General features: G+C 62.3%; 54 protein-coding genes and 1 tRNA gene (1 of these 55 running past the window's edge). 31 read left to right on the top strand and 24 right to left on the bottom strand.

The features are described from left to right. The 7 genes from murC to lpxC form a co-directional block, all read left to right on the top strand. Window positions 1–202: the end of a UDP-N-acetylmuramate--L-alanine ligase gene (gene murC / locus GNZ13_RS02640; protein ID WP_172160234.1), read on the top strand. It extends 1,202 nt beyond the left edge of the window; 202 of the gene's 1,404 nt are visible here — the last part of the coding sequence; its start codon lies off the left edge, out of view; its stop codon occupies window positions 200–202. Between the two features lie 5 nt (window positions 203–207). Beyond that, window positions 208–1,149, top strand: coding sequence for a D-alanine--D-alanine ligase (locus GNZ13_RS02635; protein ID WP_172160266.1), 942 nt, complete (start codon window positions 208–210; stop codon window positions 1,147–1,149). A 35-nt stretch (window positions 1,150–1,184) separates the two neighbouring features. Continuing rightward, window positions 1,185–1,937, top strand: a complete 753-nt coding sequence (locus tag GNZ13_RS02630; RefSeq protein ID WP_172160232.1) for a cell division protein FtsQ/DivIB — start codon at window positions 1,185–1,187, stop codon at window positions 1,935–1,937. A gap of 27 nt (window positions 1,938–1,964) precedes the next feature. Next, window positions 1,965–3,197, top strand: coding sequence for a cell division protein FtsA (gene ftsA / locus GNZ13_RS02625; RefSeq protein WP_074282118.1), 1,233 nt, complete (start codon window positions 1,965–1,967; stop codon window positions 3,195–3,197). 131 nt (window positions 3,198–3,328) lie between these two features. Beyond that, a complete protein-coding gene (gene ftsZ / locus GNZ13_RS02620) occupies window positions 3,329–4,528 on the top strand; it encodes a cell division protein FtsZ (protein WP_172160230.1) in 1,200 nt (399 codons plus the stop codon). Between the two features lie 249 nt (window positions 4,529–4,777). After that, on the top strand, window positions 4,778–5,281 hold the full coding sequence (locus GNZ13_RS02615; RefSeq protein WP_172160228.1) for a peroxiredoxin: 504 nt from the start codon (window positions 4,778–4,780) through the stop codon (window positions 5,279–5,281). A 290-nt stretch (window positions 5,282–5,571) separates the two neighbouring features. Continuing rightward, the gene (gene lpxC / locus GNZ13_RS02610) at window positions 5,572–6,489 is read left to right on the top strand and encodes a UDP-3-O-acyl-N-acetylglucosamine deacetylase (RefSeq protein ID WP_172160226.1); all 918 of its coding nucleotides are present in this window, start codon (window positions 5,572–5,574) and stop codon (window positions 6,487–6,489) included. Between the two features lie 80 nt (window positions 6,490–6,569). On the opposite strand, the gene GNZ13_RS02605 is transcribed toward lpxC, so the two are convergent. After that, window positions 6,570–7,055 carry a DciA family protein gene (locus GNZ13_RS02605; protein ID WP_172160224.1) on the bottom strand — a complete coding sequence of 162 codons (486 nt, stop codon included), beginning with the start codon at window positions 7,053–7,055 and terminating at the stop codon, window positions 6,570–6,572. A 290-nt stretch (window positions 7,056–7,345) separates the two neighbouring features. Here GNZ13_RS02605 and secA point away from each other — a divergent pair, with 290 nt between their 5' ends. The 4 genes from secA to GNZ13_RS02585 all read left to right on the top strand — a co-directional run bounded on the left by secA (window position 7,346) and on the right by GNZ13_RS02585 (window position 12,879). Beyond that, window positions 7,346–10,156 carry a preprotein translocase subunit SecA gene (secA, locus tag GNZ13_RS02600; protein ID WP_172160222.1) on the top strand — a complete coding sequence of 937 codons (2,811 nt, stop codon included), beginning with the start codon at window positions 7,346–7,348 and terminating at the stop codon, window positions 10,154–10,156. Between the two features lie 150 nt (window positions 10,157–10,306). Beyond that, window positions 10,307–11,548 carry a bifunctional glutamate N-acetyltransferase/amino-acid acetyltransferase ArgJ gene (gene argJ / locus GNZ13_RS02595; RefSeq protein WP_172160220.1) on the top strand — a complete coding sequence of 414 codons (1,242 nt, stop codon included), beginning with the start codon at window positions 10,307–10,309 and terminating at the stop codon, window positions 11,546–11,548. 42 nt (window positions 11,549–11,590) lie between these two features. Next, entirely contained in the window at window positions 11,591–12,460 is an 870-nt protein-coding gene (locus tag GNZ13_RS02590) for an ATP-binding protein (protein ID WP_172160218.1), read from the top strand. Further along, complete coding sequence (locus GNZ13_RS02585; RefSeq protein ID WP_172160216.1) at window positions 12,457–12,879, top strand: NUDIX domain-containing protein; 423 nt, start codon at window positions 12,457–12,459, stop codon at window positions 12,877–12,879. The genes GNZ13_RS02590 and GNZ13_RS02585 overlap by 4 nt, the downstream gene beginning before the upstream one ends. A gap of 93 nt (window positions 12,880–12,972) precedes the next feature. Here GNZ13_RS02585 and GNZ13_RS02580 read toward each other — a convergent pair whose 3' ends face one another. The 9 genes from GNZ13_RS02580 to GNZ13_RS02540 form a co-directional block, all read right to left on the bottom strand. Then, on the bottom strand, window positions 12,973–13,170 hold the full coding sequence (locus GNZ13_RS02580) for a DNA gyrase inhibitor YacG (protein WP_172160214.1): 198 nt from the start codon (window positions 13,168–13,170) through the stop codon (window positions 12,973–12,975). A gap of 108 nt (window positions 13,171–13,278) precedes the next feature. Further along, window positions 13,279–14,034: a cell division protein ZapD gene (zapD, locus tag GNZ13_RS02575; protein ID WP_091798841.1), complete on the bottom strand. Its 756-nt coding sequence runs from the start codon at window positions 14,032–14,034 to the stop codon at window positions 13,279–13,281. A 196-nt stretch (window positions 14,035–14,230) separates the two neighbouring features. After that, a complete protein-coding gene (gene coaE, locus GNZ13_RS02570) occupies window positions 14,231–14,833 on the bottom strand; it encodes a dephospho-CoA kinase (RefSeq protein ID WP_172160212.1) in 603 nt (200 codons plus the stop codon). A 3-nt stretch (window positions 14,834–14,836) separates the two neighbouring features. After that, complete coding sequence (locus GNZ13_RS02565; protein ID WP_172160209.1) at window positions 14,837–15,778, bottom strand: prepilin peptidase; 942 nt, start codon at window positions 15,776–15,778, stop codon at window positions 14,837–14,839. 28 nt (window positions 15,779–15,806) lie between these two features. Next, on the bottom strand, window positions 15,807–17,036 hold the full coding sequence (locus GNZ13_RS02560; RefSeq protein ID WP_172160207.1) for a type II secretion system F family protein: 1,230 nt from the start codon (window positions 17,034–17,036) through the stop codon (window positions 15,807–15,809). Further along, window positions 17,033–18,340 carry a GspE/PulE family protein gene (locus tag GNZ13_RS02555; RefSeq protein WP_172160205.1) on the bottom strand — a complete coding sequence of 436 codons (1,308 nt, stop codon included), beginning with the start codon at window positions 18,338–18,340 and terminating at the stop codon, window positions 17,033–17,035. The genes GNZ13_RS02560 and GNZ13_RS02555 overlap by 4 nt, the downstream gene beginning before the upstream one ends. A gap of 130 nt (window positions 18,341–18,470) precedes the next feature. Next, window positions 18,471–19,775, bottom strand: coding sequence for an HlyC/CorC family transporter (locus GNZ13_RS02550; protein WP_172160203.1), 1,305 nt, complete (start codon window positions 19,773–19,775; stop codon window positions 18,471–18,473). Between the two features lie 202 nt (window positions 19,776–19,977). Then, window positions 19,978–20,054 (bottom strand) — tRNA-Pro (locus GNZ13_RS02545). A 38-nt stretch (window positions 20,055–20,092) separates the two neighbouring features. Further along, window positions 20,093–21,085 (bottom strand): polyprenyl synthetase family protein, encoded by a 993-nt coding sequence (locus GNZ13_RS02540; RefSeq protein ID WP_169489174.1) that lies wholly within the window; start codon window positions 21,083–21,085, stop codon window positions 20,093–20,095. 239 nt (window positions 21,086–21,324) lie between these two features. On the opposite strand from GNZ13_RS02540, the gene rplU reads away from it, so the two are divergent. The 4 genes from rplU (at window position 21,325) to proB (ending at window position 24,468) form a co-directional block, all read left to right on the top strand. After that, complete coding sequence (gene rplU / locus GNZ13_RS02535) at window positions 21,325–21,636, top strand: 50S ribosomal protein L21 (protein ID WP_007180329.1); 312 nt, start codon at window positions 21,325–21,327, stop codon at window positions 21,634–21,636. 25 nt (window positions 21,637–21,661) lie between these two features. Further along, complete coding sequence (rpmA, locus tag GNZ13_RS02530; protein WP_007180330.1) at window positions 21,662–21,925, top strand: 50S ribosomal protein L27; 264 nt, start codon at window positions 21,662–21,664, stop codon at window positions 21,923–21,925. A 229-nt stretch (window positions 21,926–22,154) separates the two neighbouring features. Further along, on the top strand, window positions 22,155–23,276 hold the full coding sequence (gene cgtA / locus GNZ13_RS02525; protein ID WP_172160201.1) for an Obg family GTPase CgtA: 1,122 nt from the start codon (window positions 22,155–22,157) through the stop codon (window positions 23,274–23,276). A gap of 73 nt (window positions 23,277–23,349) precedes the next feature. Then, a complete protein-coding gene (gene proB / locus GNZ13_RS02520; RefSeq protein ID WP_172160199.1) occupies window positions 23,350–24,468 on the top strand; it encodes a glutamate 5-kinase in 1,119 nt (372 codons plus the stop codon). 112 nt (window positions 24,469–24,580) lie between these two features. Here the strand turns inward: proB and GNZ13_RS02515 are convergent, their stop codons facing one another. Then, entirely contained in the window at window positions 24,581–25,141 is a 561-nt protein-coding gene (locus tag GNZ13_RS02515; protein WP_172160197.1) for a CNP1-like family protein, read from the bottom strand. A gap of 76 nt (window positions 25,142–25,217) precedes the next feature. Beyond that, window positions 25,218–25,964, bottom strand: coding sequence for an RNA pyrophosphohydrolase (locus tag GNZ13_RS02510; protein ID WP_172160264.1), 747 nt, complete (start codon window positions 25,962–25,964; stop codon window positions 25,218–25,220). Window positions 25,965–26,335: 371 nt separating this feature from the next. Here GNZ13_RS02510 and GNZ13_RS02505 point away from each other — a divergent pair, with 371 nt between their 5' ends. Next, the gene (locus GNZ13_RS02505; RefSeq protein WP_172160195.1) at window positions 26,336–28,072 is read left to right on the top strand and encodes a proline--tRNA ligase; all 1,737 of its coding nucleotides are present in this window, start codon (window positions 26,336–26,338) and stop codon (window positions 28,070–28,072) included. 11 nt (window positions 28,073–28,083) lie between these two features. After that, window positions 28,084–28,683 carry a MarC family protein gene (locus tag GNZ13_RS02500; protein ID WP_172160193.1) on the top strand — a complete coding sequence of 200 codons (600 nt, stop codon included), beginning with the start codon at window positions 28,084–28,086 and terminating at the stop codon, window positions 28,681–28,683. 133 nt (window positions 28,684–28,816) lie between these two features. Here the strand turns inward: GNZ13_RS02500 and GNZ13_RS02495 are convergent, their stop codons facing one another. Together GNZ13_RS02495 and ffh are read right to left on the bottom strand one after the other, a co-directional pair. Then, on the bottom strand, window positions 28,817–29,368 hold the full coding sequence (locus tag GNZ13_RS02495) for a hypoxanthine-guanine phosphoribosyltransferase (RefSeq protein ID WP_120347512.1): 552 nt from the start codon (window positions 29,366–29,368) through the stop codon (window positions 28,817–28,819). 143 nt (window positions 29,369–29,511) lie between these two features. Then, window positions 29,512–30,879 (bottom strand): signal recognition particle protein, encoded by a 1,368-nt coding sequence (gene ffh / locus GNZ13_RS02490; protein WP_172160191.1) that lies wholly within the window; start codon window positions 30,877–30,879, stop codon window positions 29,512–29,514. Window positions 30,880–30,960: 81 nt separating this feature from the next. Between ffh and GNZ13_RS02485 the strand changes: the two genes are divergently transcribed. The 7 genes from GNZ13_RS02485 (at window position 30,961) to GNZ13_RS02455 (ending at window position 39,367) form a co-directional block, all read left to right on the top strand. Continuing rightward, complete coding sequence (locus GNZ13_RS02485; protein ID WP_172160189.1) at window positions 30,961–31,896, top strand: cytochrome C assembly family protein; 936 nt, start codon at window positions 30,961–30,963, stop codon at window positions 31,894–31,896. A gap of 10 nt (window positions 31,897–31,906) precedes the next feature. After that, window positions 31,907–32,239: a PP0621 family protein gene (locus GNZ13_RS02480; protein ID WP_172160178.1), complete on the top strand. Its 333-nt coding sequence runs from the start codon at window positions 31,907–31,909 to the stop codon at window positions 32,237–32,239. Further along, a complete protein-coding gene (gene ampD / locus GNZ13_RS02475; protein WP_172160176.1) occupies window positions 32,236–32,832 on the top strand; it encodes a 1,6-anhydro-N-acetylmuramyl-L-alanine amidase AmpD in 597 nt (198 codons plus the stop codon). Before GNZ13_RS02480 ends, ampD begins: the two co-directional genes overlap by 4 nt. Before the next feature lie 530 nt (window positions 32,833–33,362). Continuing rightward, entirely contained in the window at window positions 33,363–36,368 is a 3,006-nt protein-coding gene (locus GNZ13_RS02470; RefSeq protein WP_172160174.1) for a ribonucleoside-diphosphate reductase subunit alpha, read from the top strand. Between the two features lie 701 nt (window positions 36,369–37,069). Further along, a complete protein-coding gene (locus tag GNZ13_RS02465) occupies window positions 37,070–38,296 on the top strand; it encodes a ribonucleotide-diphosphate reductase subunit beta (protein ID WP_172160172.1) in 1,227 nt (408 codons plus the stop codon). A gap of 102 nt (window positions 38,297–38,398) precedes the next feature. After that, window positions 38,399–38,716, top strand: coding sequence for a hypothetical protein (locus GNZ13_RS02460; protein WP_172160170.1), 318 nt, complete (start codon window positions 38,399–38,401; stop codon window positions 38,714–38,716). Between the two features lie 30 nt (window positions 38,717–38,746). Beyond that, the gene (locus tag GNZ13_RS02455) at window positions 38,747–39,367 is read left to right on the top strand and encodes a histone H1-like DNA-binding protein (RefSeq protein WP_172160262.1); all 621 of its coding nucleotides are present in this window, start codon (window positions 38,747–38,749) and stop codon (window positions 39,365–39,367) included. A 312-nt stretch (window positions 39,368–39,679) separates the two neighbouring features. Here GNZ13_RS02455 and GNZ13_RS02450 read toward each other — a convergent pair whose 3' ends face one another. The 10 genes from GNZ13_RS02450 to GNZ13_RS02405 form a co-directional block, all read right to left on the bottom strand. Then, window positions 39,680–40,156, bottom strand: coding sequence for an outer membrane lipoprotein (locus GNZ13_RS02450; RefSeq protein WP_115781066.1), 477 nt, complete (start codon window positions 40,154–40,156; stop codon window positions 39,680–39,682). 25 nt (window positions 40,157–40,181) lie between these two features. Beyond that, entirely contained in the window at window positions 40,182–41,120 is a 939-nt protein-coding gene (locus GNZ13_RS02445) for a carbohydrate kinase family protein (RefSeq protein ID WP_172160168.1), read from the bottom strand. A gap of 96 nt (window positions 41,121–41,216) precedes the next feature. Beyond that, window positions 41,217–41,717: a thiol peroxidase gene (gene tpx / locus GNZ13_RS02440; RefSeq protein ID WP_172160166.1), complete on the bottom strand. Its 501-nt coding sequence runs from the start codon at window positions 41,715–41,717 to the stop codon at window positions 41,217–41,219. A 71-nt stretch (window positions 41,718–41,788) separates the two neighbouring features. After that, window positions 41,789–43,138, bottom strand: coding sequence for a zinc-ribbon and DUF3426 domain-containing protein (locus GNZ13_RS02435; protein WP_172160164.1), 1,350 nt, complete (start codon window positions 43,136–43,138; stop codon window positions 41,789–41,791). A gap of 48 nt (window positions 43,139–43,186) precedes the next feature. After that, the gene (gene prmA, locus GNZ13_RS02430) at window positions 43,187–44,089 is read right to left on the bottom strand and encodes a 50S ribosomal protein L11 methyltransferase (protein ID WP_172160162.1); all 903 of its coding nucleotides are present in this window, start codon (window positions 44,087–44,089) and stop codon (window positions 43,187–43,189) included. A gap of 3 nt (window positions 44,090–44,092) precedes the next feature. After that, window positions 44,093–45,460, bottom strand: a complete 1,368-nt coding sequence (gene accC, locus GNZ13_RS02425; RefSeq protein WP_172160160.1) for an acetyl-CoA carboxylase biotin carboxylase subunit — start codon at window positions 45,458–45,460, stop codon at window positions 44,093–44,095. Between the two features lie 128 nt (window positions 45,461–45,588). Next, complete coding sequence (gene accB / locus GNZ13_RS02420; protein ID WP_172160158.1) at window positions 45,589–46,059, bottom strand: acetyl-CoA carboxylase biotin carboxyl carrier protein; 471 nt, start codon at window positions 46,057–46,059, stop codon at window positions 45,589–45,591. Window positions 46,060–46,128: 69 nt separating this feature from the next. Next, window positions 46,129–46,584 (bottom strand): type II 3-dehydroquinate dehydratase, encoded by a 456-nt coding sequence (gene aroQ / locus GNZ13_RS02415; protein WP_063497372.1) that lies wholly within the window; start codon window positions 46,582–46,584, stop codon window positions 46,129–46,131. Between the two features lie 194 nt (window positions 46,585–46,778). After that, window positions 46,779–47,327, bottom strand: coding sequence for a TlpA family protein disulfide reductase (locus tag GNZ13_RS02410; RefSeq protein ID WP_172160156.1), 549 nt, complete (start codon window positions 47,325–47,327; stop codon window positions 46,779–46,781). A gap of 11 nt (window positions 47,328–47,338) precedes the next feature. Continuing rightward, window positions 47,339–47,992 carry a UDP-N-acetylmuramate--alanine ligase gene (locus GNZ13_RS02405; protein ID WP_172160154.1) on the bottom strand — a complete coding sequence of 218 codons (654 nt, stop codon included), beginning with the start codon at window positions 47,990–47,992 and terminating at the stop codon, window positions 47,339–47,341. A gap of 213 nt (window positions 47,993–48,205) precedes the next feature. On the opposite strand from GNZ13_RS02405, the gene mpl reads away from it, so the two are divergent. From mpl to GNZ13_RS02370, 7 genes are all read left to right on the top strand, one after another. Next, window positions 48,206–49,600, top strand: a complete 1,395-nt coding sequence (gene mpl, locus GNZ13_RS02400; RefSeq protein ID WP_172160152.1) for a UDP-N-acetylmuramate:L-alanyl-gamma-D-glutamyl-meso-diaminopimelate ligase — start codon at window positions 48,206–48,208, stop codon at window positions 49,598–49,600. Further along, complete coding sequence (locus tag GNZ13_RS02395) at window positions 49,597–50,199, top strand: YqiA/YcfP family alpha/beta fold hydrolase (protein WP_172160150.1); 603 nt, start codon at window positions 49,597–49,599, stop codon at window positions 50,197–50,199. The genes mpl and GNZ13_RS02395 overlap by 4 nt, the downstream gene beginning before the upstream one ends. A gap of 177 nt (window positions 50,200–50,376) precedes the next feature. After that, complete coding sequence (locus GNZ13_RS02390; RefSeq protein WP_172160148.1) at window positions 50,377–52,491, top strand: ribonuclease catalytic domain-containing protein; 2,115 nt, start codon at window positions 50,377–50,379, stop codon at window positions 52,489–52,491. Further along, on the top strand, window positions 52,488–53,351 hold the full coding sequence (gene aroE / locus GNZ13_RS02385; protein ID WP_172160146.1) for a shikimate dehydrogenase: 864 nt from the start codon (window positions 52,488–52,490) through the stop codon (window positions 53,349–53,351). Before GNZ13_RS02390 ends, aroE begins: the two co-directional genes overlap by 4 nt. A 67-nt stretch (window positions 53,352–53,418) precedes the next feature. Beyond that, window positions 53,419–54,141: a monofunctional biosynthetic peptidoglycan transglycosylase gene (gene mtgA / locus GNZ13_RS02380; RefSeq protein ID WP_172160144.1), complete on the top strand. Its 723-nt coding sequence runs from the start codon at window positions 53,419–53,421 to the stop codon at window positions 54,139–54,141. A gap of 1,294 nt (window positions 54,142–55,435) precedes the next feature. Further along, on the top strand, window positions 55,436–56,413 hold the full coding sequence (locus tag GNZ13_RS02375; RefSeq protein ID WP_172160142.1) for an IclR family transcriptional regulator: 978 nt from the start codon (window positions 55,436–55,438) through the stop codon (window positions 56,411–56,413). Next, window positions 56,410–56,672: 2-dehydro-3-deoxygalactonokinase (locus GNZ13_RS02370; RefSeq protein WP_172160140.1), on the top strand; the 263-nt coding region annotated here is incomplete at its 3' end. The genes GNZ13_RS02375 and GNZ13_RS02370, both read left to right, overlap by 4 nt.

The following is a 56,672-nucleotide window of genomic DNA, read 5'->3' as shown; positions in this document are numbered from 1 at the left end:
GCCGATCGTCGCGGCGGACGGCCGTGCATTGGCGCGCGCTCTGCGTGTCGCAGGCAAGGTTGAACCGGTGTTTGTCGATACGGTGGATGAAGTGCCGGACGCGCTCTCAGCAGTGGTGCGCGACGGCGATGTGGTGATCACGATGGGCGCGGGTTCGATCGGCGGTGTGCCGGGTCGCCTCGCGCAAGAAACGAAGGTATGAGTGAAATGAGCAGCATCGACCCCAAACAATTCGGCAAAGTGGCAGTGCTGCTCGGTGGCGATTCCGCCGAGCGCGAGGTGTCGCTCAATTCCGGCCGCCTCGTGTTGCAAGGTCTGCGCGATGCCGGTATCGACGCGCATCCGTTCGATCCGGCCGAGCGCCCGCTCGCTGCGTTGAAGGAAGAAGGCTTTGTGCGCGCGTTCAACGCGCTGCACGGCGGCTACGGTGAGAACGGCCAGATCCAGGGCGCGCTGGATTTTTACGGCATCCGTTACACCGGTAGCGGCGTACTCGGCTCGGCGCTCGGTCTGGACAAGTTCCGCACCAAGCTCGTGTGGCAGCAACTCGGTATTCCGACGCCGCCGTTCGAGGCCGTGCTGCGCGGCGACGACTACGAAGCACGTGCGAAAGACATCGTCGCGAAGCTCGGCTTGCCGCTGTTCGTGAAGCCGGCCAGCGAAGGTTCGAGTGTCGCGGTGATCAAGGTGAAAAGCGCCGACGCATTGCCCGCAGCGCTGCTCGAAGCGGTCAAGTACGACAAGATCGTCGTGGTGGAAAAGAGCATCGAAGGTGGCGGCGAATACACGGCATGCATTGCCGGAGATCTGGATCTGCCGGTGATCCGCATCGTGCCGGCCGGCGAGTTCTACGACTACCACGCGAAGTACATCGCCAACGACACGCAGTACCTGATTCCGTGTGGTCTGGCGGCCGACGAAGAAACGCGCCTGAAAGTGCTGGCGCGCCGCGCGTTCGACGTGCTCGGGTGCACCGATTGGGGGCGCGCCGATTTCATGCTCGACGCGGACGGCAACCCGTATTTTCTCGAAGTGAACACGGCGCCTGGGATGACCGATCACTCGCTGCCGCCGAAAGCGGCGCGCGCGGTGGGTATCAGCTATCAGGAACTGGTTGTCGGCGTGTTGGCGCTGACGCTCAAGGACTAACAAAGGACTAACCGGGGCGACCCGAAAGCAACACCATGTGGAACAACGTTCGCCAGCTCAATCTCGCCGCCAACGCATTGCATGCGTTGCTGGTGCTCGTGCTGCTGGCGGCTGGCGGTTACTGGTTGATCCAGCGTCCGAATTTCGCGCTGCGCGAAATCCAGATCGACGGCGACACCGAGCACATCAATTCGCCGACGGTGCGCGCCGGCGTAGTAGGGCGGTTAAAGGGCAATTTTTTTACGGTGGATCTCGACGTCGCACGGCAGGCGTTCGAGCAGATGCCATGGGTGCGTCACGCGAGCGTGCGGCGAGTCTGGCCGAATGCGCTGGCTGTCACGCTTGAAGAGTACAAACCGCTAGGAACGTGGGGCAGCGATCAGCTGGTGAGCGTGGACGGCGACCTGTTCACCGCGAACCAGGGTGAGCTCGAAGAAGAGCTGCCCGCGTTCGACGGCCCGGACGGTACGGCAAAAGAAGTCGTCGCGCGTTATAGCGACTTCAAGAAGTGGTTTGCGCCGTTGGGCGCAACGCCCGAAGAAGTCACGCTTTCGCCGCGTTACGCGTGGACGGTGAAGCTGTCGAACGGCATGCAAGTGGAACTTGGGCGCGAGCGCAATCAGGACACGCTGCTCGATCGGAGCCGCCGCCTGACCGCGGCGTGGAACGCGGTGACGCAACGTTGGGGAAAGGATATCGAGTATGCGGACTTGCGCTATCCGAACGGTTTCGCGATTCGTGCCGCTGGCATGCGCTTTATCAGCGAACCCGATAAGGGCAAGAAGTAAACGGACATCACACGCAATGAGCACGCTATGAGTAAAGACTATAAAGATCTGCTGGTCGCCCTCGACATTGGGACGTCGAAGGTAGTGGCTATCGTCGCCGAGTTGAAGGGCGAGGGTCACTACGAGGTGATCGGCCTCGGCCAGAGCGAATCGAAGGGGCTCAAGAAGGGCGTGGTGGTGAACATCGAAGCCACCGTGCAGTCCATTCAGCGCGCGCTCGAAGAGGCCGAGCTGATGGCCGACTGCAAGATCACGAACGTATTTACCGGGATCGCCGGCAGCCATATCCGCAGCTTCAACTCGAGCGGCATGGTGGCGATCAAGGAAAAGGAAGTCACGCAGACGGACGTTGCGCGTGTGATCGAGACGGCGAAGGCGATCAACATCCCGACCGATCAACAAGTGCTGCACATCCTGACGCAGGAATTCATCATCGACGGGCAGGAAGACGTGCGCGAGCCGATTGGCATGAGCGGCATCCGCCTGGAAGTGAAGGTGCATATCGTCACCGGTGCGGTGAGCGCGGCGCAGAACATCGTCAAGTGCGTGCGCCGCTGCGGGCTCGAAGTGAACGATCTGATCCTGCAGCCGCTCGCTTCGTCGCTGGCGGTGCTGACGGAAGACGAGAAGGAGCTGGGCGTAGTGTTGGTCGATATCGGCGGCGGCACGACGGACATCGCGATTTTCAGTGAAGGCGCGATTCGTCACACGGCGGTGATTCCGATCGCCGGCGACCAGATCACGAGCGACATCGCAATGGCCTTGCGCACGCCGACGCCGGACGCGGAAGACATCAAGGTCGACTACGGCATTGCGAAGCAGGCTCTCGCCGATCCGGACGAAATGATCGAAGTGCCGGGTCTCGGCGAGCGCGGCCCGCGCACGCTGTCGCGCCAGGCATTGGCGGCGGTGGTCGAACCGCGTGTCGAAGAACTGTTTTCGCTCGTGCAGCAGGTGGTGCGCGAGTCGGGTTACGAAGAACTACTGAGCTCCGGCGTGGTGCTGACCGGCGGCGCGTCGATGATGCTCGGCATGGTCGAACTCGGCGAGGACATTTTCCTGAAGCCGGTGCGCATCGGCGTGCCGGAATACGCGGGCGGTCTCGCCGATGTCGTGCGTAACCCGCGTTATTCGACGGCGATGGGTCTGCTCTTCGAAGGACGCTCGCAACGGATGCGCGGCCGCAAGGTCGCAGTGCAGTCGGGGTCGATGGGCCAGGTCTTCACGCGAATGAAAGACTGGTTCCTCGGCAACTTCTAACGAATTCGCTTTTCAGAACAGATTTCGAAAACTCGCGCTGGTGCCGGCGGCTGGCGCGCGACAGGGGGTTGCCCGATCTCCTGCCGAATAACGGCCGAGTGGCTGTAATTTTTTATCTTGACGGAGGCAACATGGAATTCCAGATGCTGGAAACCGAAACGAACGGCACCATTATCAAGGTGATCGGAGTAGGTGGCGCTGGCGGCAATGCCGTTCAGCACATGATCAACAAAGGCGTGCAAGGCGTCGACTTCATCGTGATGAACACGGACGCGCAGGCTCTGTCGCGTTCGCGCGCTTCTGCGGTGATCCAGCTCGGCAACACGGGTCTTGGCGCTGGCGCCAAGCCGGAAATGGGCCGCGCGGCAGCAGAAGAAGCACGTGAGCGCATCGCCGACGCACTGCGCGGCGCACACATGGTGTTCATCACCGCCGGTATGGGTGGCGGCACGGGCACGGGTGCAGCACCGGTGGTCGCGCAGATCGCCAAGGAAATGGGTATCTTGACTGTTGGCGTGGTCAGCAAGCCGTTCGAATTCGAAGGCGGCAAGCGGATGCGCGTCGCAGAAGCTGGTTCGCAGCAACTGGAGGATCACGTCGACTCGCTGATCGTCGTTCTGAACGACAAGCTGTTCGAGGTGATGGGCGATGACGCCGAGATGGACAAGTGCTTCCAGTGCGCAGACGACGTTCTGAACAACGCAGTTGCCGGCATCGCGGAAATCATCAACGTCGACGGTCTGGTGAACGTCGACTTCGAAGACGTGAAGACGGTGATGGGCGAGCAGGGCAAGGCGATGATGGGCACGGCGACGGTTGCCGGCGTCGATCGCGCACGTCTGGCTGCCGAGCAGGCTGTGGCCAGCCCGCTGCTGGAGGGTGTGGATCTGTCGGGCGCGCGTGGCGTGCTGGTCAACATCACGTCGAGCCGTTCGCTGCGTCTGTCGGAAACGCGCGAAGTGATGAACACCATCAAGAGCTATGCTGCAGAAGACGCAACCGTGATCTTCGGCGCGGTGTACGACGATGCTATGGGCGACGCGCTGCGCGTGACGGTCGTGGCAACGGGTCTGGGCCGTGCGGCGAAGAAGCAGCAATCGGCACCGATGACGCTCCTGCGCACCGGCACGGATAACCAGCCGATCGGCGCGCACGCGGCTTACACACCGTCGTCCTCGCATCATGCAAGCACGGCCGATTACGGCGCGCTGGATACGCCGGCTGTGTGGCGCACGTCGCGCGATACGGCGGCTTCGCACGTGCAGGCGCTGCAGGAAAAGGGCGTCGATACGTACGACATTCCGGCATTCCTGCGCAAGCAGGCGGACTGAGCGCACGAGCAGGCTTTCGTTGCCGCGCTGGTTTAGTAGCGCGGGCGAACGAATGCACGAGCGTGGCGGGTGAACGGCGAACAAGCCGCGTATCGTCTGATTCGCGGCAAGGACTAGTGCCCTCTTCGGATTCGCGAAGCGGATGGGGCAACTGTCGCCGGATGGCGGAGCCTTTGTTGGGCAGACGCTGAATTCACTGCGACACGACAACGTGCGAGCGATGCTTCGCATCGATGCAAAGGACTGAGCATGATTCAAACAGGTGAGAAGCTGCCCGACGCGACGCTCTTCGAGTTCGTCGAAGACGCGCGTGCGGGTTGCACGCTGGGGCCTAACAGCTTCGACGTGCGCGAGCAGACGGCGGGTAAGCGCGTGGTGATCTTCGGGTTGCCGGGTGCGTTCACGCCGACCTGTTCGGCCAAACATGTACCGGGTTACGTCGAGCGCGCCGAGCAGTTGCGCGCGCTTGGCATCGACGAGATCTGGTGCGTGTCCGTCAACGACGCGTTCGTAATGGGCGCGTGGGGACGCGATCAGCACGCCTCGGGCAAGGTGCGCATGATGGCGGATGGCAGTGCGGCTTTCACGCGGGCGCTCGGTCTTGAGCAGGATTTGTCGGCGCGTGGCATGGGAATCCGTTCCCAGCGCTACGCGATGGTTGTCGACGACGGCGTGGTCAAGACGTTGAACGTCGAGGCTGCCGGCAAATTCGAAGTCAGCGATGCAGGGAGTATCCTCGCTACGTTGAGCTAGTTACGGTTGCGTTCTATGCCTTCGCCCCGAGCCTGCGCGGTTACCGCGTTGTATCAGGGCAACGGCGTATAAGACGCTTTTGTGACGGGCCGTTACGCGGGCCGATGACCGGAAACGCCTCCGTTCCGGACATCGGCCCGTCACGCTTTCCCTGACGGGCGCCCATTGGGTAATGCAGCGAAACAGATTGATACGTTCCGCGCAAAGACGCTCCTTAGGGTATTGGAGTATACTTCGCGCTATGGAATAAAAAGTCCCGATTGGGATTTTCAATCGAATAGAAGATCACCATGTTGAAGCAGCGCACAATCAAATCAATCGTCAAGACAGTCGGCATCGGCCTGCACTCCGGCCGCAAAGTCGACTTGACGCTCCGTCCGGCGGCGCCGGATACCGGTATCGTGTTTTCGCGCGTGGATTTGGCCACGCCGGTGGACATCCCTGCATCGGCAATGGCGATCGGCGATACGCGTCTGGCTTCCGTGTTGCAGAAAGACGGCGCGCGCGTGTCGACCGTCGAGCATTTGATGTCCGCATGCGCGGGCCTCGGCATCGATAACCTTTATGTCGACGTCACCGCGGAAGAAATTCCGATCATGGACGGCAGTGCGGGTTCGTTCGTGTTTCTGATTCAGTCGGCCGGTATTGAAGAGCAGAACGCGCCGAAGAAATTCATCAAGGTCACCAAGCCGGTGGAAATTCGTGACGGCGATAAATTCGCGCGTCTGGATCCGTATTTCGGCTTCAAGCTCAAATTCACCATCGATTTCCGTCACCCGGCCGTGGATAAAACCGGCCAGGCGCTGGAAGTGGATTTTGCCAATACGTCGTATGTGCGGGAAATTGCCCGTGCACGTACGTTCGGCTTTGCGCACGAAGTGGAAATGATGCGCGAACTCGGTTTGGCACGCGGCGGCAGCATGGATAACGCCATCGTGCTTGACGAATACCGCATTCTGAACAACGACGGCCTTCGTTACGACGACGAATTCGTGAAGCACAAGATGCTCGACGCGATCGGTGATCTGTACGTGGTCGGCCATCCGTTGCTGGCTTCGTACACGGCGTACAAGTCGGGCCACGGCCTGAACAACGCGCTGTTGCGCGAGCTGCTGGCGCATGAAGATGCGTACGAAGTCGTCACGTTCGACGATACGCAAAAGGCGCCGCGCGGCTTTGCGTACGAAACGCAGACGGCGTTTGCGTAATTTGCGTAGCGCCTTCGGATGAAATTTCCGAAGCGAATGGATGAAAAATAAGCGGCCCATCTGGGCCGCTTATTTTTTGTTCAGCGATTCCGCCGATGCCGCGCTGCCATTTTCGCCAAAGCTTCCTGCAGCGGCGAGGGCGCGAGCGATTCGGAGAGCGCTTGCAGCGCGTCCGCACCGGCCGGCGTCATGCGCGCCTGCTTGACCGGCGGCGGCTCCTTCAGGGGCTGCGGCCGCACGCGAATCCGCAGCGCATTGATCGGCCAGCCGCGCTGCTGCAGATCAGACAGCAAGCGCGGCTCAATCTGGCGCAGGCGGGCGGCTAGTGCGTTGTGCCCGGCAAATAGGGCCAGCACGCCTTCCTTGATGAAGCTCGGCTCGACGCTGGTTGCCAGATAATCGGGCAGCAGCTCGCGCAAATCCTTTTCCAGCGCCGCAATCTGCTCGACGCCCGCGCGCAGCGCCACGAACGCGTCGGTGCGATTCAGCACTTCGGCGACGGGCTGCGGGCGGCGCGCTTTGAACTGCTTGGGCGGCGGCCTTGAAAAGGACGGAAAACGGCTCATGTTTGGTCGTGACGGCGTGTTCGCACCCGATGTGCGCTTACGCCGCGATTGTACCGCGCGGGATGCACGCGGACCCGCCTCAATGCGTACTGCCGGAGCTCGCTGCGGCAGGCTCTCTGAGCCTTGCCGCCGTCGCACTGCTGACACAGGCGCGGGCGGGGGCGCGTGCTAAAATGCGCGATTCGAATTCACTCTTGGACTAAGCCGCCGAGGCCCTTCCGACCCCGGAGCGCACGTGCACGAACCGCACGCCGCGAACCAGCCGAAGCCGCGACGCAGACACCGATCCGATGACCACCGGTTTTCTACAGAAGATTTTTGGCAGCCGCAATCAGCGGCTAGTCAAGCAATATCAAAAGACCGTCACGGCGATCAATGCGCTCGAGCCGCAGATCGAGCAATTGACGGATGATCAACTGCGCGCCAAAACGGGTGAATTCCGCCAGCGCATCGCGAGTGGCGAGTCGCTCGACAAGCTCCTGCCCGAAGCCTTCGCGGTGTGCCGCGAGGCCAGCAAGCGGACGCTGAAAATGCGCCACTTCGACGTGCAGCTGATCGGCGGCATGGTCCTGCACTACGGCAAGATCGGCGAAATGCGCACCGGCGAAGGCAAGACGCTCGTCGCCACGCTGCCGGTGTACCTGAATGCGCTGTCCGGCCGCGGCGTGCACGTCGTCACGGTCAACGATTACCTGGCTCAGCGCGACGCCGAATGGATGGCGCGTCTGTACAACTTCCTGGGTCTGTCGGTCGGCATCAATCTGTCGCAGATGGATCATGGCGCGAAGCAGGAAGCGTATGCCGCTGACATTACTTACGGCACCAACAACGAATTCGGCTTCGACTACCTGCGCGACAACATGGTCTACGAGACCGATGCGCGCGTGCAGCGAGCCCTGAATTTCGCGGTGGTCGACGAGGTCGACTCGATCCTGATCGACGAAGCCCGTACGCCGCTGATCATCTCCGGCCAGGCCGAAGATCACACCGAACTCTACGTGCGCATGAACGCGTTGCCGCCGCTGCTCGAACGCCAGATCGGCGAAGAGAAGGCGGACGGCACCGGCGTGGAAAAGCCGGGCGACTACACGCTGGACGAGAAAGGCCGCCAGGTCTTCCTGACGGAATCGGGCCACGAAAAGGCCGAGCGTCTGCTCGCCGAATGGGGCCTGATCGGCGATGGCGAAAGCCTGTACGCGCCGCAGAACATCACGCTGATGCACCACGTGTACGCCGCACTGCGCGCGCACACGCTGTTCTTCAAGGATCAGCACTACGTCGTGCAGAACGGCGAAGTCGTGATCGTCGACGAATTCACCGGCCGTCTGATGTCGGGTCGCCGCTGGTCGGATGGCTTGCACCAGGCGGTTGAGGCGAAGGAACACGTCAAGATCCAGAGCGAGAATCAGACGCTCGCGTCGATCACGTTCCAGAACTACTTCCGTATGTACGCGAAGCTGTCCGGCATGACCGGTACGGCCGATACCGAAGCGTACGAATTCAACGAGATCTACGGTCTCGAAACGGTCGTGATCCCGACCAACCGTCCGCCGAAGCGGATCGACAAGCAGGATCAGATCTACAAGACCGCCAAGGAGCGTTATGACGCGGTGATCCGCGACATCCGCGATTGCCACGAGCGCGGTCAGCCGGTGCTGGTCGGCACGACGTCGATCGAAAACTCGGAACTGCTGTCGCATCTGCTGAAGCAGGGCGGGTTGCCGCACGAAGTGCTGAACGCCAAGCAGCACGCGCGTGAAGCTGAGATCGTCGCCGAAGCTGGCCGTCCGAAGCGTGTCACGATCGCCACGAACATGGCCGGTCGCGGTACCGACATCGTGCTCGGCGGCAACGCCGAAAAGCAGGCGTCTTTCATCGAAAAGGATGAAACACTTTCTGACGACGAGAAGCAACGCCGCATCCAGAAGCTGCACGACGAATGGCAAGCACTGCACGATCAGGTGAAGGCCGCGGGCGGTCTGCACATCATCGGTACCGAACGTCACGAATCGCGCCGGATCGACAACCAGTTGCGTGGCCGTGCCGGCCGTCAGGGCGATCCGGGTTCGTCGCGCTTCTATCTGTCGCTGGAAGATCCGCTGCTGCGCATTTTCGCGGGCGATCGCGTGCGCGCGATCATGGACCGCCTGAAGATGCCGGAAGGCGAGGCGATCGAGGCGGGCATCGTGTCGCGTTCGATCGAATCGGCGCAGCGCAAGGTTGAAGCGCGCAACTTCGACGTTCGCAAGCAATTGCTCGAATACGACGACGTGTCGAACGATCAGCGCAAGGTGATCTACCAGCAGCGCAATGAATTGCTCGAAGCGAACGACATCACCGAAACCATCGGCGCCATGCGTCATGGTGTGATCGCCGATATCGTTCACCAGTTCGTGTCGGCCGGCAGCATCGAAGAGCAGTGGGACGTGCCCGAGCTGGAGGAAGTGCTGCGCAACGAATGGCAGCTCGACCTCGCGATCCAGGAAATGATCAACGAGTCGAACTCGATCAGCGCGGACGAGATTCTTGAAGCTGTCGAAGCCGCAGCGGACGAAGCGTACGAATCGAAGGTCGAACAGGTCGGCCGCGAATCGTTCAGCGCGTTCGAACGCTCGATCATGCTGCAAACGCTGGACCGCAGCTGGCGCGAGCATCTGGCCGCGCTCGATCACCTGCGCCAGGGTATCCATCTGCGCGGCTACGCGCAGAAGAATCCGAAGCAGGAATACAAGCGCGAGGCGTTCGAACTGTTCGCTGCGATGCTCGACGCCGTGAAGCTCGAAGTCACCCGTGTGGTGATGAACGTGCAGATCCAGTCGCCGGAACAGCTGGAACAGGCCGCCGAGCAGTACGAAGAGCAAGGCAGCCACCTCGAAAACGTCGAGTTCCGTCACGCCGAATTCGCCGAAGCGGCAGCAGCAGCGCCTGCCGCCGCGGAAGCGGCTACCGCCGCGATGATCGGCGAGGCGATGAGCCACGGCTCGTCGCACGCCATCGCGTCGGACCTGAGCGCGGACAGCGTGCCGAAGGTCGGCCGCAACGACCCGTGTCCGTGCGGTAGCGGTAAGAAGTACAAGCAGTGCCACGGCAAGATCGCGTAATGCCGAAAGCGGCGCGCTTGAAGCGCGCCGCTTCGTTTTACGCGATGCTTTGCTGGTGATTTCGCGGTGGATCGGCAGCACGCCCGAGCCATCAGTTTCCGTTTCCTCGATGCCGGCGCCTGCCGGCATTTTCTTCGACAGGTCGCGACCATGGCTGTCAATTTCCCCTCGATCGATCCCGCTCAACTTCATCCTGTCGCCGGCGTCACGCTGGGCTGGGCGGAGGCGAATATCCGCAAGCCGAACCGCAAGGACGTGCTGGTCATTTCCGTCGGCGAAGGCGCGACGGTAGGCGGCGTGTTCACGCAGAACCGCTTTTGCGCCGCGCCCGTCACGGTTTGTCGTGAGAATCTGGAGCGCGTGCGTGCGGGCGGCAAGCCGATTCGCGCGCTCGTGATCAACACCGGCAATGCGAACGCGGGCACGGGCGAACCGGGCCTCGCGGATGCGCGTGCAACCTGCGCTGAACTGGCACGTCTCGTGGACATCGCGCCGGAACAAGTTCTGCCGTTTTCGACGGGCGTGATTCTGGAACCGCTGCCGGTCGATCGTCTGAAGGCAGGTCTGCCGGCCGCGCTGGCGAACCGCAAGGAAGCCAACTGGTACGACGCCGCCCAGGCGATCATGACCACGGACACGTTGCCGAAAGCCACCTCGCGCCAGGTCACGATCGACGGCCATACGGTCACGCTCACCGGCATCAGTAAGGGGGCCGGCATGATCAAGCCGAACATGGCGACCATGCTCGGTTTCCTCGCGTTCGACGCCGCCGTCGCGCAGCCGGTGCTCGACGCACTGGTCAAACACGTGGCGGACCGCTCGTTCAACTGCATCACGATCGACGGCGATACGTCGACCAACGATTCTTTCATCCTGATCGCCTCGGGCAAATCGAGCCTGCCGGCGATCACGTCCACCGACTCGTCCGCTTATGCAGCGTTGCGCGACGCGGTGACCGAAGTCGCCCAGACCCTCGCACAACTGATCGTGCGCGACGGCGAAGGCGCGACCAAATTCATGACCGTGCATGTCGAAGGCGGCTCGAGCGTCGGTGAATGCCGCCAGATCGCTTACGCGATCGGCCACTCGCCACTCGTCAAGACGGCCTTCTATGCATCGGATCCGAATCTCGGCCGCATTCTCGCGGCCATCGGCTATGCCGGCGTGGACGATCTCGACGTCGGCAAGATCGACCTGTATCTGGACGACGTGCTGGTCGCCACTGCCGGCGGCCGCAATCCGGCCTACCGTGAGGAAGACGGCCAGCGTGTCATGAAAAAGAGCGAGATCGGCATTCGCGTCGTACTCGGCCGGGGCAATGCGCAAGCCACGATCTGGACTTGCGATCTGTCGCACGACTACGTGAGCATCAACGCCGACTATCGTTCGTAACCAGGTTCATTACGCGGCGTTTTGGCCGCTTATTTCACAGCCATGGACAAACTCGAAAAGTTTCTGACCCGGGCAGAAGCCGTACTCGTCCGCCTCGAAGCGATGCTTCCGCCCGCCGAACCGGAGATCGACTGGTCGGCGGCGGTCGCCCTTCGCTGGCGCAAGCGTCAGGGGCGCGGCTATCTGCAGCCGGTTCCCGCCATTTCGTCGATCACGCTCGACGACCTGAAAAACATCGATCGCCAGAAAGGGGTGATCGAGCAGAACACGCGTCAGTTCGTGCACAAGCAGCCGGCCAATAACGTGCTGCTGACGGGCGCGCGTGGCACGGGCAAGTCGTCGCTGATCAAGGCGTGCCTGAACGCCTATGCGCAAGACGGTCTGCGCCTGATCGAGGTGGATAAAGACGATTTGCACGATCTCGGCGACATCGTCGATCTGATCGCGCAACGGCCGGAGCGCTTCGTGGTGTTCTGCGACGACCTGTCGTTCGAAGAAGGCGAGTCGGGCTACAAGGCGCTGAAGGTCGCGCTCGACGGCTCGATCGCTGCGCAGTCAGACAACGTGCTGATCTACGCAACGTCCAACCGCCGCCATCTGCTGCCCGAGTACATGAGCGACAACGAGACGTACAAGCACATGGCCGACGGCGAGATTCATCCGGGCGAACTGGTCGAAGAAAAGATCTCGCTGTCCGAGCGCTTCGGGCTGTGGGTGAGCTTCTACCCGTTCAAGCAGGACGACTACCTGTCGATCATCGGCCACTGGCTGCGCTATTTCGGCTGCGACGACGCGGAAGTCGAAGCGGCGCGCGGCGATGCGCTGGTGTGGGCGCTGGAGCGCGGGTCGCGCTCGGGGCGCGTCGCGTGGCAATTCGCTCGCGACTGGTCTGGCCGGAAGACCTCGGTATGAGCGACGCGCAAAAGAATGCGGCTGGCCGCCCGGTGACCGAGGTGGCCGTCGGCGTCCTGATTCAGCCGAGCGGACACTATCTGCTGGCGCAGCGCCCGGCCGGCAAGCCGTACGAGGGGTACTGGGAGTTTCCGGGCGGCAAGCTGGAGGCGGGCGAGTCGGTCGAGGTCGCACTAGCCCGTGAGTTGCACGAGGAACTGGGTATCGACGTCAAGGCGAGCCATCTTTGGCACACGCTCGAACACGACTACCCGCACGCCTACGTGCGGCTGTTTTTCTGCAAGGTGACGCAGTGGTCCGGCGAGCCGCATGGTCGCGAAGGCCAGGCATTTGTCTGGCAAACACTGCCGGCGGATGTCTCGCCGTTGTTGCCAGCGACGATTCCCGTGCTGGAATGGCTCGCGGCTGAGAAAAACTAGAAAAATGGTGCACGGTTGCCGGCGGCGCTGCGTGAGCAGCGTCATCCCGCGCGACTGCAGCACGCCGCTGCGTGTGTCTGCCGCCTGCCGTGCTCAATGCGGGTTGTAGTCCCCACCAGGCGATTCATCCGGCGGCGTTTCTTGATCCGTGCCGCCTATCTTGTACTTCTCAGCGGCCCAGGCGCCGAGGTCGATCTGCTTACAGCGATCGGAGCAGAACGGGCGGAAGCGGTTTTCAGGGGTCCAGCGGACATCCTTCCCGCAAGTGGGGCATTTGACGACGGTAGGCATACGGTCAGGCAGTCGATCGGAAACGGAACAAGTAATGAATATAGGGGCATTTTTCGCCGCTTTAAAGGCGCGGCCCCGCGCTTCAGTTCTACGAGTACGAGGCGGCCGCTACAGGCTGCACAGCGTGAGCTGGAACGGCACGTCAACATCCACCGCGCGCGGGCGTAGATCGCCGTCCTGCACCGTGAATCGCACCCAGAGCATGTACTTGTTAGCGCTGGCCTCTGGAATCACCCGCAATTCAGGTGCGACCCGTACTTGCATCAACTGGTATGAACGGCCTGACAGCATCTGCTGATAGCTGCCCTGCATCGCCATGACCTTGGACGCCTGACCCGATTCGCGCGCGAGACGCAGAACGATTGTCGCCGCATCGCGCAAAGGCAGCAGCGGCGTGACCCATTTGGCGATGTCCTGCCGACGCTGATCGGGATGGATCTGCTGCCACGCGTAGTACGAAGGCAAATCGAACTTGCAGGTGCCGCCCGGGATGATCGCGCGGCTACGGATGCTGGCGAGCCACTCGTTGTCTGCCAGATGCTGGCCGGTCTTGCCTTGCATCTGTGAAAGACCCGCCAAGGTCTGCTCGATTTCCCCTAGCACCGCCTCCAGCGCGTTCTGCTCGATGCCCGGATTGCCCCGGAACGGCGCCAGGGTTTGCCGCTGGCGCTCGAGCTCCTTCATCAGATCGGACTTCAGATCCGCGCGACCCGCAACCTCTGAGATTTCGAACAACGTTGTCAGTGCGACGTGATGTTCCCGGGCGTCTTCCTGAGTCAAAAAGAACGTGAAGCGCTCGAACAGATCTTCGAGGCGCAATAGCGTCCGGATTCGCTCGTTGAAGGGGTACTCGTAAAGGATCAAGCGGGCTCGCCTCGGGCGTGGTCGGTGACGGGAATGCAGAACATTCTAATGCCGCGAGACTACCCTAGCAATCACGCACTTTTTCAGCGCGCTTTCGCAACTTTTTTCACGTGTTTCGGGCGATTTTTCGAGTGCCTTGCGTGCGTGCCGCTGCACGGCTGAGCAAACCACGCGGCAAGGCACGGTCAGCGTATTTTCATGCGCCCGCTAGCGACAGATAGACGCGATGCTGCGCTTCGACTTGCGCCTTGAGCGCATCGAGCGGCGCGTTGTCGTTGTCGATGACGTCGTCGGCCGCGGCGAGGCGTGCTTCGCGCGTCGCCTGGCGGGCGATGATCGCCAGCACCTGTTCACGGCTGAACCCATTGCGACTCATCACGCGCGAGATTTGCGTCTCGACGCTGCAATCGACCGTCAGCACACGATTCACGCGTGTCTTCCAGCTACCCGACTCCACCAGCAGCGGTACCACGATGATCACGTACGGCCCTTGCGCCTCACGCTGTTCGCGTTCGGTCTCCGCACGAATCAACGGATGCGTGATGCCTTCGAGGCGTTTGCGCGCGCCGTCCTCGCTGAACACCAACGTGCGCATGAGGGCGCGATCGAGCGAGCCGTCTGCCGCAACGAACGCATCGCCGAACTCCGCGGCGATCTGCGGCATCGCAATGCCGTGCGGCGCCGTGATGCGGTGCGCGATCAGGTCCGTGTCGACAAGCGGCACGCCGAGCGCGGCGAACAGGTCGGCCACGGTCGATTTGCCGCTACCGATGCCACCGGTCAATCCCACAGCAAACATGCTTTAGCCTCCCAACGCCAGATAAAGCGGTGTGCCGAGAAATAGCGTAACAGCACCGCCCGCCGCGAGAAATGGCCCGAACGGCAGCGGCTCTGAGAAGCGCATGCGGCCGCGCCACGTCGCCGCGAGACCGACCACCGCGCCAGCGACCGCCGCGATCAGCACGATCTGCGGTAGTGCCGCCCAGCCGAGCCATGCGCCGAGCGCAGCCAGCAGTTTGAAATCACCATAACCCATACCCTCGACGCCGCGCACCAGCCGGAACAGCCAATGTACGGCCCACAGCACCAGATAGCCGAAGATCGCGCCCAGCACGGCATCGTGGAGGCTCGTGAACATGCCGTTGAAGTTGACGATCAGGCCGGCCCACAGGAGCGGTAGTGTCATCGAGTCCGGCAGTAGATGCGTGTCGATGTCGATCGAGCTCATCGCGAGCAGCGCGGCGCATAGTCCAAAGGCTGCGAGTGCCATGCCGGTCGGCCCGTACAGCGCGAGTGCCCCGGTCGCGCAGCCGGCGCTGGCGATTTCGAGCAGCGGGTAGCGCACGCTTATGCGTGTCTTGCATGCGGAACAGCGTCCGCGCAACAGCAGGTAGCTCACCACCGGCAGGTTCTCCCACGCGCTGAGCACATGGCCGCAGTGAGGGCACGCGCTGCGCGGCACCCACAGGTTGTAGCGGACGGGCAGCCCGTCGTTTTCGAGCGGTTGTTCGGTGGCCTCGCTCACCTCTTCGCGCCACGCACGCTCAAGCATGATCGGCACCCGATGCACGACCACGTTCAGGAAGCTGCCGATCACCAGACCGAATACGATCGCGAAAGCGATCTGCAGGCCGCTAGGCAAGCCGCCGAACGCGGAGCCGAGACCGGTTGCGAAGTGGCCGGGCAGCAGGCCCGAAAGCAGGCTGGAAGAGGTATCTGACACGAGCGGAATGGTGGCCTGCATATAAAAAGGGTGGGATTCGGCTGCGATGCTACACCACGTTGCCGAGTTGAATAATGGGAAGATACATCGCGATCACCAGGCCGCCGACCAGCGTACCCAGTACTATGATCACAAGCGGCTCGCACAGGCTCGAGAGCGTGCCGATCTTTTCGTCTACCTGACGATCGGCAAGCGAGGCCACATCGATCAGCATCGTGTCGAGCGCTCCGGACTCCTCGGCAACCGCAACGGGCTGCACGACCTCCGTTGGAAAGCAGTGCACCGCGCGCATGGCTGCGGCGAGCCGTTCGCCGCGCCGCAGCCGGGCGGCAATCTCCACAGTGGCACGATCGAAGAAAGCGTTGCCGGTGGCGTGAGTCAGCGAATCGAACGCGTCCGCGAGCGGGGTGCCGGCCGACAGCAAGGTGCCGAGCGCGCGGCTCCAGCGCGCCGCGCACAAGGTGCGCAGCAACGGACCGGCGACCGGCATTGTCAGCGATATGCGCGCAAAACGGATGCGCGCTGCTTCGGAACGTCGTAGCAGAAATGTCACAGCCGAGCCCGCTGCGAAGGCCATGACGACCAGAGGAATGCTCCATTGCGCGGCACCTGCGGACAATGCCAGCACGAACTGCGTCGGTGCGGGCAGCTTCGCCCCGAAGCCGTCGAAGATCTGCTTGAAGGTCGGCACGACCCATATCAGCAACGCTGCGGTAATCGCAATCGCAAGCAACAGGATCGCGACCGGATAGGTTAGCGCCGCGCGCACCTTGGCACGCTGCGCGGCCGCGCGTTCGCGGTCGTCGGCGATCCGGGCGAGGACGGCCGGTAGCGCGCCGGCTGCTTCGCCGACTTCGACGAGCTGGCAGTACAGAGCATTGAACTGAGCAGGATGCCGGTGCAACGCCGCGGAGAAGCGCAGGCCAGCGGTGATGTCGCGCGCCAGCCCGCCGACGATCCGCGGCATGCCTTGCCGGCGCGAACTCTGCACTTGTGCCAGCAGTTCCAGCGAGGGCGCGAGCGGCAAACCGGCGCGCAACAGACTGGCGAGCTGGCGCGTGAACACAGTGACGTCGGTGCTGCGGGTTTGAGGACGCGGCGCCGGCCCGCGTGCCGCGAGTTCGACGATGAACAGCTTTTCGCGCTTGAGTATGGCTCGCGCAGTGTTTACATCTGGTGCAATTAGGGCACCGGTCTTTTGCACGCCGTCGGTATCGACGCCGCGCCATCTGAAGCGCATCTCGGCCGCTGGCGGTAGTTGAGTCGTCGTAGTGCTCATGCGACCTCGGTGGCGGCCAGCGCTTCAGCAAGGCTCGTCGTGCCGTCGCGCACACGCGCCAAGGCTGCGTCGCGCAAAGTGGCGACCTGTTCAGTTTGCGCGAGCCGGACCAGCTCATGGGTGCCTGCTCGTGCCACGATCAACTCTCGCATCGCATCGGAGACCGGCATCACCTGGTGAACGCCGACGCGACCCCGGTAGCCGATGCCGTGGCAAGCTGCGCATCCGGCGGCGCCAAATGGATGCCAGCCGTCGAGGTGAGCGTCGGCGAAGCCCGCTGCTCGCAGCGCCGCCGCCGATTGCGGCGCGGGCGCGCGGCACGCCACGCAGAGCCGTCGCACCAGCCGTTGTGCCGTCACCATCCTTAGCGCGGCGGCCAGGTTGTATGGTTCGACGCCGATGTCGATCAGACGCGCGACGGCAGCAGGCGCGTCGTTCGTATGCAAGGTCGACAGGACGAGGTGGCCGGTCTGCGCGGCCTTCACGGCAACATCGGCGGTTTCGTCGTCGCGGATTTCGCCAACCATGATCACATCGGGGTCCTGACGGAGAAATGCCCGCAGCGCCACCGCGAATGTCAGGCCGGCCTTTTCGCGCACGCTCACCTGATTGATACCCGCCAATTGAATTTCCGCCGGATCCTCCACCGAGCACAGATTGCGCGCCTCGTCGTTGAGCATGTGCAGGAAGCAGTACAGCGACAGCGTCTTGCCGCTACCGGTGGGCCCGGTGACCAGCACGAGGCCGTGCGGCGCGCGAATCGTGGCATCGACTGCTTCGCGTTGTTGTGGATCGAGGCCGAGCGAGTCGAGCGAAAGATCGGTGGGCAACGCGTCGAGCCTGCGCAACACCAGCTTTTCGCCGAACAGCGTAGGCAGCGAGTTGACGCGATAGTCTTCGACGCGGCCGGGCGACGTGGCAATACGCAGCCGGCCGTCCTGCGGCACGCGCCGTTCGGCGATATCCATGCGCGCCAGCACCTTCACACGCGTGATGAACGCGTCGCGCAGATGCGCGGGAGGCTGAGGGATTTCATGCAGTACGCCGTCAATGCGCAAACGCACGCGCCAGCCATGCTCCGCCGGTTCGATGTGCAGGTCCGACGCATTGCGGCGGGTTGCCTCCTGCAATGTATCGGTCAGCAGGCGTACGGCAGGCGCGTTGTCGGAATCGGTGAGACTCGAGTTGAGGTTGGCACTGACACTGGCATCGGCCGCAAACGCTTTGTGCCTGGGTTTGGCTGGGCTTTCGCTACCGACGGCGACAGGCCGCAGCGACGCCGCGCGTTGAAAAGAATCTTGCATGAGAGACCGGTGATGGGCCGCCTGTAGAACACGAAGACTCCATCATCCGGTAAGGCTACTAACACCACCATTCACCCAATCGGCTAATGGCGCGTACTGCGCCCATGTGCGATGCTGCGGCGTGCAGGGCTTAGCCGCGCGCGGCCTTGACGGCTTTCGCGCCTGCGCGAGTGGGTGGTTTGAACAGCTTGACAGTGCGAATCGCCTGGTCGTCGCTGCGCATCACTTCGAGTTTCACCTCGCCGATCTGCACGCACACGTCGCCATCGGGAATCTCTTCGAGTATCTCGAGAATCAGTCCGTTGAGCGTTTTCGGTCCGTCGGTCGGCAGCGTGAGATGCAGCCAGCGGTTCAGTTCGCGCAGCGGCATGCTGCCTGCAACGATACATTCGCCGTTCTCGTTCCAGCCGCCGCGCGAATTGGCGCCACGCGGAATCGAGGTGGTGAATTCGCCGATCAGCTCTTCGATGATGTCTTCCGGCGTGACCAACCCTTGCAACTCGCCGTATTCGTTGACGACTAGCGCTGTGCGGTGACGGCTCTCCTGGAAGTACTGCAGCTGCTGGAACACCGGCGTACCGGTCGGCACGAAATACGGCTCGGCCAGCAACTCGCGCAGCGTCTCGCGCTCCAGTTCCTGGTTGTGCAGGGCAGCCAGTGTCTTGCGCACGTGCAGCACGCCGAGCACGCGGTCGATGTCGCCTTGATAGACGATCAGCTTGTTGTGATAACAGGTTTCCAGCTGATGCAGGATTTGCTCGAACGGCGCGTCGAAGTCGAGCGCTTCGATGCGGCGGCGCGGGATCATCACGTCGTCGACGGAAATGTTCTCGAGGTCGAACAGATTCAACAGAATGCTGCGGTGCTTGGTCGGCATGAAGCTGCCTGATTCGAGCACGATGGTGCGCAGCTCCTCGGTGGAAAGCCGCTGATCGTGCGCGCCTTTGGTATTGATATGCAGCACACGCAAGATCGTGTTCGCGAACAGATTGACGAACCAGACGAGCGGCTTGCCGATTCGCATCATCGGTGCGATCAGCAGGCTGGCCGGCAGCGCGATCTTCTCCGGGAACGTCGCACCGACAATCTTCGGCGTGATTTCCGCGAACACGATGATCAGGAACGCGACGATTCCGGTCGCGATCGAAAGCACGACGTTATTGTGGCCGAACGTATGCAGCGCGATCGAGGTGGTGAGCACCGGAATGATCGTGTTGAAGAGATTGTTGCCGATCAGGACCACGCTCAACAGCTGGTCGGTGTGCGCCAGAAGCCCCTGCGTGGTCTTCGCGCCGAGCGCATTCTTGTTGGCAAGGTGTTTCAGGCGATGGCGGTTGATCGCCATCATCGCCGTTTCGGAAATCGAAAAGAAGCTGGAACAGATAAGCAGCAGAAAGACGGCGCCGATCTGCGCCCACAAGGGAAGTTGTTCCACGCGTAGTGAAGGATAGGGGACGGGATTGAGAGAATATAGCAGAGGGGGCTGCGCGAACCGGGTGTGCGGATGGTCCAGGAGGCTTAAGACAAATCGCGCGCAACGGCAAGGCACGGGGCAGGTGCAAAAAATCGTGGCCCAAAACAAAAAACCGCCAAGCAAGCTGGGCGGTTTTTCGAGCCTTGAACTAACAAGGCAAATCTGGTCGGGGTGAGAGGATTCGAACCTCCGGCCTCTACGTCCCGAACGTAGCGCTCTACCAGGCTAAGCTACACCCCGATCTGTACTGCTGGACTCTTACGGTGTTTCAGTCTCGTTCAAGACTGTCTTGCCGTCGAGTAAGAACATAATTCTAGCAGGCTATCTTTGAAAATGGAATCGGGAAATGAAGAAATTGCTGCAGCTGCGGCCAGCGCTTCCTGCTTTGCGCACTCAAGCGTGTGATCCAGCGCGCCGGAACGCGTGATCGCTTCAAAAATGGTGTCGAAACGGTCCGTGCCGCCTTGCTCGATGGCTTCCCGCGCGAGCGCCGACTGCTCAGGCGTACCACGTTCGATCAGGTAAATCAGCGGGAGCGTGGGTTTGCCTTCGCGCAGATCGTCGCCCGCGTTCTTGCCCATCGATTCAGCCGTGCCCGTGTAGTCGAGCCAGTCGTCCATGATCTGGAACGCGGTGCCGATGCGGCGGCCGAATTCCGCTGCCGCGGCTTCGATTTTTGCATCCGAACCGGCCAGCACTGCGCCGAGTTGGGCGGCGGCTTCGAACAGCTTGGCGGTTTTGTAGCGGATCACCTGCATGTAGCGCGTTTCGTCCACGTCGGCGTCGTGCATGTTCAGCAACTGCAGCACTTCGCCCTCGGAGATGATGTTGGTCGCCTCCGACAGGATTTCCATCACGCGCATCTTGCCCACGCCGACCATCATCTGGAACGAGCGCGAGTACAGGAAGTCGCCGACCAGGACGCTCGCAGCGTTGCCGAACAGCGCGTTGGCGGTCTGGCGGCCGCGCCGCAGATCGGATTCGTCGACCACGTCGTCGTGCAGCAGGGTGGCCGTGTGGATGAATTCCACCACCGCGGCCAGTTCGTGCCGATGCCCGGTGGTCTCGCCCAGCGCGCCTGCCACCAGCAGCAGCAGCGCGGGCCGCAGCCGTTTGCCCCCGGCGCTGATGATGTACTCGGAGATCTGATTGATCAGCATCACGTCGGAAGCCAGACGGTGCCGTATGACGCGATTGACCTGCTGCATGTCTTCGGCGATCGGAGCGAGCAGGCTGGCGGCGTTGGAGGAGGGGGTGGCAGTCGACGACATGATGGCTGAATTGGGTAGTGCCGCGAATTATAAGGCGAATCGCGACAGTTCCGGGTCGCAGGCTGCGGCACGGCGCGACGAAGGCAGCGGCAGGGCCGCGAACCGGGGCTGGACGGCAAGGCGCCGGGCGGTGCGCGCGACGACTCTCAATGAGTTTTGACCGAGCAGCTAACTCTATGTATAATCACGGGTTTCCGCGCGCGGTGCGTGGGAAAAATGAACACAGAGTGAGGTTCTCAATGTACGCGGTCATAAAAACCGGTGGCAAGCAGTATAAAGTTGCCGTCGGCGAAAAACTTAAAGTAGAACAGATACCGGCAGACATTGACGCTGAAATCACGCTCGACCAGGTTCTCGCAGTGGGCGAAGGCGAATCGATTAAGTTCGGTACGCCGCTGGTCAGTGGGGCTTCCGTCAAGGCTACCGTCGTGTCGCAAGGTCGTCACGCAAAAGTGACCATCTTCAAGATGCGTCGCCGGAAGCACTACCAGAAGCATGGCGGCCACCGCCAGAACTATACCGAACTGCGCATCGACGCGATCAACGCGTAAGCGCAACGGTTAAGGAGCAAATCAAATGGCACACAAAAAGGCAGGCGGATCGTCCCGGAACGGCCGCGACTCTGAATCGAAGCGTCTCGGCGTGAAGGTTTACGGCGGTCAGGCCATCAACGCTGGCGGCATCATCGTTCGCCAACGTGGTACGCGCATGCACCCGGGCGAAAACGTCGGTATCGGCAAGGATCACACCTTGTTCGCGCTGACGGACGGCCACGTCAATTTCTCGACGAAGGGCGCAGCGAAGAAGCACATGGTCAACGTCGTCCCGGCAGCAGTCTGAGTTTAATCAGGCACGGGCTTCAGGACCGGAAAAAGGCCCCGCGAAGTTCGCGGGGCTTTTTTTATTGCAGCGCTCTTTGTCCGAAGAATTGGCGGATTGAATGGCCATGTCGGCGCGCTTAGCCGATCGGCTGATTGCTCACCGCACGGCGGGCGCGGCAAAATAGCATCATCTGAAAGCATCAACCCAGCAGCACCATCTAGCAGCACACCACGGGACGGAGTTACGCATGAAGTTCATTGACGAAGCGAGGATTGAAGTCATCGCCGGCGACGGGGGGGATGGCAGCGCGTCGATGCGCCGCGAGAAATTCGTTCCGTTCGGCGGCCCGGATGGCGGCGACGGCGGGCGGGGCGGCAGCGTGATCGCGGTCGCAGACCGCAACATCAACACGCTGATCGACTACCGCTACGCGAAAAAACATTTGGCGCGCAACGGCGAAAACGGCCGCGGCGCGGACTGCTACGGCAAAGGCGGCGACGACATCACGTTGCGCATGCCGGTCGGCACGACCATTACCGATATGGAAACCGGCGAGCTGATCGCCGACTTGACCGAGCACAACCAGAGCGTGCAGATCGCGCAAGGCGGCGCGGGCGGTCTCGGTAACCTGCATTTCAAATCCAGTACGAACCGCGCGCCGCGTCAGAAAACCGACGGCAAGCCCGGCGAGCGCCGTATGGTGCGCCTCGAATTGAAGGTGTTGGCCGACGTCGGTCTGCTCGGCATGCCGAACGCCGGCAAGTCGACCTTCATCTCGTCGGTGTCGAACGCAAGGCCGAAGATCGCGGATTATCCGTTCACGACGCTCGCGCCGAATCTCGGCGTGGTGCGTGTCGGGCCGAGCCGCAGCTTTGTGATCGCCGACATTCCAGGTTTGATCGAAGGCGCGGCGGAAGGCGCCGGTCTCGGCCATCAGTTCCTGCGTCACCTGCAGCGTACCGGCCTGCTGCTGCATATCGTCGACCTCGCACCGTTCGACGAGGCGGTCGATCCGGTCGCGGAAGCCAAGGCGATCGTCAACGAGCTGCGCAAGTACGACGAGCTACTCTACGAGAAGTCGCGCTGGCTGGTGCTCAACAAACTCGACATGGTGCCCGAAGACGAGCGCGAAGCGCGCGTGTCGGCATTCCTCGAAGGCTTCGGCTGGGATGGCCCGGTGTTCGAAATCTCGGCGCTGACCGGCCAGGGTTGCGAGAGTCTTTGCTACGCGGTGTATGACCACATTGCCGCGCATTCGGACGCGCAGCGCGCGGCCGAAGCCGAAGATCTCGCTGCTGATGTGCGTTTCCGCGAGAAACCGGAAGCACCCGCCGCTGCTCCGGACGACTCCAGCGTCGACCCGCAGTAATAACAAGCCTGAGCGCCGGCGCCTGCAAGGGCCGCCGGCATGCATCACGCGTCATCTTGGGAGACCGCGCACAATGCGTTCCGTCATCGCAGATTCACGGCGATTGGTAGTGAAAGTCGGCTCGAGCCTCGTCACCAATGACGGGCGCGGCCTCGATCATGCTGCGATCGGCCGCTGGGCTGCGCAGATTGCCGCACTGCGCGCGCAAGGCAAGGAAGTGGTGCTGGTCAGTTCGGGCGCCATTGCCGAAGGGATGCAGCGGCTCGGCTGGACCAAGCGGCCACGCGAAATCGACGAATTGCAGGCGGCCGCGGCTGTCGGCCAAATGGGCCTCGCGCAAGTCTACGAAAGCCGCTTTGCCGAGCATTCGATCCAGACCGCGCAGATTCTGCTGACCCACGCCGATCTGGCCGACCGCGAACGCTATCTAAACGCTCGTTCCACGTTGCTGACGCTGCTGCGTCTGGGCGTTGTGCCGATCATCAACGAGAACGACACGGTCGTCACCGACGAAATCAAGTTCGGCGACAACGACACGCTGGGAGCGCTGGTCGCGAATCTGATCGAAGGCGATGCACTCATTATCCTCACCGATCAGCAGGGGCTTTTTACCGCCGACCCGCGCAAGGATCCGAGCGCGACACTCGTTCAGCAGGCCGATGCCGGCGCGCCGGAACTCGAAGCGATGGCGGGCGGCGCGGGTTCGAGCCTGGGCCGCGGCGGCATGCTGACCAAGATTCTTGCCGCCAAACGCGCGGCGCACAGTGGCGCCAATACGGTGATCGCGAGCGGGCGTGAAGCGGACGTGTTGTCACGACTGGCCTCGGGCGAGGCGATCGGCACGCAGTTGATCGCGCGCACTGCGCGCATGGCGGCGCGCAAGCAATGGATGGCCGATCATCTGCAGGTGCGCGGCCACGTGGTGATCGACGACGGCGCGGTCGAAAAGTTGACCGAAGGCGGCAAGAGCTTGCTGCCGATCGGCATCGTCGGTGTGCAGGGCGCGTTTGCGCGCGGCGAAGTGATCGCGTGCCTGACCGCGGCAGGGCGTGAAGTAGCGCGCGGCCTGACGAACTACAGTAGCGCGGAAACCAAGTTGATCCAGCGGCGTCCGAGCGGCGAGATTGAATCGGTGCTCGGCTACATGCTGGAGCCTGAGGTGATCCACCGCGACAATCTTGTGCTGGTCTGACTCCCGAGCAAGGCCCGCACGATAAACAAAAAAGCCGTTCCAGCGTGAGTTGGAACGGCTTTTTCACATCCGCGGCGGCTTCCAGATTCGAACTACGCTCGCGAAAACGGCCTTAGTGAATCAGCGAGGTCTGCGTGCGCTTGTAGCGGATGTTTTCGACAATCTGCTTCGCGCTGCCCGTGGGCATCTTGTTCGCACACAGATAGTCCTGATACAGCGTTGCCTGATAGGCGTTCAGCGCGCCATTCTCGATGCGCCTGAAGTCGTTGGCGACGGTTTGGTCCCAGCCGTCGTGATCGGCGTTCAGCCCCGCGTACTGGCGCCATTCATACGTGTCGCAGCGAATCCCTTCGTAGTTCACGTTGCGCGCGCCGCTTGGGCTCGTTACGACGACGGTGTAGCGCACCACGCCGTCGGTGCCGACGCTAAGCGAAGTTCTATCGATCGCGAACTGCAACGGCGTGTTGCCGGAGACCTCGAAAGGCAGCAGATTCGAGTCTTGCGGCAGCGGCGGCAACGTGTCCACCTTGTTTTCAACCCAGTTGCTCGGCCGGTCCAGCAGGTAGGCAAACGCGCTGTCGTCTTTATTGGTGGGTTGTTTGCCGGCGCTCGAACATCCAGCCAGCAGGGCGCCGGTGGCGACGCACGCCACGACGAGAGCAAGTGCTTTCAATATGGTTTCCTCGAAAGACTGGCGCGGCTCAATGAGCCGCGCCAGCGGAGGCGGCGTGGACGGCCGCACAGAGTTGTTAATTGCGTGCGCCGGGGCGGAACAGCGAACCGGCGGCAGTTTCGCGCTCCGATTCGTCTTCGTGTTCCGACGCGGAGCCAACCTCGGCTTCCGACCCGGAGCCCGGACCGCAATCAGACACGATCGTCGTGTGAATCGACGTTTCGATGCTGAGTGTGGTCACCGAAGTGGTGACCGACATCATCGTCGAATCCGGCGGACTTTCCATCGACGACGCTATCCGGGGATAACGCAGCCCATGGTGCCCGCCAGGTTTTTCCGCACGCGGCGCAGCCCGGCGCATGAAACGGGATAGCTCCGTCAGCGCCAACTGATACACATCCCGCTTGAACTCGATCACACAGTCGAGTGGCACCCAGTACTCGTTCCAGCGCCACGCATCAAACTCAGGGTGGTCAGTGGCGCGCAAGCAAATGTCGCAATCACGTCCAACCATCCGGAGCAAAAACCAGATTTGTTTCTGGCCGCGGTAATGACCGCGTACTTCGCGCTTGATGAACTTGTCAGGCACCTCGTAACGCAACCAGTCGCGCGTGCGACCGATCACCTTGACGTGCTCAGGAAGCAGCCCGGTTTCTTCGTGTAACTCCCGATACATCGCTTGCACGGGGGTCTCTCCGTACTTGATGCCCCCTTGCGGAAACTGCCAGGAATGTTCACGGAGCCGTTTGCCCCAAAACACCTCGTTGTGCGCGTTCAAGAGGATGATGCCGACGTTCGGGCGAAAGCCTTCACGATCCAGCATACAACCACCTTCGAATCCTTTAAAATTGCTTTGATTATAAACAGATAACGGACCCGACGCACCGATTCGCACCAGATTGGAACGATTCGCCGCAAAAGGCCCGCGTTTGCGGTAGCCTGTCAGTCTTTCCGTGCCTTATCCCTTGCTGCAAAGGCTTTGCGCGGCGGCTTCAGCGCCGCGATCGGGCCGGTTTTGCCGGGGTTTTGCCTGGTATGTGCAGGTTGTTTGCCGGGGCTGAGCCAGTCTTTGGCCAGCCTTTGGCCGGGTGTTCGGCGAGTCCGTGCCGGCTCCACGCCGGGTCTGTGTCGGTTTCCCCACCGTTTTCACCTTTCGGGCGGTCCCTCCGGAGCCGCCGCTTTTGGAAAATCTGAATGAAAGCTTCCCGTTTCTTTATCGGCACGCTGAAAGAAGCGCCCGCCGACGCCGAGATCGTCAGCCACAAGCTCATGGTGCGCGCCGGCATGATTCGCCGCGTCGCCGGTGGCATCTATAACTACCTGCCGGTCGGCCTGCGTTCGATCCGCAAGGTGGAAGCCATCGTGCGCGAAGAAATGAACCGGGCAGGTGCGATCGAATTGTTGATGCCGGCAGTGCAGCCGGCTGAACTGTGGCAGGAATCGGGCCGTTGGGAAAAATACGGCCCTGAGCTGCTGCGCGTCAAGGATCGCAAGCAATCCGATTTCGTGATCGGACCGACCCACGAAGAAGTGGTCACGGATATCGCGCGCGGCCAGATCAAGAGCTACCGCCAGTTGCCGGTGAACTTCTATCAGATCCAGACGAAGTTCCGCGACGAGATCCGTCCGCGTTTCGGCGTGATGCGCGGCCGCGAGTTCATCATGAAAGACGCGTACTCGTTCGACAAAGACGCGGAAGGCCTGCGCGAGTCGTATCGCAAGATGTATGACGCGTACGTGCGTATCTTCACGCGTCTCGGCCTGGATTTCCGCGCAGTGGCGGCGGACAACGGCTCGATCGGTGGCAGCGGCTCGCATGAGTTCCACGTGATCGCCGATACCGGCGAAGACGCGATCGCCTATTGCCCGACCTCGGATTTCGCAGCGAACGTTGAAGCGGCTGAAGCTTTGCCGCTTTATACGGAACGCGCGGCACCGACCGAGGATATGAAGAAGACCGCAACGCCGGGCAAAGCAAAGTGCGAGGCCGTGGCTGAACTGCTGAACATCCCGCTCGAGCGCACGATCAAGTCGATCATCCTCGCTACGGAAAACGAAGGCGCCGAACCGACCATCTGGTTGCTGATGCTGCGCGGCGATCACGAGCTGAACGAGATCAAGGCAAGCAAGCTGCCGGGTCTGGCGGACTTCCGCATGGCGACCGAGGCCGAGATCATCGAGACCTTCGGCACGCCGCCGGGTTACCTCGGCCCGATCAACACGAAGAAGCCGATCAAGGTCGTCGCGGATCGCACGGTCGCGAACATGAGCGACTTCGTGGTGGGCACAAACGAAGTGGATTACCACACCACCGGCGTGAACTGGGGCCGCGATCTGCCGGAACCGGTCGTGGCTGATATTCGCAACGTGAAGAAGGGCGACCCGTCGCCGGACGGCAAGGGCGTGCTCGACATCTGCCGCGGTATTGAAGTCGGCCACGTGTTCCAGCTCGGCACGAAGTATTCGGAAGCGATGAACGCCACGTGCCTCGACGAAACCGGCAAGCCGCGCCCGATGGAAATGGGCTGCTACGGCATCGGCGTCACGCGTATTCTGGGCGCGGCGATCGAACAGAATTTCGACGACAAGGGCATCATCTGGCCGGAGTCGATCGCGCCGTTCGAGGTCGTGCTGTGCCCGATGGGTTATGACCGAAGCGAAGCCGTGCGCGAGCAGGCCGACAAGTTGTACGCGGAGTTGGTCGAAGCGGGCGTCGACGTGATCCTCGACGATCGCGGCGAGCGTCCGGGCGTGATGTTCGCCGACTGGGAGCTGATCGGCGTGCCGCATCGTCTCGTGATCGGCGATCGTGGTCTGAAGGAAGGCAAGCTCGAGTATCAGGGCCGCCGCGACGCTGAAGCGACGCTGCTGCCGGTCGAGGACGCCGCCCAAACGGTGCTCGGCAAAGTTCGCGCCGCGTTGGCGCGCTAAGCGAGCGGACGGTGGAGTACACCTTCCTCTCCGCGACCGTCCTGCTGATTCTGATCACCGATCCGCTCGGCAATATCCCGCTCTTCATCAGTTGTCTGCGCGGGGTAGCGCCGAAGCGGCGCACGATCGTCATCCTCCGTGAGGTGGCGATCGCCTTCGCGATCCTGCTGCTGTTCATGGTGGTCGGCGACCGCTTCCTGCGCATGATGAGTCTGACCGACCAGTCGTTGCGCATCGGTGGTGGAATCGTGCTGTTCCTGATTGCGCTCAGGATGGTGTTTCCGCATCCGGACGGTCCGTTCGGCGGCGACACGCGCGGCGGTGAGCCGCTCATCGTGCCGCTCGCCATTCCGGCGCTGGCGGGCCCGTCGGCGCTCGCGACGGTGATGCTGCTGACGTCGCAGGCGCCCGGCAAGATGTTCGAGTGGATCGGCGCGCTGACCGTCACGATGATCGTCTGCGCGATCGTGCTGATGCTGGCGGAGCGGATTCAGGCGTGGCTCGGCGAGCGCGCGATGATGGCCTTTGAACGCTTGATGGGGCTCGTGCTGGTGGCGATCTCAGTGGAGATGATGCTCGGCGGTATCCGGTCTTTTGTGCATCAACTCTGAGTGATATCCGGTGCGGTGTTCAATACGGCAACGCGGTAGTGTTATCGACAGCCTGATAAACGAGAAAGCGGCCCGCAGGCCGCTTTTTTTACGCCGATGCGCGCCGTGAATGGCGCGGCTAAAGCAACTTGGCTTAAGCCCCTTCGGTCAACGCCCGAATAGTCGGAAGGTTGCGCCAGTAGCCCTTGGCATCCATCCCGCAGCCGAACACATAACGGTCCGGCACTTCGAAACCACAGTAATCCGGGCGCAGCGGCTTCGCCTTCGGAATGATCTTCTCGCACAGCACCGCGCTCAGGAAGCGCTTCGCGCCCATTGCGAGGATGCGGTCGCGGATGGCGGCCATCGTCTCGCCTTCGTCGAGGATGTCGTCGAGCACCAGCACGACGCGATCCTTCACCGACTCAGCCGGCGCCACGCGCCACTGCATCTCATTGCCGCCCTTGGTGGTGTTGCGATAGCGGGTCAGGTGGATGTAGTCGAACTCGAGCGGGAAATCGAGGTGCGGCAGCAGCATGCCGGTGAATACCGCCGCGCCGCCCATTACCGACAGCACGAGTGGGAAATCCTCGCTCATTTCGTTGCGGATGGCGGTAGCCATGCCGCTGATCGACGCGTTGACGTCGTCGGCCGAAACGATTTCTTCGGAGTGGCTAAAAATGTGGAGAGCTTCTTCGCGGTTCATGACGTCTGACGGGCGGTAACTGTATACATAGTGTGAGTGAGGACGGCGGCGTGCGGTACAGAATAAACCCGCACAAATCCGGAGTCAGCCGCGCGTGCCGTTGTTCATGCACGGAAACACGCGCACCGCCGTCTTGCTAAAGCTTAGCGCATGCCGGGCATCATGCCCTTCATGCCGCGCATCATCTTCTGCAGATTGCCGCCCTTCAGCTTTTTCATCATCGTGCGCATCTGGTCGTACTGGTTCAGCATGCGGTTGACCTCCTGCACCTGCACGCCCGCGCCGGCGGCAATGCGGCGCTTGCGGGTGGCCTTGATCAGTTCGGGCTTGGCACGCTCCAGCGGCGTCATCGAATTGATGATGCCTTCCATGCGGCGCATCTGCGATTCGGCCATGCCCATATTGGCGCCGGCAGCGGCCTGCTGGAACTGCGCGGGCAGCTTGTCCATCAGCGACGACAGGCCGCCCATGCTCTTCATCTGCGTAAGCTGCGCGCGGAAATCGTTGAGGTCGAAGTCGCCGCCTTTCTTGACCTTGTCGGCGAGTTTCTGCGCGGCTTGGACGTCCACGCCGCGTTGCGCTTCTTCGACGAGGGCGAGAATGTCGCCCATGCCGAGAATCCGGTTCGCCATGCGATCCGGATAGAAAATTTCGAGGCCGTCGAGCTTTTCGGCAACGCCGACGAACTTGATCGGCTTGCCCGTCACGTGACGCACGGAAAGCGCCGCGCCACCGCGCGAGTCGCCGTCGAGCTTGGTGAGGACCACGCCGGTGAGCGGCAGTGCGTCGCTAAAGGCCTTCGCGGTGTTGACCGCATCCTGACCGAGCATCGCGTCGACCACGAACAGCGTTTCCGCCGGTTTCAGCTCGCTGTGCAACGCGGTGATTTCCTGCATCATCGCTTCGTCGATACCCAGACGGCCGGCCGTGTCGACCAGCAGCACGTCGTGGTAATGGCGCTTGGCCCAATCCACCGCGGCGCGCGCGATATCCACCGGCTTCTGATCAGGTTCCGACGGGAAGAAATCGGCGCCGACCTGTTCGGTCACCATCTTCAACTGCGCGATAGCAGCCGGGCGGTAAACGTCGCACGAGACGGTCAGGACCTTCTTCTTGTACTTTTCGCGCAGGAGCTTGGCGAGCTTGCCGACAGTGGTCGTCTTACCGGCGCCTTGCAGACCCGCCATCAGGATGACGGCCGGCGGCGTGACGGCGAGATTCAGTTCGACCGCCTTGCCTTCATAGTCGCCGCCGATGATCGCGGTCAGCTCGCGCTGCACCACGCCGACCAGCGCCTGACCCGGCGACAGGCTGCTAATGACCTCCTCGCCGAGCGCCTTTTCCTTCACCTTGGCGATGAACTCGCGCACGACGGGCAGGGCCACGTCCGCCTCGAGGAGCGCGAGGCGCACTTCGCGCAGCATTTCCTGGGTGTTCGCCTCGGTGAGCCGGGCTTCGCCGCGCAGCGTCTTGACGACGCGCGCCATCCGTTGAGTCAGATTGTCGAGCATGGGGAGCGATGAACAGTGCGGCCGGAGCGGGGCGCGATGCGGGAGACGTCGCGGAGCAGGGGCCTAGTGTAAACTTCGAATATGGATATTGTACTGTATGCCCTCACTGCGCTCCTCTACGGCGGTCTCGCCGTGGCCGGCTGGCGCTCGCACCGGCACGCCGCCATGCGCCCCATGCTCGAGAGCGCGCCTCCGGTGCCCGTCGCCGCGGGCATGTCGGCCCCATCGTCCTCCTCGGCCGCCTCGGGCATGAGCACCTCGGGCCGCGCGCTGCTGTTTGTCGCGCTGCTCGCCCACGGCGTGCTGCTGCATACCACCATCTTTCCTCAAAACGCGATGGTGTTCGGTTTCGCGTTCGCGCTGTCGGCGATGTTCTGGCTCGGCGCCGGCATCTACTGGATCGAGAGTTTTTTCTTTCCGCTCGACGGCCTGCGCCTTTTGGTGTTGCCGCTCGCCTGCGTCGCTTCTTTATTGCCGCTGGCGTTCAATGGCGTGCGTGTGCTGCCGTATTCAGCCGCGCCAATGTTCAAGCTGCACTTCCTGATCGCCAATATCGCGTACGGTTTGTTCGCGATCGCGGCGCTGCACGCGATTCTGATGCTGCTGGTCGAGCGGCGTCTGCACGCAATGCGCGGCGGCATGTCGCAACGGAATGCGGCTACCGCGAGCAACGGTTGGCTGTCGAGCTGGCTTGACACGCTGCCGCCGCTGCTGACTTTGGAAAAGCTGCTGTTCCGTCTGATCGGCGCCGGCTTCGTGCTGCTCACGCTGACGTTGCTCTCGGGCATCATGTTCAGCGAGCAACTGGTCGACCGCGCATTGCGGCTCGATCACAAAACCGTGTTCGCGATTCTTTCCTGGGTGATGTTCGGCGCGCTGCTGACCGCGCGCAAGGTTTCCGGCTGGCGCGGCCGTGCGGCATTGCGCTGGGTGCTGGCGTCGTTCGTCGCGCTGCTGCTGGCGTACGTCGGCAGCCGTTTCGTATTCGAGGTGCTGTTGCACCGTGCTGTAGTGTGAGTGTCCTGCTATGCGACAAATTTTCCTGCTGATCCTGTTGTTCATCGTTGGCCAGTGGCTGGTCAAGGCGCTGCGTCGTCATGACGCGCAAACCGCGCAACGTAACGGCGCAGGCGCGAACGGCGCCGCGGGTGCCGCTGGTACAAAAGACCCGAATGGCGGCGCGCGTGGGCCCAATGCGTCGCAAGCGCAGCCGCAGCTCGCCGAGCCGATGATCCGCTGTGCCGAGTGCGGCGTGCATGCGCCGAAGAGCGACTCTGTCGTCGTTGCGGGGCAGGCGTTCTGCAGCGCGGCGCACGCGCAGCGTCACGGCGCGCATCCCACGGGCCGCGACGCTCGATGAACGTCGCGTTCGCCGTCGATGCCGACGGTTGGGTCAACGCCGCACGCAAACTCCCATCGCCGAATTTCGAAGCGCGGCCCGAAGGGGCCATGCCCACGCTGATCGTCGTGCACAACATCAGCCTGCCGCCGAACGAGTTCGGCGGCACGGCGATCGCCGAACTGTTCCAGAACACGCTCGACTGCGACGCTCACCCGTACTACGACACGCATTTGCGGGGCGTGCGGGTGTCGGCGCACTTCGTGATCCATCGCGACGGCGCGCTCGAGCAATTCGTCTCCTGCAACGAGCGCGCATGGCACGCCGGCCCGTCGAATTTTTTCGGCCGCGAGCGCTGCAATGATTTCTCGATCGGCATCGAGCTGGAGGGCAGTGACACGACTGCTTTCGAAGCGGCGCAATACCGCACGCTCGGCGCGCTTGTGACGGCGCTCAAGGCTCGCTATCCGGTCGAGGGGCTTGCCGGTCACTCGGACATTGCTCCCGGCCGCAAGACCGATCCTGGGCCCCATTTCGAGTGGCAGCGTCTGCAGCGCGATACCGCGTTAGCGGATCAGTACTTCCCCTATCTCAAGTTTTCCAAAACGCCGTAACGACCCTTCGCGCGACTTCGCGTGATGCGAGGAGAACAAGGCGCTGCCTTGTTCTCCGGGGAGTCGGCTTCGCGCCGCGCTATGCAAAAGTCAAGACTTCGAAAGCAAATAAATCGATTTGACCTGTCTTGAAACTACACTATACTTGGTGCCAGAAATTCAGTTCCGTACTATATCTTGTGTCTGGTGTGTATAACTCTGTGCATAACTGAGTGCATAAGTCTGCGGCGCCCCGCTCCCCGAGCATGGCGCCGCAAGCATTCCAGGCAGCGAAAAATAATTGCTGCGGCGCGGCCGGTAGAGACCTCCGGCAGCGTCCAGAAGCATTCAGGAAAAGGGCATAGCAAGTGATCGCGACACACATGATGAAGACCGTTATCAATTCGAACCAGGCTTCATCGCTGTCGCATCCCGCCACCCGGCACGGCCGGCCTTTTTCCTGCACCCCATCGCTTGCGCACGCGGCGGCGCAGCGTTCGTTTTAATCCGCGGCTTTCTCCGCAACATTTCCAAGACCAGGAGCTTTGCACATGCAAACCACCGACAACGTGACGACCCGGTACGAGGGCTCACCGACTGGCCAGGCGTTCAGCCAGGCACAAGGCGCCCAGGCGCTCGCGCCGCAAGTGACCTACGCCGACTACAAGGTGATCCGCCGTAACGGTAGCGTGGTGTCGTTCGAACCGTCGAAAATCGCTATCGCCGTGACGAAGGCATTCCTGGCCGTCAACGGTGGTCAAGGCGCGGCGTCGGCACGCGTGCGCGAACTGGTCGAGCAACTCACGCAGAACGTGGTGCGCGCACTCGTGCGCAGCCGTCCGAACGGCGGCACGTTCCATATTGAAGACATCCAGGATCAGGTCGAACTCGCGCTGATGCGCGGCGGCGAACACAACGTCGCGCGTGCGTACGTGCTGTATCGGGAGAAGCGTACCCAGGCGCGCGGTCATGACGACCAGATTGTCGCCAGCACGCCGGGTCTGAACGTCACCGACAATGGCGTGACGCGTCCGCTCGACATGGCTGCGCTGCGCGGCATCATCGAACTGGCTTGCTCGAACCTGGGCGACGCCGTGAGCGCCGATCCGATCATCGCGGAAACGGTCAAGAATCTGTACGACGGCGTGCCGATGAGCCAGGTCTACGACTCGGCGATCCTGGCTGCCCGCACGATGATCGAAAAAGACCCGGCTTATAGCCAGGTCACCGCACGCATCCTGCTGCACACGATCCGCCGCGAAATCCTCGAAGAGGAAGTCACGCAAACGGAAATGGGCGAGCGCTACGCCGAGTACTTCCCGCAGTTCATCAAGCGCGGCGTGCAAGCCGAGCTGCTCGACGACAAGCTGCTGCAGTTCGACCTGAAGCGCCTCGGCGCGGCACTCGACAATAACCGCGACCTGCAATTCGGCTACCTCGGTCTGCAAACGCTGTATGACCGCTACTTCCTGCATCACGACGGCGTGCGTATCGAAATGCCGCAGGCATTCTTTATGCGTGTCGCGATGGGGCTGTCGCTGAACGAGATCGACCGCGAAGCGCGCGCGATCGAGTTTTACAACGTGCTGTCGAGCTTCGACTTCATGTCGTCCACGCCTACTTTGTTCAACTCGGGCACCCGCCGCTCGCAACTGTCGTCGTGCTACCTGACCACAGTCGACGACGACCTCGACGGCATCTACGAAGCGCTGAAGGAAAACGCGCTGCTGTCGAAGTTCGCCGGCGGTCTGGGCAACGACTGGACGCGTGTGCGCGCACTCGGTTCGCACATCAAGGGCACCAACGGCAAGTCGCAAGGCGTGGTTCCGTTCCTGAAGGTCGTCAACGACACGGCGGTGGCGGTCAACCAGGGCGGCAAGCGCAAGGGCGCGGTCTGCGCGTACCTGGAAACGTGGCACCTGGACATCGAGGAATTCCTCGAGCTTCGTAAGAACACGGGCGACGACCGTCGCCGCACCCACGACATGAACACGGCGAACTGGATTCCCGACCTGTTCATGAAGCGCGTGCACGAAGGCGGCGACTGGACGCTGTTCTCGCCGTCCACCTGCCCGGACCTGCACGACAAGTTCGGCGCCGAGTTCGAAACGGCTTACACGGCCTACGAAGACAAGGTCGCGCGCGGCGAGATCAAGCTGTTCAAGAAGCTTCCGGCGGCGCAACTGTGGCGCAAGATGCTGGGCATGCTGTTCGAAACCGGCCACCCGTGGATCACGTTCAAGGATCCGTGCAATGTGCGCTCGCCGCAACAGCACGTCGGCGTCGTCCACTCGTCGAACCTGTGCACGGAAATCACGCTGAACACCAGCGACGCCGAAATCGCCGTCTGCAACCTGGGCTCGGTGAACCTCGTCGCTCACCTGAAGGAACAGGCCGACGGCACGCTGGCGCTCGACCACGACAAGTTGAAGCGCACCGTCAGCGTCGCGATGCGTATGCTCGACAACGTGATCGACATCAACTACTACGCGGTTGCCAAGGCACGTAACTCGAACCTGAAGCACCGTCCGGTCGGCATGGGCATCATGGGCTTCCAGGACTGCCTGCACCTGCTGCGCACGCCGTACGCGTCGCAAGAGGCTGTCGCGTTCGCCGATACGTCGATGGAAGCGGTCTGCTACTACGCTTACTACGCGTCGACCGAGCTGGCCCAAGAGCGTGGCCGCTACTCCAGCTACCGCGGCTCGCTGTGGGATCGCGGCATCCTCCCGCAAGATTCGGTGAAGCTGCTGGCCGACGCGCGTGGCGGCTATGTCGAAGTCGATTCGAGCGAATCGATGGACTGGACCGAACTGCGTTCGCGCATCGCCACCTACGGCATGCGCAACTCGAACTGCGTCGCGATCGCGCCGACGGCGACCATCTCGAACATCATCGGCGTGTCGGCTTGTATCGAACCGACGTTCCAGAATCTGTATGTGAAGTCGAACCTGTCGGGCGAATTCACGGTGGTCAACGACTACCTGGTGCGCGACCTGAAGGAACGCGGTCTGTGGGACGAAGTGATGGTCGCCGACCTGAAGTACTTCGACGGCACGCTCTCGCGCATCGACCGCATCCCGGCTGACCTGCGCGCTATCTACGCCACCGCGTTCGAACTCGATCCGGTGTGGCTGGTCGAGGCGGCTTCGCGTCGTCAGAAGTGGATCGACCAGGCGCAGTCGCTGAACATTTACATGGGCGGCGCGTCGGGTAAGAAGCTCGACGAGATCTACAAGCTTGCATGGGTGCGCGGTCTGAAGACGACCTACTACCTCCGCACGATGGCGGCGACGCACGTCGAGAAGTCGACGGTTGCTCACGGCGCGTTGAACGCGGTGAGCTCGGGTGGCAGCGAGGGTTCGGGCGGCGCGGGTGGTGTCGGCGGTGGCGCGGCAGGTGGCTTCGGCGCGAGCGGCGGTGCAGCTTCGGGCGGCATCCAGGCAGCAGCGGCAGCGCCGGCAGTTGCAGTCGAAGCAGCGCCGGAAGCGGATGGTCCGGTGTGCATGATGCGTCCGGGCGATCCGGGTTTCGACGAGTGCGAGGCTTGCCAGTAAGAGCCTGGCAACTGCCCGGCAAGCACGAAGCTGGCGGCAGGATCGCTGCTTAGCTGAGGGTTGTAGGTAAAGACCCGCATGTAGCGATCAGCAAGCCTCATGGAAGTGATACAGAAGTGAAGTAGACGAGCGGCGCGGCGTATCGAAATCGAAAACGAAATCGAAGTTGCGCCGCTCATCGAAAAGCAGCGAAGCACGGCAAGCAACTGAAGTCGTGAAGCGGCAGGCAAGCGGTAGGCAAGTAGCAGACGAAGCACTCAGCAGTCGGCAGCACAGACGAAGCGCTCGACATGAAGCGCTCACCAAACGCTCCGGTCGATGGTCGATCGACACAGCCGGCCAGATGCATCGCTCGGCATTGCATTGAACTTCACCTCGCTAGCACTGATGGACAGGCAAGCACGCGGCAACCGCCACGTCGGCGAGGCAGCAGGAAGCAATCGCAAAACGCTGCAAGCACGCTCCGCAATACAGATAGATAGAGCAGCGAAACGTCGCTTCGACACGTTGCTCTTCGAGCTCGCGAAGCACCTCGACGACACACGTTCAACACGCTTCACATGAGGCGGCACACACAGTCTGTTGAACAAAGTGTTGTATGAACGTAGCAACGCGAATCGAAAACAGGATTTTTCATCAGCGAACTCTTTTATCGCTCGTGAAAAGATGGTACAAACCGTTCTAAATTGATGGTGACATTTATGCTCAACTGGGATGACGAGATCACTGCCGTAACTTCCTCGAGCGCTACGCAACAGAATGTGTTGCGCAACGCTGCGGGATCGGCTGTCGGTTCGCAAGTCGGAACGCGTTCCGCTCCTCACGCTCCCTCGGCTCAAGACATCTTCGCGAACGACATCGCTGTCGCTCCCGTCGCTCACGCTGCTACCGGAACGGCTGCCGTTTCCGAAGCGCGGGTGAATGTCGCCGACAAGCGCATCATCAACGGCCAGACCGACGTCAATCAGTTGGTGCCGTTCAAATACAAGTGGGCCTGGGAAAAGTATCTGGCTGGTTGCGCCAACCACTGGATGCCGCAAGAAGTGAACATGTCGCGCGACATCGCCCTCTGGAAAGACCCGCACGGTCTGACCGAAGACGAGCGCCGCATCGTCAAGCGCAACCTGGGCTTCTTCGTGACGGCTGACTCGCTGGCCGCCAACAACATCGTGCTGGGCACCTACCGCCACATCACGGCTCCCGAATGCCGCCAGTTCCTGCTGCGCCAGGCGTTCGAAGAGGCGATCCACACGCACGCTTACCAGTACATCGTCGAATCGCTGGGCCTCGACGAGGGCGAAATCTTCAACGCGTATCACGAGGTTTCCTCGATCCGCGCGAAAGACGAATTCCTGATTCCGTACATCCACGTGCTGACCGACCCGGCCTTCAAGACCGGCACGCTCGAAGCAGACCAGACGCTGCTGCGCTCGCTGATCGTGTTCGCCTGTGTGATGGAAGGCCTGTTCTTCTACGTCGGCTTTACGCAAATCCTGGCGCTGGGCCGCCAGAACAAGATGACCGGCGCGGCGGAACAGTACCAATACATCCTGCGCGACGAGTCGATGCACTGCAACTTCGGCATCGACCTGATCAACCAGATCAAACTCGAAAACCCGCAACTCTGGACGGCTGAGTTCCGCGCGGAAATCCGCGAGATCTTCCAGCAAGCGGTCGAACTTGAATATCGTTACGCAGAAGATACGATGCCGCGCGGGGTGCTCGGCCTCAATGCGTCGATGTTCAAGAGCTATCTGCGCTTCATCTGCAACCGCCGTTGCCAGCAGATCGGTCTCGATCCGCTGTACCCGAACGAGGAAAACCCGTTCCCGTGGATGAGCGAGATGATCGACCTGAAGAAGGAACGCAACTTCTTCGAGACGCGAGTCATTGAATATCAGACCGGCGGTGCACTAAGCTGGGAGTAATCCCGCTCGCACTGCGGTTGAACGCAGTTGGAATGCGAACTCTTTGATGGGGATGCCGCCGGCCGAAGCCGCGGCAATTATGGTTAGGAGCAGAACCGCCTGATGCAAAGCGTGCCCGGTGCCTTAGCGGCCCACAAACATGACAGGCACTTTGCGAACCCTTCAGTGGGATGGGCAAACTTCCCCCCGGAAAAAGCCGCTGGCTCGATGGCCAGCGGCCCGATCAAGCAATTGCCGGCGTTGAGATACAGCGCCGACCAGATCTGGCGCGCGGTGCTCAAGGGCACGGCGCGCCTTACCGCATTCATTAGCGTAAGCGCGCAGCACCTGCGTACGCCGATGAATAGCCCGCTTCGTAGCGCGCGCCCTGAGAAGCGTCCGCGAGAAGCGGGTTTTGACGAAGGGTGTAGTTTGAACTGACTCTCATCTGAAAACCTGAAGGAGAAAATGATGGCAACTGCAAAGAAAGCGGCAGCTAAGAAACCCGCAGCCAAGAAGGTTGTAGCAAAGAAGGCTGCGCCGGCTAAGAAGGCCGCACCGGCGAAGAAAGTCGCTGCAAAGAAAGTCGCAGTGAAGAAGGTTGCAGCAAAGAAGGCAGCACCGGCCAAGAAGGTTGCAGCGAAGAAAGCTGCTCCGGCCAAGAAGGTTGCAGCCAAGAAAGTCGCAGTGAAGAAGGTTGCAGCGAAGAAGGCGGCACCGGCTAAGAAAGCTGCAGTGAAGAAGGTTGCAGCAAAGAAGGCAGCACCAGCGAAGAAGGCCGCAGCAAAGAAGGCCGCGCCGGCTAAGAAGGCTGCTGCCAAGAAGGCCGCGCCTGCGAAAAAGGCTGCTGCCAAGAAAGCTGCGCCTGCGAAGAAGGCTGCTGCTAAAAAGGCTGCGCCTGCCAAGAAGGCTGCCGCGAAGAAGGCCGCTGCTCCTGCCAAGAAGGCTGCCCCTGCGAAGAAGGCTGTCGCCAAGAAGGCGGCTCCTGCACCCGCAGCGACTTCTGTCTCGAGCGCAGCACCGGCGGCGACGGTGAAGACCGCGCTGAACCCGGCAGCGGCATGGCCGTTCCCGACGGGCAGCCGCCCGTAAGCGGTAGAAGTACTTCGACACGTCGTACGGTGTGTCGATGATCGAGTAGCGCTTAAGTAGCATTACCGAGCGCTACTCGGTCAGGGTCCCGTTGCCGGGCTTCTGGCGACGGGATTTTTTTTGATCTGGCGAAGGCGCCCGCTACAAGAAACAACGCTTCAAAACCTGCAGGCGAAAAAAAACGCATGCACCGCAACCATGTTGCATGGAACCGGAGTAAGCCCTAAAGCGCTAACTCCGGTCGACATGGGAGGGCATGCGTTTGAGGTCGCCGCGGCGGCGCGTGAAGCGCGACCGCGCGAGAGGGGAAACTTAGTGCGTGACGCGCGTGACGCCGCCGCTCGAGAGCAGACGCACGCGCTCGCCGGCGCGGAAGATTTCGCCGGTGGCGCTTTGGGTGATCGCACGCATGTCGCCGTTATCGAGTCGCACGGTGATCTCGAGACCGTCGTGCACCGCGACGCCGTTCTCGACCGCGTTGCCTGCCACCGCACCAGCCAGACCGCCGATGATGCCGGTCACGATCGAGCCGCGGCCGCCGCCGATCGCACTGCCTGCCACCGCGCCCAGGGCGCCGCCGCCGATCGCGCCCAAGCCGCTCGGCTGGCCGTTATTCGAACTGATCTTCACCGCGCGAACGCTGTCGACCGTGCCCATGCGGACCGTTTCTTCGCGCTGTGCCTGCGACGCCGTGTAGACGTCGGCAGAGCTGCTGTTGTACGCACACCCCGACATGGCCAGCGAACCGGCGATCAAGGCGGCCACTACCAGGCGACTCGTTATTCTCATTCCCTAACTCCAATAGCTTGCGGTATTACGGCAGGTCGTATTCGAACGCCTGCTTGAACCGTTCATTGATCTCCGCCCGGCTGGGCGCGTAGTTTTGCGGGCCCTGGTGTTCGATCTTCAGCGCGCCCATCAGGCTCGCCAGACGCCCTGTGGTCGCCCAGCCAAGCTTGTTCTCGATACCGTACAACAAGCCGCCGCGGAACGCGTCGCCGCAACCTGTAGGATCGAGCACCTGCTGTGCCTTGACCGCCGGAATCTCTTCGATGCCGCCGGCGTGATGGATCTGCGCGCCTTGTTCGCCGAGCGTGATAATCAGCGCCTCGACCTTGCCGGCGATCTCTTCGATCGACCAACCCGTTTTGTTGCTCACCAGTTTGGCTTCGTAATCGTTGACAGCTACGTAAGTAGCAAGTTCAATCATGCGGCGCAGCGACTCACCGTCGAACAGCGGCAGACCTTGGCCCGGATCGAAGATAAACGGCACGCCGGCCGCTGCCAGATGCTCGGAATGCTGGATCATGCCGTCGTAGCCATCGGGGGCGACGATGCCGAGCGTGATGCCTTTTGCCTGATCGGCGCGATTCAGATGCGACTGCATCATCGCGCCCGGGTGGAACGCGGTGATCTGATTGTTTTCGAGGTCGGTGGTGATCATCGCCTGGGCCGAATAGGTCTCCGGTACCACCAGCACGTTTTCCGTCGACAGGCCGAGCTGCTTGAAGCGGTCCATGTAGAGCTGCGCGTCGATCGCGCCGAGCGTCCCCATGATGCGCGCATTGCCACCGAGCAGATGCAACGAGTAGGCGATGTTGCCCGCGCAGCCGCCGAACTCGCGGCGCATCGTCGGCACGAGGAAGCTCACGTTCAGGATGTGGACCTGCTCCGGCAGGATGTGATCCCGAAAGCGGCCTTCGAAGGTCATGATGTTGTCGTAGGCGAGCGAACCGCAAATCAGCGTAGCCAAGGCGAGCGTTCCTGTAAAAATCGATAAAGAGAATGGGCGCGACGATGTGACAGCGCCGCGCATGAAGCGCGGCGCCGGGGCTCGTGCGCGAAGGTTTTACTTCAGCGCGGCGAGTGCTGCATCGTAGTTCGGTTCGTTCTTGATTTCGCCGACCAGCTCAGCGTGCACGACCTTGTCGTTCTCGTCGACGACCACCACGGCGCGTGCCGTCAGACCCGTCAGCGGGCCGCTCGTCACGTCGACGCCGTAGGCTTGCGCGAAGTCATGACCGCGGAACGTGGACGCCGTCACGACGTTCTCGATGCCTTCGGTCGTGCAGAAGCGCGATGCTGCGAACGGCAGGTCGCCCGACACGACGATCACAGCCGTGTTGCTCAGCTTGGCTGCGGCTTCGTTGAACTTGCGGGTCGACGTGGCGCAGGTCGGCGTGTCGAGGCTCGGGACGATATTCAGCACCTTGCGCTTGCCGGCGAAGTCGGCCAGCGACACCGGCTTCAGATCCTTGCCCACGAGCGAGAAGGTGGGGGCATTCTGGCCCACGGTCGGGAACGTGCCGGCTACTTCGATCGGGTTGCCACCCAGCGTGACTTGACTCATGTTGTTGTGCTCCGAAAATTCGTCAGTAATGACGGTGAACAAGCCCGGTCAGTGCCGGGCGCGAGAATGCGTTACGGATAAAAAATCTGTACGCGGAAATTGGAAGCGACCGCATTGCCCGTGTCGAGGTGGACGATCATGGTCTGGGTCGTGTGCGCCGGCAGTCCGGCTGCGATTGGCGTGCCGGGTGGGACGTAGTCTTGCGGCCACAGCACGCGGCGCACGGCGACATTGTTCTGGTCGTCGAGCAGCGTGAGTTCGATGGCCGGGTAGGCCAGCGCAACATTGAAGCGGTTGCGCAGCGGCATCTTCAGTTCGAGCTTGTGCGGACCGTCGATCTGCCGCAAATCGGACGGCTCGACCTGCAAGCCGTCGATGTCGTGCGGCGGCGTGATCTGGCAGCCGAGCTGCGCGCAGGCCTTTACATAGAGTGTCTGTGAACGCGGGAAGTAGACCTGCACGGTTTCGCGCTGCCACCAGGCGAGTTGCGCGAGCAGGGCGATAACCAGCAGCGCGGCGACCACCGAGCCGAAGATGAACCAGCCGAGGCGTTGCGGTTCGGCCGCGCGCGTTTCACGTACCACCGGGAATGGATCGACGCCGTCATGCACCGGCTGGACCGTGAAGGGTTCGCCGCTGGATCCAAAGGTCGCTGTGCCGGGGCCACTGGGGCCGCCCGTGCCTGAGCCGCCGCTGCCTGCGCCGAGACCGCCCGCGCCGGCACCACCTAAGCCGGCCGCACCTGAGGCGGCCCCACCTAAGCCGGCCGCACCAAAATGCGGTTCATTATCACGAATGCCATGCAAGGTAGCCGGCTCGTTGAGAACCGGTTCGTCGGCATCACCAAGATGTTCAGACGGACGCTCGGTCTTGTGCCAGACCCGCGGCGCCGCTTCCGCAGGCGGATTGGTCCGGGGAGCGACAGGTTCGCGCGGGACATCCGCGGGCGCATCGGCCTCGTAAGCGAAGGGTTCGCGTGGCGCGTCCGCGAGAATGGGTTCGTTGTCGGGAGGAGTCGGCGTGGTGAACGCGCTCGCCGGCAATTCCGGCTCGGTAGCATGACGCGGCGTGACCGCGACGCCTGCGCCGGTCGAGACCGGTGTAGCCGGCAGATCGCGGACGTTGTGAAGCAGGCGGTTGTCGATCGCAGCGTCGGGCGCCGGTGCCCAAGGGTCCCATGCCTCGGCGCTGAAATCGGGGCCCTTGGCGCGTACACCGGACAAAGCCTCGATCGCCGCTGCTGCGGCGACCGGCTTGGCGGTGGAAAAGTCGCCGCCCTCGTTCAGTTCGAACAGGCTGCTCGACGCGTCGAATACTTCATGGCAATACCCGCAGCGCACGAGGCCGCGGCGCAGCGCGAGCTGCGCCGGTTGCAGGCGGAAAACGGTATCGCAGAAGGGGCAACGTGTTGCCAGGAGCATATTGAGCCGGTAAGCCGAAAGGCTGTTGGTTGGACAATACGCCTTATTCTAATGGCTTTCGCGGCGTGTTCCCGTGAGACATACCCAACCTTCGTGTTCGCGCCATACGCCGATGTCGATCCATCGTGCATAGACCTGCGCCACTTCGTCCGCCTGGCGCGCCAGGATGCCCGACAGCGCGATCCGGCCGCCCGGCTTGACCTTCGACGACAGCATCGACGCCATCAGCTTGAGTGGATTGGACAGAATATTGGCGACCACGATATCGAACTCGCCGGTGGGGCATTCGTCAGGCAAACCGTACGTGACTTCCGCCCGGTTGCGCTCGCTGTTGTGACGCGCCGATTCGACCGCTTGCGGGTCGATATCGATGCCGTGCACCGGGTTGGCGCCGCACTTCTTCGCGAGAATCGCGAGGATGCCCGAGCCGCAGCCGTAGTCGAGCACGGATTGCTCCGCCTTCACCGATTGTTCCAGCCATTCCATACACAGACGTGTCGTGGGATGGCTGCCGGTTCCGAATGCGAGGCCAGGGTCGAGTTCCAGCACGAGCGCGTCAGGGTCCGGTGCGTCGTGCCACGAGGGCACGACCCAGATGCGCTCGCCGATCGGAATCGGATCGAATTGCGATTGCGTGAGACGCACCCAATCCTGTTCTTCGACTTCGCGCACGGTAAACGATGGTGCGGTTTCCAGCCCAATCTCATTGGCTGCGGCAGTGAGCAGCACCGCCGGCTCGTGTTCCGGCGCGAGCAGTGCGATCACCCGCGAACGCTGCCACGCCGTGCGATCCGGCGTGAGACCGGGCTCGCCGAACAGCGGCTGCTCGTCGGGCGTGTCGGCGTCCGCATCTTCAACCGATACGGACAGCGCACCCAACTCGAGCAGCGCGTCGGAGAACTCCTCCGCGTGCTCGCGTGCCAGCTCGGCGATCAGTTCCCGGTAGCTCATGACTTACGCTTCTTCCGGCGCGGCCTGCTGCTTCGCGGCCAACCGGTTTTCGAGGTAATGAATGCTGGTGCCGCCTTCGACGAACTTCGCGTCCAGCATCAGCTCGCGGTGCAGCGGGATGTTGGTTTGAATGCCTTCGACCACCATTTCCGACAGCGCGATGCGCATCCGCTTGATCGCCTGCTCGCGCGTCGCGCCGTAAGCGATCAGCTTGCCGATCATCGAATCATAGTTCGGCGGCACAAAATAGCCATTGTAGGCGTGCGAATCGACGCGGATACCGGGGCCGCCCGGCATATGCCACGACGTCAAACGACCCGGCGACGGAATGAACTTGAACGGATCTTCCGCGTTGATCCGGCATTCGATCGCATGGCCCTTGAACACGATGTCGCGTTGACGGAAGGCGAGCTTCTCGCCGGCAGCGATGCGGATCTGTTCCTGCACGATGTCGACGCCGGTAATCAGCTCGGTCACCGGATGCTCGACCTGCACGCGCGTGTTCATTTCGATGAAATAGAACTCGCCGTTTTCGTACAGGAATTCGAACGTACCCGCGCCGAGGTAGCCCATCTTCTTGCAGGCATCCGCGCAGCGATCGCCGATGCGGTCGATCAGGCGGCGCGCAATGCCCGGCGCCGGCGCTTCTTCGATCACTTTCTGGTGACGGCGCTGCATCGAGCAGTCACGCTCGCCCAGCCACACTGCGTTCTTGAACGAATCGGACAACACCTGAATTTCGATGTGCCGCGGGTTCTCCAGGAATTTCTCCATGTAAACCTGCGGGTTGCCGAACGCACGGCCGGCTTCTTCGCGCGTCATGTTGACCGCGTTGACCAGCGCCGCTTCGGTGTGGACCACGCGCATGCCGCGACCACCGCCGCCGCCGGCGGCCTTGATGATCACCGGGTAGCCGACCTGGCGGGCAATTTTCACGATCTCTTTGGGATCGTCCGGCAACGCGCCTTCAGAACCCGGCACGCACGGCACGCCGGTTTTGATCATGGTTTGCTTGGCGGTCACCTTGTCGCCCATCATCCGGATGGTTTCCGGGCGCGGGCCGATGAAGGTGAAGCCGGACTGCTCGACGCGCTCGGCGAAGTCGGCGTTTTCCGACAGGAAGCCGTAGCCGGGGTGGATCGCTTCGGCGTCCGTGACTTCTGCCGCGCTGATCAGCGCCGGCATGTTCAGGTAGCTCAGATTCGAAGGTGCCGGGCCGATACAGACCGCCTCGTCGGCGAGCTTCACGTACTTGGCTTCCTTGTCGGCTTCCGAATAGACGACGACCGTCTTGACGCCGAGTTCGCGGCAGGCGCGCTGGATACGAAGCGCGATCTCGCCACGATTGGCAATGAGGATTTTTTCAAACATAGCGGGTTTTCGACTCGTCAATAGGCGCCTGGTTGATCACAACACAGGCTGCCTCAGAGGATCGGTCGCGCGCCTCGGACAGCAGGCGCGCGGGCGGCAAGCGCATAAAAAGCGCAAAGCGTGCCGCGTTAGCCGACCACGAACAACGGTTGGCCGTACTCGACCGCCTGACCGTTTTCGACGAGGATTTCCTTCACCACGCCGGACTTGTCCGACTCGATTTCGTTGAGCAGCTTCATCGCTTCGATGATGCAGATCGTCTGGCCTTCCTTGACCGTGTCGCCCACCTGGACGAACGGATCGGCGCCCGGGGACGGCGCGCGGTAGAAGGTGCCGACCATCGGCGAGGTCACCACGTGGCCTTGCGGCGCGGCGACGGCCGGCGCAGCCGGGGCGCTCGCTGCAGCAGCAGGCGCTTCACCGCCTTGGAACGGTAGCGGCTGGGCATATTGCGGAGCATACGAAGCGGACGGTTGCACGTAAACCGGCGGCGCATTCTTGACGATGCGGACCTTGCCTTCGCCTTCGGTCACTTCGAGTTCGGAAATACCGGACTCCGAGACGAGGTCGATCAGTGTTTTCAGTTTACGTAGATCCATCAGGAAGCCCCTTTCAATGCGTAAAGTGCCGGCGCGTACGCAGCCGGCGCAAATTAGACGTGTTTGGAATCAGCCGCGCGACGAGCCGGCGGACAGCCGGTCGAGCGCGAATTCGAGCGCGTACAGATATCCCTTCCAGCCGAGGCCGCAAATCACGCCCTCCGCCTGGTCGGAGAAATACGAGTGATGCCGGAACGGTTCGCGGCGATGTACGTTCGACAGATGAATCTCGACGAACGGGATGCCGACCCCCGCCAGTGCGTCCCGAATGGCCACGCTGGTGTGCGTGTACGCGGCGGGATTGATTAGTATGAAATCGGTTTTTTCAGTCCGGGCGGATTGGATGCGATCGACGAGAGCGCCTTCATGATTGCTCTGGAACGACGCGAGCTCGACACCTGCGTCCGCTGCGCGGTCCGCCAGTGCCTGATCGATCTGCGGTAACGTGACTCGGCCGTAGACCTCAGGTTCCCGGGTGCCGAGAAGGTTGAGGTTGGGGCCGTGCAGTACCAGCAGTCGCGTCATGGTCGCTTCTTTTTCCGTGGAATTGGGCGCACTTTAGCGCTGATTAGAGAAACTTGTCTAGTTTCCTGCGCGTTCGAAACAATCCTAGCGACCTTTCGCCGCTTCTCCGGGCGCCCATCTTCTCTCAAATTTGAGCGATTTGCGCGTAATTTCGCGCCTTTTGCCCCTATCTGATCGTCAAAAGAATGTGAAATTTAGAGCGCGTCGAGCGTCTGTTTCAGCGCTTGCGGGTCGATTTGCCCTAATTTTGTCGAGCGGATGTTGCCTTGTGCGTCGATTACGACGGTAAAGGGCAGGCCGCCCGCGGTATTGCCGAACGCGCGTGCGAGGTCGGCGCCGCCGAACCCGGTCACGTAGACCGGGTAGGCTACTTTCACCTTCTGCAGGAACGCCTGGACGTTTTTATCCGAATCCACGCCAAGTCCGACGAACTGGATTCCTTTTTTTGCGTATTCGCGCTGCAGTTGCGAAAGAGCGGGCATTTCTTCAACGCACGGTCCGCACCACGACGCCCAGAAGTTGACGACGATTGGGTGACCTTTGAGCAAACTTAGCGATTGCGGCTTGCCGTCGACGTTCGTGACGGGCGTGGTCCAAAGTTGCTCGACTGCGCTATGTGTGGAGGCGGGTTGCGCCGCGCGGGCGATTTCCGGGGCGCCGTTCAGCCAATGATTGGCCAGCACCCCGCCGCCCGCAGCGGCGATCGCAACAAGCGCGCCTGCCAGAATCCGTCTCGTATTCATTCCAGGTCTGTCTAATTAGTTGAAGGGGTGACGTCGCTATTGTCGAGCAGCGCCTGAACCGCCTGCAGATTCGCCCGGGCAGTGCGGCCGCGCGCGTCGGCCCGTACCGCGCCGCGCAAGTCGTCAGTTTCGTACAGGGCGACGTGGATGCCGGCCGGCTCCGCATCGGGTCCTTCGCTCGTGGGGCGCCAGAGGAAGCTCAGCGTCTCGACGTAGCCGCGACCGGCAAAATGCCGCGTCTCCGAAACGTCGTACTGAATGTTGGCGTTCAGAAAGTAGATCGCGACTTCTTTCGGGTTGTCGCAGAACACCTGAAGGTGAATATCCGAGTGTTCACCGGCGGTGCCGCCGAGCACCGCGCCGGTCAAATACGGATTGAACGACGCGAGCCGCTCCATCCAGTCGATCGCAATGCGGCGCAGCCGCCGCAACAGCGCTGGCTGGCTGTCGCCTTTGAAAAGCGACTGATATTCACGAATTTCTTCTTCGATCTGGTCGTTATCCGGCAGCCATTCGCCGGCAACACGAGTCTCGCCGACTACCTGCCGTGCCGCTTTGCGCTTGGCCGTTGCGTAGTCCAGACCGTCTTCAGCGATCATCCGGGCAGCCGCGATGGCGATTTCTTCGCGCACGCGCTGCGGATCGAAATGTGATTTGCGAACCATCTCTCAATCATACTAGAGATCGATGACAGCCCTTTCCGGGCGGCTCGCGCCGGGTGTTTTGCGTACGCGACGCGGGCGGCCACCGCGGCGGCCCCGTTCATAGGGCGATAGAGAGGCGTCGGTTACAATAGCGTCCTTTGCAGACGGTCGTTTCGACCGCTCTTCTGCGCTCCCATCCCTCGCAAAAATACGCCCGCGCGGCACGACAGGCTTATGCACATCCACATCCTCGGTATCTGCGGCACGTTCATGGGCGGACTCGCGGTCCTCGCGCGCGGCGCGGGCCACACCGTGACGGGCTGCGACGCCGGCGTCTATCCGCCAATGAGCACGCAGCTCGAGGCGCAAGGCATTCGTCTGATCGAAGGTTACGACGCCGAGCAGTTGAACGGCCTCAACGCCGACCTGTTCGTGATCGGCAATGTGGTCTCGCGCGGTAACCCGCTGATGGAAGCCATCCTCGATCGCGGCCTGCCTTACGTCTCCGGTCCGCAGTGGCTCGGCGAGCATGTGCTGCACGGCAAGTGGGTGCTGGCGGTGGCCGGCACGCACGGCAAGACCACCACCAGTTCGATGCTGACCTGGCTGCTCGATGACGCGGGTCTCAATCCGGGCTTCCTGATCGGCGGCGTGCCGCTGAATTTCGGGGTGTCGGCGCGGCTGACCGATTCGAGCTTCTTCGTGATCGAAGCCGACGAATACGACACCGCCTTCTTCGACAAGCGTTCCAAGTTCGTTCACTACCGGCCTAAGACCGCGGTCCTGAATAACCTCGAGTTCGATCACGCCGACATTTTCCCGGATCTGGCGGCGATCGAAACGCAGTTCCATCACCTGATCCGCACCGTGCCGGGCATCGGCCGCATCGTTACGAACGGTCGTGAAGACGCGCTGGAGCGCGTGCTGACACGCGGTTGCTGGAGCGAAGTCGAGCGCTTCGGCGTGCAAGGCGGCTGGGAAACCTTGCCGGCAGAAGACGGCGTGCCGGTCGACGAGCGTTTCGCCGTGTATCACAACAGTGAGCGCGTCGGTGTCGTCGAGTGGCAGGTGCAGGGCGAGCACAACCGCATGAACGCGCTTGCCGCGATCGCCGCCGCGCGCCATGTCGGCGTGCCGCCGGCGCAAGCGGCGAAGTCGCTGGCGAATTTCCGGAATGTGAAGCGCCGCATGGAAGTGCGCGGCAGCGTCGACGGCGTGACCGTCTACGACGATTTCGCCCATCACCCCACCGCGATCGAGACCACGGTGGCCGGACTGCGTGCACGTGTCGGTCACGAAAACACGCGAATCCTGGCCGTGCTGGAGCCGCGCTCGAACACCATGAAGCTCGGCGTGATGAAAGCGCAATTGCCGGCCAGTCTGGCCGACGCGGACCTGGTGTTCGGCTACGGCGCGCCGGCCGGCCGCGACGCACTCGGCTGGAATCTCGGCGAAGCACTCGCGCCGCTCGGCGGCAAGGCGCAGGCTTTCGACAATCTCGACGCGCTGGTCAAAGCAGTGGGTCACGCAGCGCGCCCCGGCGACCAGATTCTGGTGATGAGCAACGGCGGCTTCGGCGGCGTGCATCAGAAGCTGCTCGACGCACTTTCCGCACGAGGCACTTCGTGATCCTTTATCTGCACGGCTTCCGCTCGTCGCCCAATTCGTTCAAGGCGCGCATGCTGGCGGCACGCCTTGTCGAACTCGGCCGCAGCGACGAATGGTGCTGCCCGATGCTGCCGGTCTCGCCGTTCGAGACCGTGGCGCTCGTCGAATCGCTGGTAGCGGCCGCGAAACCGAACAATGTCACGGTGATCGGCAGTTCGCTGGGCGGCTACTTCGCCACGTATCTCGCCGAGAAGCACGGCTGGCCGACGGTGCTGCTGAACCCGGCGGTGGTGCCGCAGCGCGACCTGAGCGCCTATCTCGGCGAGCAGCCGTTGTGGCACGGCGGCGGCAGCATTACTGTCGAGCCGCATCATCTGGACGAGTTGCGCGCGCTCGGCGTCGCGTCGATCACGCGGCCCGAACGCTATTATTTGTTGGCTGCCACCGGCGACGAAGTGCTCGATTACCGCGAAATGCTTGCGCACTATCCCGGCGCACGCACTACGCTGATCGAAGGGAGCGACCACGCGATCAGCGAATTCGCGCAATACGTCGACGAGGTGCTGGCCTTTTGCGACACCGAAGCTGTCGAGCCGCCGGCGCCGCGCGAGGCGGCCTGACAGTGCCGACGATCCGGCAGCGAGGCCGCTGCGGATCACCAGATTCATGCCGCCGGCGCGCGTGTATCGCGCCGCGGATCCACTACCACGAACACGTTGCCGTGCCGCGCACGCAGTGACCGATAGCTGAACCCAATCGGACGCGCCGGCAGATGCAAGTCAGAACGAGAGTATTGAGTGAACGTTTTCTTCGAGGAATCGGGCAGTTTCAAGGCGGGCAGCGTGCTGTCGCGCCAGGGCGATGCTTTTCAGGTCGAGTTGCCGGGCGGCCGGCGCGCCAAGGTGCGCGCGAAAGACGTGCTGATCGAATTTGAAAAGCCGACCGCTGGCGAGTTGATGCAGCAGGCCGACGCCGCCGCGCAGGACATCGATCTGGACTTCCTGTGGGAATGCGCGCCGGATGACGAATTCCCGTTTGCCACGCTGGGCGCCGAGTACTTCGGCGAAGCGTTCGGCTCCATCGAGCGCGCGGCGCTGGTGCTGCGTATGCACGGCGCGCCGGTGTACTTCCGCCGCAAGGGCCGCGGCATGTACCAACGCGCGCCGCAGGAGCAGCTCAAGATGGCGCTTGCCGGGCTGGAGCGCAAGCGTCAACAGGCGCTGGTGCAGGCCGGCTACGAAGATGAGCTGAAGGCAGGCCGTCTGCCGGAAGGCTTCAGCGGCAGCAAGGCGCTGGCTTTGCTCACCAAACCGGACAAGAACACGATCGAATACAAGGCGCTCGAAGGCGCGGCAGCGGCACGCGGCATCTCACAGGCGCGGCTGATGCTCGAATGCGGCGGAATTCCGTCGGCCCGCGCGTTGCACGAGGCGAAATTCCTCTCCGAGTTTTTCCCGCACGGCATCGGTTTTCCGTCGGTCACGGTCGGCGCGTTGCCGGAAGAACTGCCGGAAGCCGATGTCGAGGCGTTCTCGATCGACGACATCACCACCACCGAGATCGACGATGCGTTCTCCGTCGAGCATCTGGCCGATGGCCGCGTGCGGATCGGCGTGCACATCGCCGCGCCGGCGCTCGGCATTGCGCGTGGCGACGAGGTTGATGCGATCGCGCGCACGCGTTTGTCGACCGTCTATATGCCGGGCGACAAGATCACGATGCTGCCCGATAGCGTCGTCGAAGCGTTTACGCTGGCTGAAGGCGGCTTGCGGCCGGCGTTGTCGCTGTATGTGATCATCAATCGCGAAACGCAGGAAATCGTCGCGAGCGAAACGCGCGCCGAGCGTGTATTCGTGAAGAATAATTTGCGCCACAACACGCTGGACGAGCTGGTCACCGAAGAGGCGCTTGCCGCCGGCACGGGCGATTATCCGCACAAGGAAGACATCGCCGTGCTGTGGCCGTTCGCGCAGGCGCTGTTCGAAAAGCGTCAGACCGCACGCGCCGGTTACGGCCTGCGCCGCGAAGTGCAGCGCAACACCGATTTCAATTTCTACGTGGAAGGCGAGTACATCACGATCACGCCGCGCCGGCGCGGGTCGCCGCTCGACACGATCGTTGCGGAGCTTGCGATTCTCGCCAACTCGTCGTGGGGCGCGTTCCTGCACGACCACGGCGTGCCGGGCATCTATCGTTCGCAGCGCGCGTTCGGCGCGCCGACCGGGCCGAAACGCACCCGCATGCAGACCAATGCGGCGCCGCACGAAGGCCTGGGCGTTACGCAATACGCTTGGAGCACGTCGCCGCTGCGCCGCTACGTCGACCTGGTGAACCAGTGGCAGTTGCTCGCCTGCGTGCAGCATGGCGTCACCGCAAAACTGGCCGCGCCTTTCAAGCCGAAGGACGCCGATCTGTTCGCCGTCGTGCAAGGGTTCGACGACACCTACACCGCGTATGCCGATCACCAGCGCCGCATGGAGTACTTCTGGTGTCTGCGCTGGTTGAAGCAGGAGAATAAGAAGCAGGTGGTGGCGTCGGTGGTGAAGGGCGATCTCGTGCGCCTCGAAGAGATTCCGTTGCTGCTGCACGTGCCGGGTCTCGGCGTACACGCACGTGGCACGCGCTTGCAGATGGAAGTGATGTCGATCGACGAACTGACCGTCGAAGCGTCCGTGCGTCTGTTGCACGTGCTTGACGCGCCGACCGTGACGAGCGGCGGCGAGGCTGAAGAAGCCGACGAGGGCGAAGAGGAAATCATCGACGTCGCGGATGAAAGCGCCGAAGGCGAAGCCGAGGCTCAGGCGGAAGCCGACCTCGACGGCGGTGCGGCTGAAGCGGGCGACGACGAAAACGGCGCTGGCGCCAGCGATCCGGCAGCCGATCAGCAGCATGTCTCGGAGCCAGGACGATGAGCGCGAATGATTCACGCGACCGCTACGCGGTCATCGGCAACCCGGTCGGCCATAGCAAATCGCCGTTCATTCATGGCCGCTTTGCCGCGCAGACCGGCGAGCCAATCGAGTACGGCCACCTGCTAGCACCGGTCGATGCCTTTGTGCCGCACGTGCGCGCTTTTATCGAAGCGGGCGGGTGTGGCATGAACGTGACGGTGCCGTTCAAGCTCGACGCGCACGCGTTCGCTAACACCCTGTCGCCGCGCGCGGCGGCAGCGGGCGCGGTGAACACACTGCGGTTCGACGCGAGTGGTGTTTTCGGCGACAACACGGACGGCTTCGGCCTCGTGCGCGACATCGAAGTGAATCTCGGCGTGCCGCTGAAGGGCGCGCGGATTTTGCTGCTCGGTGCCGGCGGTGCCGCGCGTGGTGTCGTGCTGCCGATGCTGGACCGCGCGCCGCATACGCTGACGATCGTCAACCGTACGGCGGCGAAGGCCGAAGCGCTCGTCGACCAGTTCGCGCAAGCCGCGCGCGACGCCGCTTGCCGTCTGACCGGCGGCAGCGCGCGAGCGATCGAAGCGGGTACGTACGACGTGATCGTCAACGCGACGGCGGGCAGTCTGGATGCGTCGTTGCCCGAGTGCGACGACCGCGCGTTCGGCAGCGGCACGCTCGCTTACGACATGATGTACGGCGCGCATCCGACGGTGTTCATCGAACACGCGCAGAAGCTGGGCGCGCGCGGCGCCGATGGTCTCGGCATGCTGGTCGAGCAGGCGGCCGAATCGTTTTACGTGTGGCGAGGCGTGCGGCCCGACGGTGCGCCGGTGCTGGCCGAATTGCGAGCGTTGTTGACGGCGCCGTCGCACGCCTAGACTGCTGCTTCCTACTTTCCGGAACACGCCGACTTACCGATTCACCGACTTGAGGACTCCAGGCACGATGACAGCAACGCGGCGCGCGAGCCGGCCAGGTCCGGTGCGATGGGTGTTTTATCTGGGCGCTGTGGTGGCGATCGCGTGGCTTGCGACGCAGGCGTTTTACTTCGCGCAGATCGCGGTGTGGAATTACGTGAATCCCCGGTCGACGGCTTTTATGCGCTCGGATGCGTGGCGGCTGTCGGAGGATCGACCTGATCTGTCGGTGCAGCATTCGTGGGTGCCGTATGAGCAGATTTCGCACAATCTGAAGCGCGCGATTATCGCTTCCGAAGACGCGAACTTCGTCAATAACAATGGTTACGAGACGGATGCCATTTTGCAGGCGTGGGAGCGGAATAAGGCCAAGGGCAAGATTGTTCGCGGCGGTTCGACGATTACCCAGCAACTGGCGCGGAATCTGTTTTTATCCCGGGAGAAGAGTTATATCCGCAAGGGTCAGGAGTTGATCATCACGTGGATGCTCGAGACACTGATGGATAAGCAGCGGATTTTTGAGATTTATCTCAACTCCGTTGAGTGGGGGAATGGGGTTTATGGCGCTGAGGCGGCCGCGCATTATTACTACAAGACTTCTGCTGCCAAGTTGACTGCTGGGCAGTCGGCGAGGTTGGCTGTGATGCTGCCGCAGCCTAAGTATTTTGATCAGCACAGGGGATCGGGGTATCTGGCTCAGCGTTCGCGCGTGATTGCGCGGCGGATGGGGGCGGCGGAATTGCCCGAATAAGGGTTTTGCCTGCTCGGCGGGGTTTTGTTTGTTTGCCTACGGCGGTGGGGGTTGCCTGGTTTGTTTGCCTGCGCGGCGCTTGTTCGTCTGTTTGCCAACGGCGTTGGCCTTTCCTTGATTTGATATTGGATTATTAGCGTCGCCCCTGTGCGGGGCGGGCACTTACTTTCTTTGCCGCCGCAAAGAAAGTAAGCAAAGAAAGCGGCTCACACCGCTAATTCTTAAGCGTGTCCCCTGGCTTGGAGGGGGCAGTGGTGCATCTGGAATCTGTGTTCTCGCACACTCCGCCCTGGTGACAAGGCCGTCATACTTCCGGCGGCGCTGCGCGCGCTGACGCGTACTTCTCAGAACCATCGGCTCTTTTTCGCGCGCAAGCTTCACTCGATGCCGCGGCTCGCCGTTGCATCCCGAAAGTTTCTGCTATCCGTCAGCACTTCATTCGAAGTGCGAATTCACACCTGCATGCGGTGTCGTGACTTGTCGGCCGCTTGGAGCGCTGAACGGCACATCCCGATACAGATATATTTTCTAGCACCTCGCCGAGGCGAAGCCGATGGCTCCCACCGGGCCCCAACGAAGCCCGGGGTTTCCCCGGCAGACCCATCCGCGACGCACGCAGTGCGGAGTGGGAGCTGATGAGCGCTTTGTCACTCACGCCGAATGTGCGAGGACGCGGATTCCAGATGCACCACTACCCACTCCAAGCCAGGGGACCCGCTTAAGAATTAGCGGTTGGAGCCGCTTTCTTTGCTTACTTTCTTTGCGGCGGCAAAGAAAGTAAGTGCCTGCCCCGCACAGGGGCGAACGCTAATAAACCACTAAGAAAACAAGGAAAGGCCAACGCCGTAGGCAACCAGCCAACAAGCGCCGCGCAGGCAAACAAATCAAGGAAAGGCCAAAGAATCCAGATCAAGGAAAGCCCAACACCGCAGGCAAACAGACGAACAAGCGCCGCGCAGGCAACCGACCAATAGAAACCCAAACACCGAAAAAGCACAGACAAAAACCACCCCCGGCAGGGAAAAATCCCATTATATGAATCAAACACTCACATATTGGAGCTTTCTCGAAAACCGCCCTACAATCCAGCCAACACGGACCGCGAGCCAAAAAAAACCGGCCGCGACGAGCGACAGCAAGAAAAAAACCGGAGACAAGCCAAACCATGCCCAAGCCTCAAAGGCAACACCCGCATGCCCGTGCCACAGGCAACACACACTGTGCGGCGAACAAAACAGGCCTCCTCTCCGGCCCCGCGCTGTAAGCGCAAAAAACCACCGAAAAGCCAATCGCCATGAACAAAGCGATGCCTACTCACGCCGCTGGCGCGTCCGAAACCGATCTGGCGCCGTCAGCCGATCACGCGACCCGCGCAGCGCCGCAACCGGCCGCGAACGCCGCCAAAGCCCCGCGCGTCAGCGCGCAACCGCCCGTGTCCGACGAAATCGCCTTGCCGAGCACGCTGCTCGACATCACGCCGCAACAAGCCGGCACACAAACGCTCCTGCGCGGGCTGGCGATTCTGGAAGCCGCCGCTGCCGGCGTGCGCGATCTGCGCACCTTCGGCGCCGCGCTTGGCACGACCCGCAGCACCACGCATCGGCTGGTCAGCAGCCTCGTGCAGGCGCGCTATCTGCGGCAAGTGCAAGGCGGCTATCTGCTCGGTCCGAAGCTGATCGAACTCGGCACCATCGCGCTCGAACAGATGCCGCTCACCGCGGTCGCGCGTCAGCACCTCGAATCGCTCGCTGAACAAACGCTCGACACCATCCACCTCGGCGTGCGCGACGGCGACGACGTGCTGTACATCGACAAGATCCCCGGCACTCGTGGCCTCGAAATGCGCTCGCGCGTCGGTCACCGGATGCCGCTGGCGTCTACGGGTATCGGCAAAGCCATGATGCTCGACCTCACACCGGACGTCTGGCAGTCGCTTTTCGAGGCATCGCGGCGCGCGCTCGCCAGCGTCAGTTTCAAACCGGATAACCGCCCCGACGCGCAGACCTTCATGCAACGCATGACCAACTACGCCGCTGGCGGCTACACCTTCGACCTCGAAGAAAACGAAGCGTCGATCCGTTGCGTCGCGGCGCCGGTGCGCGATGCATCGGGCGCAGTGGTGGCGGCGCTGTCGGTGGCGAGCACGATTCCGTATATGTCGCTCGAACGCATGGATGAACTGATTCCGGTCGTGCAGCGCGAAGCGCGTGCGATCTCGGAAGAACTCGGCTGGCGTGCCCCGCAACCGGCAACCCGCAGGATCAAGCGATGAAGCGAGCGGGTTCTCACACGCAAGCAGTCAATCCGGTGAACGACGTCGAGGTCGCCGACGCCGACTTCCAGCACGCAGCGCTCATTGCGCTCGACTGGGGCACGACGTCGCTGCGCGCATATCTGTACGACGCGGTCGGCGAAGTGCTGGCGACGCGGGCATCGACGGCCGGCATCATGAATTTGCCGCGTAGCGCCGAGCAAGGCGGCTTCGATGCCGCATTCGAGGACACGTGCGGCGCCTGGCTCGAACAGGCGCC

Source organism: Paraburkholderia elongata, from assembly GCF_013177735.1.
Classification (GTDB): Bacteria; Pseudomonadota; Gammaproteobacteria; order Burkholderiales; family Burkholderiaceae; genus Paraburkholderia; species Paraburkholderia elongata.
Note: the sequence above shows the minus strand (reverse complement) of the source record. Positions and strands in the feature narration are given on the sequence as shown.

Excerpts from the sequence above, each read along its gene's own strand:
- GNZ13_RS02635 (WP_172160266.1), top strand. The coding sequence starts at position 208 with ATGAGCAGCATCGACCCCAAACAATTCGGCAAAGTGGCAGTGCTGCTC.
- GNZ13_RS02630 (WP_172160232.1), top strand. The coding sequence starts at position 1,185 with ATGTGGAACAACGTTCGCCAGCTCAATCTCGCCGCCAACGCATTGCAT.
- ftsA (WP_074282118.1), top strand. The coding sequence starts at position 1,965 with ATGAGTAAAGACTATAAAGATCTGCTGGTCGCCCTCGACATTGGGACG.
- ftsZ (WP_172160230.1), top strand. The coding sequence starts at position 3,329 with ATGGAATTCCAGATGCTGGAAACCGAAACGAACGGCACCATTATCAAG.
- GNZ13_RS02615 (WP_172160228.1), top strand. The coding sequence starts at position 4,778 with ATGATTCAAACAGGTGAGAAGCTGCCCGACGCGACGCTCTTCGAGTTC.
- lpxC (WP_172160226.1), top strand. The coding sequence starts at position 5,572 with ATGTTGAAGCAGCGCACAATCAAATCAATCGTCAAGACAGTCGGCATC.
- GNZ13_RS02605 (WP_172160224.1), bottom strand. The coding sequence starts at position 7,055 with ATGAGCCGTTTTCCGTCCTTTTCAAGGCCGCCGCCCAAGCAGTTCAAA.
- secA (WP_172160222.1), top strand. The coding sequence starts at position 7,346 with ATGACCACCGGTTTTCTACAGAAGATTTTTGGCAGCCGCAATCAGCGG.
- argJ (WP_172160220.1), top strand. The coding sequence starts at position 10,307 with ATGGCTGTCAATTTCCCCTCGATCGATCCCGCTCAACTTCATCCTGTC.
- GNZ13_RS02590 (WP_172160218.1), top strand. The coding sequence starts at position 11,591 with ATGGACAAACTCGAAAAGTTTCTGACCCGGGCAGAAGCCGTACTCGTC.
- GNZ13_RS02585 (WP_172160216.1), top strand. The coding sequence starts at position 12,457 with ATGAGCGACGCGCAAAAGAATGCGGCTGGCCGCCCGGTGACCGAGGTG.
- GNZ13_RS02580 (WP_172160214.1), bottom strand. The coding sequence starts at position 13,170 with ATGCCTACCGTCGTCAAATGCCCCACTTGCGGGAAGGATGTCCGCTGG.
- coaE (WP_172160212.1), bottom strand. The coding sequence starts at position 14,833 with ATGTTTGCTGTGGGATTGACCGGTGGCATCGGTAGCGGCAAATCGACC.
- GNZ13_RS02565 (WP_172160209.1), bottom strand. The coding sequence starts at position 15,778 with ATGCAGGCCACCATTCCGCTCGTGTCAGATACCTCTTCCAGCCTGCTT.
- GNZ13_RS02560 (WP_172160207.1), bottom strand. The coding sequence starts at position 17,036 with ATGAGCACTACGACGACTCAACTACCGCCAGCGGCCGAGATGCGCTTC.
- GNZ13_RS02555 (WP_172160205.1), bottom strand. The coding sequence starts at position 18,340 with ATGCAAGATTCTTTTCAACGCGCGGCGTCGCTGCGGCCTGTCGCCGTC.
- GNZ13_RS02540 (WP_169489174.1), bottom strand. The coding sequence starts at position 21,085 with ATGTCGTCGACTGCCACCCCCTCCTCCAACGCCGCCAGCCTGCTCGCT.
- rplU (WP_007180329.1), top strand. The coding sequence starts at position 21,325 with ATGTACGCGGTCATAAAAACCGGTGGCAAGCAGTATAAAGTTGCCGTC.
- rpmA (WP_007180330.1), top strand. The coding sequence starts at position 21,662 with ATGGCACACAAAAAGGCAGGCGGATCGTCCCGGAACGGCCGCGACTCT.
- cgtA (WP_172160201.1), top strand. The coding sequence starts at position 22,155 with ATGAAGTTCATTGACGAAGCGAGGATTGAAGTCATCGCCGGCGACGGG.
- proB (WP_172160199.1), top strand. The coding sequence starts at position 23,350 with ATGCGTTCCGTCATCGCAGATTCACGGCGATTGGTAGTGAAAGTCGGC.
- GNZ13_RS02510 (WP_172160264.1), bottom strand. The coding sequence starts at position 25,964 with ATGCTGGATCGTGAAGGCTTTCGCCCGAACGTCGGCATCATCCTCTTG.
- GNZ13_RS02505 (WP_172160195.1), top strand. The coding sequence starts at position 26,336 with ATGAAAGCTTCCCGTTTCTTTATCGGCACGCTGAAAGAAGCGCCCGCC.
- GNZ13_RS02495 (WP_120347512.1), bottom strand. The coding sequence starts at position 29,368 with ATGAACCGCGAAGAAGCTCTCCACATTTTTAGCCACTCCGAAGAAATC.
- ffh (WP_172160191.1), bottom strand. The coding sequence starts at position 30,879 with ATGCTCGACAATCTGACTCAACGGATGGCGCGCGTCGTCAAGACGCTG.
- GNZ13_RS02485 (WP_172160189.1), top strand. The coding sequence starts at position 30,961 with ATGGATATTGTACTGTATGCCCTCACTGCGCTCCTCTACGGCGGTCTC.
- GNZ13_RS02480 (WP_172160178.1), top strand. The coding sequence starts at position 31,907 with ATGCGACAAATTTTCCTGCTGATCCTGTTGTTCATCGTTGGCCAGTGG.
- ampD (WP_172160176.1), top strand. The coding sequence starts at position 32,236 with ATGAACGTCGCGTTCGCCGTCGATGCCGACGGTTGGGTCAACGCCGCA.
- GNZ13_RS02470 (WP_172160174.1), top strand. The coding sequence starts at position 33,363 with ATGCAAACCACCGACAACGTGACGACCCGGTACGAGGGCTCACCGACT.
- GNZ13_RS02465 (WP_172160172.1), top strand. The coding sequence starts at position 37,070 with ATGCTCAACTGGGATGACGAGATCACTGCCGTAACTTCCTCGAGCGCT.
- GNZ13_RS02460 (WP_172160170.1), top strand. The coding sequence starts at position 38,399 with ATGCAAAGCGTGCCCGGTGCCTTAGCGGCCCACAAACATGACAGGCAC.
- GNZ13_RS02455 (WP_172160262.1), top strand. The coding sequence starts at position 38,747 with ATGGCAACTGCAAAGAAAGCGGCAGCTAAGAAACCCGCAGCCAAGAAG.
- GNZ13_RS02450 (WP_115781066.1), bottom strand. The coding sequence starts at position 40,156 with ATGAGAATAACGAGTCGCCTGGTAGTGGCCGCCTTGATCGCCGGTTCG.
- tpx (WP_172160166.1), bottom strand. The coding sequence starts at position 41,717 with ATGAGTCAAGTCACGCTGGGTGGCAACCCGATCGAAGTAGCCGGCACG.
- GNZ13_RS02435 (WP_172160164.1), bottom strand. The coding sequence starts at position 43,138 with ATGCTCCTGGCAACACGTTGCCCCTTCTGCGATACCGTTTTCCGCCTG.
- prmA (WP_172160162.1), bottom strand. The coding sequence starts at position 44,089 with ATGAGCTACCGGGAACTGATCGCCGAGCTGGCACGCGAGCACGCGGAG.
- accC (WP_172160160.1), bottom strand. The coding sequence starts at position 45,460 with ATGTTTGAAAAAATCCTCATTGCCAATCGTGGCGAGATCGCGCTTCGT.
- accB (WP_172160158.1), bottom strand. The coding sequence starts at position 46,059 with ATGGATCTACGTAAACTGAAAACACTGATCGACCTCGTCTCGGAGTCC.
- aroQ (WP_063497372.1), bottom strand. The coding sequence starts at position 46,584 with ATGACGCGACTGCTGGTACTGCACGGCCCCAACCTCAACCTTCTCGGC.
- GNZ13_RS02410 (WP_172160156.1), bottom strand. The coding sequence starts at position 47,327 with ATGAATACGAGACGGATTCTGGCAGGCGCGCTTGTTGCGATCGCCGCT.
- GNZ13_RS02405 (WP_172160154.1), bottom strand. The coding sequence starts at position 47,992 with ATGGTTCGCAAATCACATTTCGATCCGCAGCGCGTGCGCGAAGAAATC.
- mpl (WP_172160152.1), top strand. The coding sequence starts at position 48,206 with ATGCACATCCACATCCTCGGTATCTGCGGCACGTTCATGGGCGGACTC.
- aroE (WP_172160146.1), top strand. The coding sequence starts at position 52,488 with ATGAGCGCGAATGATTCACGCGACCGCTACGCGGTCATCGGCAACCCG.
- mtgA (WP_172160144.1), top strand. The coding sequence starts at position 53,419 with ATGACAGCAACGCGGCGCGCGAGCCGGCCAGGTCCGGTGCGATGGGTG.
- GNZ13_RS02375 (WP_172160142.1), top strand. The coding sequence starts at position 55,436 with ATGAACAAAGCGATGCCTACTCACGCCGCTGGCGCGTCCGAAACCGAT.